Consider the following 57,160-nt stretch of genomic DNA (forward strand, 5'->3'; position numbering starts at 1 on the left):
GGTTGTTCAGGAGGTGCGTGGGGTCGGAGATGTGTATAACAGTCAGCCCCGGGCGGCCGGGGTGGTCGCGGGCGCGGCCGGCGTCGGCTCACCGATCATCGGGCCGGGGGCCGTCGTCCGCCCGGCGCGGCCACCCCCGTCGGTGCCGCGCAGGGTGGCGCCGACCGTTCCGGCCGAGCCGAACGAGCCGGTCCCGAACACGCGCATCCCGGCGGTGCTCGCCACCGGCGGCCGCTCCAGGCGGCGCGGGGACTTCGAGTCGAGGACGGAGATGGCGGCGACCATGGTCGGCATCGTCATCTCGGCCGGGGAGGGTTCGGGCGCGCGGGACTGTCGCTGCCGGACCGGGCGATCGCGGCGCGCGAGCAGTTCGGCGACCGTCGTCGCCCCGCTTTCGGATCCCAGGCTGTGGGCACCTGTCGTCACAGGGCGTACCTTCCTCATCACTCGTTCGCTCAATCGCGCGAAAACGACCACCCAGGGGTGAAAGCGCACCACACACCAGCGGCGCGCGCAAGCCCGGCCGGGGCCGGATCACTGTGGCAGGGTGAGCCCGTGGGCGCGCGCATCCGATCCCGGCTGACCGACTGGACCGTCCTCGGCCCGCTCGTGGCGGTCGTCGCGCTGTTGCTGAGCTGGGGCCGGGAACTCCCGTTGCCGCTCGTCATCGTGGTCGCGCTGTGCCTGGCGGCGGCCGTCCTCGCCGCGGTGCACCACGCGGAGGTCGTGGCGCACCGGATCGGTGAACCGTTCGGGTCACTCGTGCTGGCCGTCGCCGTCACGGTGATCGAAGTCGCGTTGATCGTCACTCTGATGGCTGACGGCAACGGGAAGAGCGCCACCCTCGCGCGGGACACGGTGTTCGCCGCCGTGATGATCACCTGCAACGGCATCCTCGGCGTGTCGCTGTTGGTCGGCGCGTTGCGGCACCGGGTCGCGGTGTTCAACGCCGAGGGGGCCGGCGCGGCGCTGGCCACCGTCGCGACGCTGGCCACGCTGAGCCTGGTCCTGCCCGCCTTCACCACCAGCCGCCCCGGGCCGGAGTTCTCCCCGGCGCAGCTGGCGTTCGCGGGCGTGGCGTCGCTCGTGCTGTACGGCCTGTTCGTGGCGATGCAGACCTACCGGCACCGCGACTACTTCCTGCCGGTCAAGCAGGGCGCCGACGAGCACGCCGAGCCGCCCAGTTCCGGCGCTGCCTGGTTCAGCCTGGTCTTCCTGGTGATCGCGCTGGTGGCCGTGGTCGGCGACGCGAAGGTCGTCTCCCCGGCGATCGAGGCGGGGGTGGACAACGCCGGACTGCCGCACGCGGTGGTCGGGGTGGTGATCGCGCTGCTGGTCCTGCTGCCGGAGACCCTCGCCGCGCTGCGGGCCGCCGTGCGCGACCGGATCCAGACCAGCCTCAACCTCGCGCTCGGCTCGGCGATGGCGAGCATCGGGCTCACCATCCCGGCGATCGCGGTGGCGACGATCTGGCTGCCCGGCCCGCTCGTGCTCGGCCTCGGCAGCACCCACCTGGTGCTGCTCGCGCTCACCGTGGTGACCGGCGTGCTGACGGTCGTGCCCGGCCGGGCGACCCCCTTGCAGGGCGGCGTCCACCTCGTCCTGTTCGCGAGTTTCCTCTTCCTGGCCGTCAATCCTTGACCAGGTCTGGTTGAAAGCTGACATGGTAATCGGACATAACGTGAAACGTTTTCTAGTGGCGAGTGCGGTCGCGGTGACCTCGCTCGGCGTCCTGCTCGGCACCGCGGGCACGGCGGCGGCCCAGGACCCGTGGGGCAAGTACCCGACGAAGGCGAAGTGCGCGGCCGTCGGCAAGAAGCACGCGGAGCGGGGTTACGAATGCGTACACCACCCGAAGAGCCCCGCGAACGAGCGGTGGTGGCTCTACGTGATCTGAGTGCCAGCGCTGGCAGCCGTCAGCTCGGTGCGATTCGTGAGCCCGAGTTTCGCGTAGATGCGCGACAGGTGCGTCTTGACTGTGCTGCGGCTCATGAACAACCGCGCCGCGTTCGCGGGGTTGTTCAGCCCTGCGCGCAAGGCGCACCACGCTCTCCTCGGTCGCCGTCAGGCTCGCCCGGCCGCTCGCCGGGCAGCCGCGCGGCGAGCACAGCCGCGCGGTAGGCGCACGTCCCGCTTCGCGCACTCGCGCGCCTGCTCGAGGGCTCGCCGAAAAGCGCGTCCAGGCTGCGCGCGCAACACAGCCCAGCCCGTGTTCGGCGCGGATCGCCAGCCCTCGTGATGCAGATCCTCGGAATCAACCAGGAACGTGGACTGTTCCAGCGCGTCGGCGATCACCTTCGGCATGCCCGCCTGCCGGACGGCGGCGAGGGGGCGCTCGCGCACTGTCACCGCCTCTTCGACCTCGCCGGTCAGCCATAGGGCTTCGGCGAGCCCGACCAGCGCCGCCGGGGTTCTCTCCAGTCGGAACCGGCCGATCCCCTCGGCCGGCGAGCCTGGCCACGGGAGACACCCGATCGCCCGCGAGCCCCGGCACGAACGGCGCCGACTCGGCGCCGTAGGCCAGCCAGACCATCGGATCGAGCGCCGCCCGGGCCTCGTCGAGGTTCCCGGCCGTCCCCTCGACCATCGCGAGGACGCTAGTTGTGGAACCGATCCGGTGGTGGTCCTCCAGCGGCCGGGCGACGCGCACGCCCTCGGGCAGCGGCAGCGTGGTCGTCGCGAGGTGGGCGATGATGCCAGCAATGCGTTCACGCCGTCGTGGACGAACCTGTCGTCGCTCGTCCACGCCCGCTCGGCGAGCTTCATCGCGGTGTCGACGTCGCGAACCAGTTCGCCGAGCGCGCGCAACATGTGGCCAAGCCGTCGTACGAGACGATTTCCAGCGCCGCCTAGGCTAGGCGGCGTCGTAGTCGAGCCCCATCGTGTCGGCGACGAGGGCGAGCCCGGTCAGCAGCCGGGCGTGCGAACTTCGTGCCTGCCGGACCGCGGTCGACGGCCCGTCGCAGCAGTTTGATGCCCTCGTGACTGCGGCCGTTGAGGTGCCACAACCAGGCCAAGCCGGCAGTGAGCCGCTGGCCCGTTCCGGGTCCTCGGCGGCGAGGCCGTGCTCGATCGCGGCGCGCGGGTTTTCCTGTTGCGTCACGACCATCCAGAGGATGGACCGCAAGCCTGCGGCATCGTGTTCACCTCACGCGAGCGAGGGGGCGAACATCGCAATGGGAGACAGGCACGCGCTTATGGGCACAAGGTGACGACCGGCAAAATACGAGGCACGTTCGTTCAAGCTCGGGCAGTCCATGGAGACGTGCGGGTCGATCGATCTCGGACCGTTCTTCAAGCGGACCCACTGGTAGCCAGAGCACAGCTCGTCGAAATGGTCTTCGGGGTGGGGGCTTTTCGGGGCCGATGGCGACCGACGTGCGCTGGTCAGTCGCTGATCATGGGAAGACGACGGAGCCATTCGGCCTCGACCCGATCGGCAGCTGCGCTGGCCGCCTCGTGTTCCCACACGTGCAGGACGGTCCACCCCAGCTCCACGAGCGCGGCATCCTTGACTCGATCGCGGGCGACGTTTTGGCCGAGCTTGACGCGCCACCAGTCGCGGTTGTTGCGCGGCAGCGTGCCGTGATCCGGGCAGCAGTGCCAGAAGCAGCCGTCGACGAAGACGGCGACCTTCGCTCGGGTGAATGCGATGTCCGGCCGACCTGGCAACCTTGGGTGGTTTACCCGGAACCGGAGGCCGCGGCGGTGCAGTTCGCGGCGTAACGTGACCTCGGGTTTGGTGGCTGAGCGCGGTTGGCGGCTCAGCCGCGCGGACGTTGCAGCGTCGAGCGGCACTGGTGGGGCCGCTGTGTGGTCCATGGCCCCGACCCTAGCGACGAGGGCGTGAAACAGGTACTCCGCCGATCAATCAACTCAACACCTGGACGTTTCGTTGGATGTGTTGCCGCCTCGGCACCGACACAGATCGTGCCGGAGGTGAGAACTCTTTCTCCTTTTGCTGACGACCCGGTCCGGGCGGTGAGGACTCGACCGGGCCGTCAGCATTATCTGCACTTCTGGGTCAGAACAGCCTGTTGGAGGACTCGTTGTCACGGGCGGTCGCGCACTGGCGGGCCAATGGACACCCCGCGCACATCGGTGCTTGCTTGTGGCAGTGGAGCTGGCCGACCAGACGCAACGCGGCCATTCGCAGCGGCGCTTTGGAGTCACCTCCTACCAAGCGGGAGAGGTCGACTCTGCCGTCGGTGAGGCTGTTCGCCCGCTCCGAGCTGGTGTTGAGCACGCGTGACGACACGCGGATGACCGGCTGGCTGGTCAACAGGACGTCGTCGCCTGCCAGCAGCCTCAGGAGTGCAGTCTTCCCAGGCGGGAGGCCCAAGGCTTCCGGAATGTCTTGGGGGTGCAGCCAGACCTTCCTGTCGCTCTGCAACTGCCGCATACGCCTGACCGCTGCAGCAGCTCCGCGCGTGACTACTGCTCGCTCGATGAGGTCCACCGCTCGCTTGGTGACCCGCCCCCTCGCGGCCACCTCGCGGAGGCCGGAAGCGTACGCGGCCAGTTCGGTGGGTGACGGGTCCAGCATCGCCGCGACGGCGGCGACGGGCGGGGTCAGCTGGTCTCCGGGAAGCACGCACCAATAGTTTCCGGCACGTCGCTCCTCGGCCCAAGCGGCCAGGTGATTTGCGAGAACGCGCCACCGGTTCTGCCGGGTTTTGTCGGTGACCGGTACCGGGACCAGGGCGGTGGCTGCGGCCTTGCCCAGCATCGGCGGTACGGCGTTGCCGATCTGCTGGAACGCGTGGCTGCGGCTGCCCGCGAAGCGGAAGTCGTCCGGGAACGTCTGGATACGGGCGGCCTCGCGAACGGTGAGTGTGCGGTTCTCGGACGGGTGGATGTACCAGTAGCCGTCCTTCGCGATGTGCGCGGTGATGGAGCGGCTCAGCTCCTGCCAGGCCAACCGCTTGTACTTGTCGTCGAACGTCTCCGCCGTGTACCTGCGCAGGCTCGGGTCGATGTGCGCGTATAGCGTCTTGGACGTCATCGAGGCGAAGATCTTACGGTCGTCGTCGCGAACCGGTCGGGTCATGTGATCCCACACCCTCTGCTCGCCCATGCCGCGTCTCATCGCCTTGGCGAACTCCGACACCTCGCCGGTGGGTGAGTAGGGCAGGTCTCGGCAACCGGTGGTGAGGCCAAGCTCGGGTAGGTCGGCGATGGCGTCCTCCACGGTCACCTCTTTGCCAGGGCTGGGCCAGGTGAAGGTGTCGCTGTCGAGGCGGGCGAGCAGGATCAGGCGCTTGCGGTGCTGGGGAACGCCGTACTGCCGAGCGTCGACCAGTCGGAGGTTGGTCCGGTACCCGACGTCCTCCAGCATCCTCACGATCCGTCGCACGACGTGGAAGTCGTCACCCAAGGCCATGTCAGGGACGTTTTCCATCAGCACCGCACGAGGCTTCACCTTGAGCACGACATCGACGTACGCCCGCCACAGCTCCTTGCGCTCGTCGAACTCGTCGCGCACACCGGCGTCCACCAGACTGCGGATCTTGCTGCGTCCTGCCCTGCTGAACGGTTGGCACGGTGGCCCGCCGGCGATGAGGTCGATGTCGACGCGCTTGAGCATCCTGATCAACGCGGCTCGCTTCTTCGGGGCGCCCAAGTCGATGTCGAGCGCGAGGCCGGGAAAATTCGCCCGGTGGGTCTGCAACGCGAACTTGTTGTGGTCGACCGAGGCCGCGACGGTCCACCCGGCGTCGGTCAAACCCAGGCTCAGACCACCGCCGCCGGAGAACAGGTCGACCGCGAGCCGGGCACCTTTCGCCACTCGTTCGGCGCACCACTGCTCGAAGGTTTCCTCGGTGCACGCGTCCGGGTGCGCCGGCAGCTGCAGGAGATCGCTGCGCTCGAGCTTCACCGCGTAGACCGCCACGTCGCCTCCCGTCCTCCGAACAGAGACCCGTGTAGAACCTGCACCGCCGTAGATCTGGATCTGCTCAACTTCTTCATGCCACTTCCCGGGACCGGTCCGCTCGGCCGCCCGACGCGCTAACGATGAAAACGGAGATGAAGTCGCCTAACAGGCGAGGACGTCGGAAGGAGGAGCCCAGCCCACCGCGCGGACGCGGTCCCAGCACGCGGTCTTCTTCGCCCACTCGGTGACGTTCCCGCCGCTAGGAGGTGAGGTGAGCACTCGGCGCACAGCCTTGGCAACCTCGGGTACCGCCGTGGCGATCGCTTCTGGCAGCGTCTGTTCGCGCCAGAGCCGGTCCAGGTCGAGCCCGCCGAGCGTGTGCACGATCAGCGACACGGTGTGCGCAGCTGTCTGCCCGAGGTAGCCCCCGAAGTTCTGCTTCTGGATGATCGCTCTCACCTGGCGGAACACGATCGCTTTGGCGACCAGGTGGCGGAAGTACACGTCGTCGGGGGCTTCGCGCTCGGCCAAACCCTCGTCCGACGTCCACGTCCGGAAGCACTTCTCGGCGCCCTGGCACACGACTTCAGGTCGGAGCGAGTATGCGTACTCGTACTTCGCGGCGTCGGTCTTGCCGAACCGCTGTCGCACGGGATTCTCGCGGTCGAACTTGCGCCGCGCGGCGACGGTCGTGAACCTGTTCTTCTCGACGTCGTACTGCCCACGCACGCGCTCGTAGTACCAGCGGGTCTGCTCGACGTCGACACCGAGAGGGGTCACCCAGGTGGTGCGGGACCACCGCTCCAACCCGACGTGGAAGCGGCTGTTGCCCTCGAAGTCGGCTGGGGTGACGGCGTTCTGCGAGTTCGCGTAGCGGGAGATCTCCGGGACCATGCTGTCCAGCCGGTCGTCGGGGATCAAGGTGATCTTCGCGGGCACGACGACCTGGGCCAGATCGATCCCCTTGCGCGCAGCGTGGTGCAGCGACGCGGTGGTCTGCCCACCGTTGACGATCTGCAGCTCGGTCAGGGTCCGCAGCACCAGACCGCTCGGCGTCCGTTCGAGGCCTGCTGCACGAGCGGTGGCGGAGACACCGTTGTTGTAGGCCAGGAATCGACCGGGCTGCTCCTTGATCGTCTCCGCGATTCCCTTGTTGACCTTTCCCCTGGCCTGCAGGTAGGCGCGCACGTTGCGCTGGAGCAGGCGGCTGTGGTACTCGTCGTACAAATCGGCGAGTAGCTTCCCCGGCAGCATCGCCATCAGGCAGCGGTACCCGTCGGCCTGCTCAGGTGACTCCAGGCATTGCACCTCGTACCCCATCTTCACGACGTCGATGAGGATGTCCTCTTGGTCGGCGCTCGAACTGATCAGCTTGTGGAGGCGGTTGACGTCCCACACGTTCACCCGGGTCGGGAGACCAGCGACGGTGACCTCTTCCGCTCGACGCAACCCCGTCTTCCCGTCGGTGAAGACGAAAATCTTGATCATCTGGAACTGGGGCCACGCACTGTGGATGTGCTCGACCATGTCGTAAGCCGGGCTCGACCGCTCGAGCTGCTCGTGCAGTCCGCTGCGGCAGAACTCCGCGAACGCGCCTACGCGACGCACCAGCTGGGTGAGCCGCTCGCGCTTGAGGGGCTCGGCGTTCAAGCCGTAATCGGCCGTGACGAGGTGCAGGATCGAGCCGTCTCCCGTGATGTCGTACCCGGCGACCTCGACCCGACGGCTCTGCCAGGGCACGAACAGGTAGCAGGTGTTCAGGTCGTCCAGCGCCCCGTCGTCGATCAGGTGCTCGCCGACCAAGGTCACGAAAGCGTCCCGTGCCATCAGCTCGGGCTCGGCCTGGACCCGATCCTCCACCCTGCGCCGCAGCTCTGCTGCGAAGGCAGCGAGTTCGCTGTCCGTCACGTCGTCCCCCTGGTTCGGTGTCGTTCAATCACGAGTTCTGACTTGCCGCGCGCTATTCGCGCGAGAGCGGCCAGCCTCGGCCGCAGCGGTTCCGGAGGCACGACCGCGGCTCCGGGGCGGTCTTCGCCCCAAGCGGATCGCTGCGTGAGCGGGACCTCGACGAGTACCCGGGCCAGTGCGGCGCTCTCCGCCATGTCCAGGCCGTCGAGCCCGAGCCAGCCACCGCGCGAGAGATATCGGCCGTCGCATCGCACGTAGAAACCCTGGGAGGCCCGCCAGTCGACCGGGTCGCCGACCGAGTCCACGTCGCCCGCGCGCAGTAGGTCCGGGTGGGGGAGGACACGAGGACTGGCGACGACCGAGAAACCCGCGCCGGTCACCTGCTCCTCCCCGAGGTGTTGACCGGCAGGGTTGCTCCACAGGAACGGGTCTTTGGAAGTCACCGCGCATCCGTTGACGTCGATGTCGACCCTGCGCTCCAACAACTCTCCGAACACCACGCCCAGGTCTCGGAGGCACTGGTCGAGGATCGTGCCGAGGTGTGCTCGTGCGACTTGCGGACGTGGGACGCGGAGCAGAACCACCGACCAGTGGTTCACCTCACGCTCGGCCAGCAGTCCTGCAGGGAGCCTCCGGAAAGTGCGATGCAACCACCACGTGTCGGTGTCCACTGCGGAGGTGAGCACCAGGCAGGCCGGGGACGCGTGCGACTCCCAAGTGGTGACCTCGTCGTACAGGGAAGCGGCGACACCGAGGGCCACCGATCCGCGCGAAACCTCGTGTTCCTCGGCGAGCGTCGAGCGCAACGTGTATCCGGCGAAGGCTTCACCGTCGTGGACGAGCGCAAGCCTGGAACTCGTGCCGGAGCCAGCGCTCCTGATGCGGATGTGGCGGGCACCGGATTCCAGAGCGCGGTCCACCAAGGCGATCAGCAGGTGCCCGACGGCGCTGTTTCCGCCTGCGGCGCCGAGCCGCTCAACGAGACCCGATCCCGTGGCGATCTCCGTGCCGGCCGGGCGTCTGTCGTCGATCGGTCTGCGCACGACGTTCGGCCGACGGGTCGGACGTTTGGGTGGGGGAGTGGGAACGGGATCCGCACCGCCGGCGACCAGCCCCACGATCGCGAGCTTGTCGCGCAGGTTGCCCTTCGCCTTGCTCTCGATTTGCCGCACCCGTTCGCGGGTGACCGAAAAGCGCTCACCGATCTTCTCCAAGGTGAGGTCGTCACCACCGTCGAAGCCGAACCGCAGCCTGAGCACTTCGGCTTCACGTTCCTTCAACAGTGACAAGGCTTCTCGCACGAGTTGGGCACCGAGTTCGTGGTCCAGCACGTAGTCGGGGTTCGAGTGGTGTTCGAGCGGAGCGGGGATCAGCTCCGCGAACGAGCTCTCGCCCACGCCCAGGGGTGTGTCCAGGCTGATCACACCCTTGGACAATCGCAAGCAGTCCACCACCTTCTCCCAGGAAAACCCGGTGCGTCTGGCGATCTCCGCGATTGGAGCGTCTTCCTGCTCGAACAGCAGCCTGTTCCGGACGCTGCGAACCTTGCGGATTTCCTCGTACTTGTGGATCGGCAGCCGGACCGTCGTGCCCTCGTCGGGAACCGCCCGGCCCATGTGCTGGTTGATCCAGTGCATCGCGTAGGTGGAAAACTTCAGCCCTCGGGAACCGTCCCACTTCTCGATCGCTCGCATCAGACCCAAAACCCCGTGTTGGTACAGGTCCTCGTGGTCGAGACCGGCACCGAGGTACTTCGTGATGCAGGACCCCACGAGGCCGGTGTTGTGCAGCACCATGGCGTCGAACGCCTTCGCCCGCTCGTCGTCGCTGCGCAGCGTCGAGCGAAAACCTCTGGGAAGTTCCTCCGCGAGGTCTCCACCGGGGAGCCGCATCAGCTGCGCCAACCCGACCTCCTCCTGGGCTGTCAGTAGGCGTTTGGCGCGGTCTTTGCTCCGCATCGTAACGGCGAGCACGGCACGGGCACTGTCGACGGTTGATCGGCCGGGCGGTGGCAACTGTTCGGGTGCGGCAGGAGGAGGAGCGGGGAGCGTGGTGGACACCACCTCCACCCACTCGTCGCCGGCTGTCTTGCGCGTGCGGTCGTCCACCAAGGCGAACGGGAGCCCGCTCAATGCAGTGGGTCGTCCCATACCGGAGTAGGAGAGAAACAACTCCGAGCGCGTCGTCGGGCCGAGCACCCGCAACGCGTTCTCGAACCGGAAGCGGTCCTCCACTTGGTCGAGTCCCGCCAGCACGACGTGGTCGAACCGCATCCCGACCGCGCTGACCCAGGTCAGCACCTTGACTCCCGGATCGGATGCGGTAACCATGGCGTGTTGTGGGACGTTGGCACCGGACAAGTGCCACTGCGTCGTACCGTCGAACAGGTCGCCGATCCTGTCCTTGAAGACGTGGACCATTTCCCTGGTCGGCAGGAGCACGCCGATCCGCAGGTCGCGGTGCGCCGTCGCCTGCTCCACGACGAACCGAATTTCCTCGTCGACGTCCTCGTGGTCGACAAGCGCTGGCCGCGGACCTTCACGACGGGAGACGTCTGCGAGGAAGGATCCATCGCCGAGGTGCTCGAGCAACTGGGCGATCTGCGCGGTGCCGCCGTCGACGTCGTGCGAAGTCGTGGCTGCGCCGGAGCCGAGGAGGGCGGTGAGGTCGTCCAGGGGCGTACCGGAGTCGCCGACCGTCTGCACGGGATCGACGTACACCGTCGCTTCGATGTTCAGCAGCCGGAGCACCGTGTAGAAGTCGGATGGCAGCTGCTGCCCTTGGACGACGATGACATGCCGTCGGTCCAGCGGCCGGACGTAGCGGGCCCGGAGGTGCCGCTTGAACTCCCAGAAGTCGACGTCGTAATCGTCCGTTTCCGGTGGCCTGACTCGCAGCACGGTGCGCCACACGTTGGCGAAGTAGGAGTGGTAGGTCATGACCGCGTCACCACGGCTCTCGAACGGCATCATCGCGCGGATGCGGCGTGCCAGCACGCTGGACCGGGTGATGACGTGAAGTTCCTTGCCGCGCGCCCGCAAGCGGCGGTAGGCGGCGACCGCTTGGCTCGCTTGATCGACCGCGGGCGCGGCGGCCACCACGGTGTGACAAGGTGCCTCGTGAACCAGGGCGCGTAACGCGGCGCTCACAGCGCGCTCCCCGGGACACTGTCGACCATCGCCGCCAGGTCCTTGAAGAAACCGAACTCCGGGTCGAGCAGCAGACGCCGGTCCAGCAGCCTGTTCATCACCTCGCAGCTCGTCTCTGGAGTCAACGAGCACGCGTGGCACGCCGCCAGGGACAACCCGTCCGGCCCCTGGCCGGGGTGGTCCGCGCACACGGGGTCGAACGAGCACCACCGGGCCGAGGTGATCGACATGTCGAGGAGCCGGCCCAGCCGGGGGAACTCGCCCATCCTGACAAGGCCGCCGAGAGTGCCCTCCGAGTCACCAGCCGCGGTGTAGACCAGTACCCCGGCCATGGCGGGGCCTTTGTCGCTCTTCGTCACGTACAGGCGCTCGCGCAAGGCGGAAGTCGAGTAGCCAGCTTCGAAGGCGGTGTTGCGCAGGAGCAAGTGCGCGAAGGTGTGCAGGAGCACGTAGCGCGGTGTCGGTTCGGGAAGCCACTTGGCTCCCTTGTTTTCGTGCCGTTCCACCAGCTTCCGGCACCGGTCGACCACTGGGCCTGATCGTTCCCAGCGGACGAGGGCTTCCTCGTCGAACCTGAGGAAGAAACCCTCGCCGAACACCTCGATCGCCGGCAGGAAGTCACCGTCGGAACTCAGGTTCGAGGGCACCTTCTCCTGCATCGTGTGGCGCTCGAAGTGCGTCAGCACCCGAACTTCGCGAAGGCGGTCCACCAACACGACGTCGGCGATCAGCTCCCGCCAGCCGCTCGTCTTCCCTCCGGCGTCACCCAGCGGTCGATCGGCTCGGCGCGAGATGAAGTGATCCCGGTGGTCGTGGTCCTCCTGAGGGTTGATCAGGGCCGCCCACTCGTCCGGACGGATGTTCTCCGGACCACCGTCCATGGGGACGCGCGGGTCACCCACCTCACGGGCCAGTGCCGCCTCGACCTCGGCGACGGAGAGCCCGTACTCGTCGGCAGCGACTTCGATCATCTGCTTGGCCAACTTGTAGCTGGGTTGGCCGACCAGGAACTTGAACTCGCTGCTCCTCTTCAGCGTCGCTAGTGGGTCGCTGACCGTGCTCCACGCCGACTCCGGCGGAATGTCGATGGCGCTCTCCACGGTGGGGAAGTACACGCTCGACGCCCCGCGTTGCATCGCCACCACCTGCTCGGAGCACACCGCAGCATCCCTCTGGTCCTGCCACGGCTGCCTCCCCGAGCACTTGCTGCCGATCTGCGTCAGTCCGATCCTGGTGGTCAGACCGTCCAAGGACCTCTCACCACCGCACGTCCCGCAGCGCACGAGGAGCGAGTTCAGGCCACCACCGACGTCGGCCTTGCTCAGGAACTTCAGGTCCGGCCGCTGGCACTGGTTCTGACTCCGGTTGCGGCGAACCGCGGAGTGCGCCCAGCGGACCCAGTCCACGTCCGACAGGTGCCCGTTGGCGCACACCGCAACGAACCGCATCGGGATGAGCTGCTTGTGGCTGGGGCAGTGTTCGCAGGAGGGAGCGGTGTTGGCGACCTCTTTTTTGTACGACCACCGGCTCATGCGCCGGCAGCTTGGGCAGAACAGCCACTGGGGGAAGCGGTAGTAGGGGATGGGCCAGCGAGGTGAGGGCGCCGCGAGCGAGTCCACCTTCAGGTAGGAAGCCAAGCGTGGGAAGTCGATGGGCACGTGCGGGCCGCGCCACTTCCCGGCGTCCTCCACCACGAACGACTCACCGACGAGGTCGATGATCGCTCCAGGGCCGAAAGGACTGATGATTTGCGAACGCCGAACCTTGCGGACCGTCACTTCCTGGCCCCCCTCACTTCCACTTGGACCTCCACGTCGACGCTGCGCATCGAGTCGAGCGTGGCCCAGCCGTCGCCCCGGTCTGTGAAACGCTTGAGCAGCCTGGGACGCTCGCGCCCGCCCTGGCTGTAGCGCAGGCCGCCGGCTGGCTCCGCATCCACTGCCCGCTTCACCCATGTTTCGATGAGGTCGTTCAAGTGGGTCTCGACCCGCTCCAGCTCAGTCGCGTCGGCTCGTTCGACTCGGCCGAGGAACCTCTTGACGAGCACGGCGAACCGCTCGTCGTCGGGGTCGAACGACGCGGCCTCCTGGTCACCCGCCAGACCGAGCGCGTGGCGCACAAGCACGACCAAGTCCGCGTGGAGGGCGCGCAGGCGTGCCGGTACCGAGAACGGCGTCACCGAACTCGGCTCAACCGAGCGGTAGAGGCTCGCGTGGTAGGGGGTGAACGACTCGTAGTGCGACCGGTCTCGCGGCTTGGACGGTGAGTAGACCACCACCACGAGGCCAGGGCGGTCGGCGCTCCGCCCCACGCGGCTGGTGGCCTGGATGTACTCGGCGGTCGTCTTCGGCTGGCCGACGACGGTCATTACGCCGAGCCGTCCGACATCGACGCCGACGGAGATCATGTTCGTGCTGGCGAGGAAGGCGACGCCGTCTGGAGCGTCGTGCGGTTTCTTGAGCCGCTCCAGGCGTTGCGGGATCTGTGCTGATGCCACGTTGCTGGTCAGCTCGACCACATTGTCGTCGTCGAGGTGCCGCACGTGGTCCTCGGCCTGTGCAATCACCTTCAACCGCGACGGGATGTCGTCGGAGGCAAGGTTGATCGTCTTGCCCAGCTCGCGCAGGCTGTTGTGGTAGACGACGAGCGTCGAATATGCGTCCTTGGCCGCGGGCGTCAGGTCGACTTCGAGCGGTGCCTGCAACTGCGCCGCGGTGACGTGGATGAGCGCGGTGAGCGGTGTGTGCCCTTGGGGCATGACCCCCATGTAGGCACGGCCGGGTCGTTCGCGGTCGGTGCGCACGAAGTAGGAGTCGGCCGCATCGACGCCCGCTGGCGGGAACAGCGCAACAGGCCGTCCGAGGACACTCCTGGTCTGTTCGTCGGCCCGGCGGATGGTGGCCGTAGCGGCGACGATCTTGGGCTTGGCGCCCCGATGCGCCATCAGCACGTCGAAGGCCGCTTCGTAGAGGCCAACGATGGTCCCGAGCGGGCCGGAGATGAGGTGGAACTCGTCTTGAATGATCAGTGACGGCCCTGGGTAGGGACCCGCGCCGAAGAACACGCCGGTGTCCTCTTTCCAGACCGTGCGGGCGAACTTGTCGACCGTGCCGACCAGCATGGTGGGTGGGTTCAGGTAGAGGTCTTCGTCCACGGACGACATGGGCAGCTCGGTGCGGAAAGGACACTTGTCGTTCACGCACCGCACCCGGAAGGAGTTGTTGGTCGCCGAGATGCCCCATCGCTGCTCGTCGTCCGCGCTGCCTGGCGCGATTCTGGTACCGCACCACGGGCAGGACTCGATCTGGAAGCCCTGGTCGGTCGCGGCGCCGTCACGTAGCTGCGCGAGCAACCGGCGGGCCTCCGCGAAGCTGTTGGGGCTGTTCTCACCGCCGACCCACAGGCCGATCGACACGGGACGGCTGCCGAGCTGCCCCCGGTGGTCGGGGTGGTCTTGGCGTACCCGTTCGCAGGCGGCGATCATGGTTGCGGCGCGCTGGAACTGCTGGCTGGTGAGCAGGCGCAGGGTGTACCTGGTGATGACCGTCGTACCCGCTCCTGCGTCACCCCCGGTCAGCCGCCGGTGGAGGATGGTGAACGCGGCGAGCCCCAGGTACGCCTCGGTCTTGCCTCCGCCGGTGGGGAACCAGATGAGGTCGACCAAGTCCCGGTCCTCGACCTCTTGGACCACGCCCTTAACCGTCATCAACAGGAAGCCGAGTTGGAACGGGCGCCAGGTGTAGTCGAGCGTGTCGTAGTCGACCGCCGGGTCCGGTGCCTCCGAGGGGGCGTGCGGCGAGCCACCGAGGTGCGGTTGGCTGTGCGCCATCTGCATGGCCATCACGCGGTTCGCCAACGCGAAAGCCTTGAGCGCGTCCTGGTCCTCGCGCAGGAAGTCGAGACCGGCGAGCATGCGGTCCCTGGCACGTGTCGCGCGATCGCGCAAGCGCTGGGCGGCGGGGTAGAGCCGCTGGTCGAGGCTCGCTGATGCGGCCTCCCAGGTTCTCGTGATCCATTCCGAGTACCGGTCGACGAAGCCGGTCAGGGCCGCGAACACGGGCTCGGGGTCGGTGACGATCGCGGCGAGGCCGTTCAGGCGGATGGCGTCGGCCACTTCGGGTAGGTCGAAGTCGACGTCGGGCACGACGTGCACGGGGAGGAACGACGTGCCGACCCAGGAGGGCCGGTCGCCGGTGGTGTCCCAGCGGGCTGCCGTTCCGTGACCGACGGCGTACACCGGCACGTCGCGGTACTGAAGTTCGAGTTCTTCCGCCTCTTCGTCACTGTGTGCCCGCGCCTGCGCCGGATAGCGGATGAGAGCGCCCTCCGCGACCGAGCAGCGCAGGTCGACCTGGAAGAGGCAGTCCTCCGGGTTCACCGCTCGGCGCTCCTCCTGCACCTTGCGGTTGACCAAGACGACGGTGACGATCACCCCGTCGGTGTGCGGGCGCCAGGTGACCTCGACGCTGGCCGCCTCGTTCCAGAGCTTCTTCCCCCGGCTCGTCCCGGAGGGTGGGGGGTCGATCCGAAGCGCCTGTTCTCCCCTGAGTTCGAGCGGTTCGCGTCGCCACTCGTCGGCTGAGGTGGCCCGGTACCGCGCTGCTCGCACCTCCACCACGATCGCGGACCGCTCTGTGGTCATGAAGCTGATGCCTGCCGAACTCGGCCGGCTTTGTCCCGCCAGCGTGATGGGGTCCTCGTCGTCGTCATCGGGTAGTGCGCCCGCGCGGTCGTCGACTTCCTCTGCATCATCGTTGGGGGCGCTCGCGTCGGCTGGGGGCGGGACGAGCGACATCGGGTACAGCACCGCGGTCAGGTACCGGTGCTGCGGAGCCTTCTCGTACAGGACCTCGTCGTCACCGTCGACCGGACCGACCAGCTGGTCGTGCAGGTAGTCGAGCACTCGGTCCCGGTCCGGGAACCCCGTGGCCTGCGCCTCCGTCACCCCTCCACCCCCAATGCCTCCGGCTTGACCACCCACAGCGCGGCCTTGGCGCGGGTCATGCCCACGTACAGCTGGGCGCGCGCTGCCTGTTCGTCCGCCGCCTCGTCCACCTCCAGGAAGACGTACCGGCTCTCCAGTCCCTTGAAGTCGGCGACCTGCGCGAACCCGACGCGTCCACGGCCGGGTCGGCGCATGCGCATCAGGTCCAGCACGTCGACACGCTCGAGCCACTCGACGGGTAGTTCGACGAAGATCGAGGCGGCCAGATCGTGCGGTGAGAGCAGCACGACCTGTTCGAGTGGCACGCCGTGTTCTTCCAGTTCGACCAAGGCCGCTGCCACCGTGCTGATTGTCTTCTCGCGGTTCTCCTCGACCACCACGACCTCCCGGCCGTGACCGGCCGTGGTCACTCCCAAGTCGGCCCCGGTTCGCTCCTGGGTGGCTCGAACGATCTCGATGGTGTTCCGGCAGTTGTCCATCAGGTCGACGAAAGTGGGACGGTGCGAGTCCAGCCTGACCTTCGCATCGTCCTCGTAGCGTCCGACCAGCCCTCGTTGGTTGTTGGAGTCCAGGAAGAAGGCCCAGCGGCCATCGGCCAACCCGCCTACCAGCAGGGTGTCCAGCACGTCGAGGTCGTGCCCGTTGATGACGTCCTGCGCCTCGTCCACCACAACGACGTCGAAGGTGGTCGCGTCGAAAGCGGGCACCTCGTCGAACGGGACCACGGTGATGCCTTCCAGGTCCTGCTGCGATCGGATGAAGGCCGCAAGGACGTGGCTGCGGCAGGTCAGCAGGATGCGTTCACCGGAACCCCGGGCACGTCGGCACATCTCGACCGCCAGCATGGTCTTGCCCGTCCCGGCACCGCCTTCGAACACCAAGCGCGGATTCCTGCGGTGTTGGTCGAGTGCCTTGTACTGGCCCTTCGTGAGGGCGACGAGTTCTTTCTCCACCATGTCGTCGAGACGGCGTAGGGACAGCACGCGATCGAAGTCGGGGCGGAGGACGTTGAGGTAGCGCTCGACCTCATCGGCGGACAGAGAACCCCGGCCGCCAGGCTTGCCCTCCCAGAACGCGCCCAGCCGATCGAGGCAGTCCGCCCACCCCTCGGAGTCCAAGCGGATGGAGTTGATCACCATTTCGGGGGTCCACTCCACGCTGACCGCATCGAACTCGCTGTCCGGGAAAACGACGCCATACCCGAACACCGTGCGCTCGACCAACTCCGGATCGGCGGTGGTGCGGCGGAGGACGTTCGTCAAGGCGAACATGCTCGTCCGAGCCTGGTCGAGCGGGCTTTCCTTGAGCCGGTGCCGCTTGCCCTTGAGGTCACGCGTGTGCCAAACGTCCTTCTTCAGGAATATCTCGCCTCCTTTGACCTCCAGCACCAGCAAGCCGCGTTCGCCCAGCAAGAGGAAATCGATCTCGCAGACCCTCTTGCGGTCGTGTTCGGGCAGGTTGGTGCTGTGCATGGCGTATTCCCACCCGGCGACTTCGAGTGCGGCCAGCTCCGAGAAAATGTCCTGTTCTGCCCGACTGGCACCGGGATGCACCGAATCTGGGATCATGCGCACGGTGACCTGCCTGCGTTGCTCCGAGTGGGTGAGGTGGTCGAAAGCTTGTTCGAGAAGTTCAGCGGAGTCCCCCTTGGATCACCAGAGCAGCTGTGCGCGAACGATCCATCGTTGGCTCGGGCGACATGGTTACATGACACAGGGTCAAGTTTTGATCACGTGTACTGCCGAGTCCTGCGGGCGATCGAAACACTTCGGAAACCTGCGGCCCCGCCTTTCGTGGTCTCGGATCACGACGTGTGGGGGCTGGCTGCAACCTCGGGGCTCATCCGCCGGCCGAAGTCGCCAACCTTTCCGCCCGGGACGAGTCGATAGCCATCGGATCAGGCGACGGGATGACCACCGAGAGCCCATCCTGCCAACGCAACCTGGTCTGCGTTCCCCAGCGGAGCCTGCCTGCCCGGCGAGGGCATCTTGTTCTTCTTCTTGCGGTGGCTGTGGGGCCGCCTGGCCTTCGTCGAACCGCCACGGGGGACCGGCGTCAGCCGCACGCCCGCGTCCGGCGGTTCGACGAGATGAGGGCCGAATGAGCGGCCCCGCAGGGGCCGCCTCGAACAAGTAAGGAAACTTTGAACACGCGTACGCCATGACCTCGTGGTGAGGGAGTTCCGGGCCAATGACTGATTGGCTCAGAATCCAGTCATAGCATCAGTGACCTGTTCATCGTGCCGCTTGGCTCGGGAAGATTGGCGCGCATGCCTCCGTTCGCTCCCACTGCCGGCCGCGGCGGAGGATGGCGCAGAGCTTGTCGGATCTGATTGAGGACTCATGACCCAGCCGGTCATACCGATGCGCGTCGTGTTGTGTGCGTCGGCAGTTGCGAGGAAGGCCCAGGGTGCATTGAAGTTGGGTATTGCGAACCAGGGCGTCCTGAGCGGCTTTCTGCGAACCAGAACCCTCCGGGCTGGTTTCGGTGCTTTCCTTGCTGGTTCTGCAGTTCTCGCAGCAAGGCCCGATGGGGCTCGTCGTACCCGCCGCCTTCCGTCAACCGATGCTGGTACTTCGTCCGCGGGGCGAAATCCAGTCCGTCTGTCCGCTCGTCGGTGAGAACGGCGTCGGGCAGCACGGCCACGCTATCGCCCGGGCGCAGCACATCAACTACGCGGTTGGATTCGCGGAGCGTGGGCATGGTGCTGGACGCCAGTTTCCAGGCTCCAGGTCAAGCGTCTTGTGGGGCTGCTCAATCGCCTGGGCCAGCACCGCTCGGAGATCCGCGCCGGCTGCTAGACGAGTAATGCGTAAGTCGGGGTGGTAGCGAAGACGGACGAAGGGTGTTCAAGATCAGTTTGTGACGACCGATTTGAACACCCTTCTGACCGCACTGTACGTCAAGATCGACGACCGCCTCGCTGATAGGCGTCGGATGGGCAGACCTGCGAAGCTCACCGACGCGGAATTGGTCACCCTGGCCGTGGCTCAGGCGCTGCTGGGGTTCACCTCGGAGGCCCGGTGGCTGCGGTTCCTGCCTACCCGGATGCCTGGTGCCTTCCGGAGCCTGCCCGGCCAGTCCGGCTACAACCGTCGTCTGCGCGCTGCGTTACCACTGGTCAAGCAGGTGATGCGCTGGTTGGCGACGGACACCGACCTGTGGACCGACAACACCTGGATCGTCGACTCCACTCCGGTCGAATGCGGACGCTCCCTGCCCACCGTGAAGCGCTCGGAACTGGCCGGCTGGGCCAAGTACGGCTACTGCCGCTCGCACTCGCGCTGGTTCTGGGGCTTGCGCCTGCACCTGGTCTGCACCCCGGCCGGACTGCCCATCGCCTGGGCGTTGGCCGATCCGAAGATCGACGAGCGGCAGGTACTCATGGCCATCTGCGACCACGAACCCCACCTGCTCGCCGAACGCCCCGGACTGCTGATCATCGCCGACAAGGGCTACGTCTCCCGAGAACTCGACCACTACCTCGCCGAGCGCGGCGTCCGGCTGATCCGACTGTCCTACCGCAACCGAATCCCGCACCCCGGTGAGCCGCTACTCAAGTCCATCCGCCAGCTCATCGAGTCGGTCAACGACACGCTCAAAGGCCAGTTGGACCTGGAACGGCACGGTGGGCGCACCATCGAGGGCGTCGGCATCCGCATCGCCCAACGTCTCCTGGCCCTGACCGCGGCCATCTGGCACAACCGCGCCACCGGCCAACCCGTCACCCGATCCCTCACCGCCTACGACCACTGACACAGTTACGCATTACTCGTCTAGCCCAAGCACACGGCGATTCGCGTCCCGGGGGCGCGTGAGTTGAGGCTCGCCCCCGCTGGCGGCTCGGCCCGCCGTCGAAAGGCCCAAAACGAGGGTTGAGCATGGGGACGCGCAGCACAAAGCCCCTGGTCAATGGCTCTACCAGGGGCTTTGTGCCCCCGGCAGGATTCGAACCTGCGACACCCGCTTTAGGAGAGCGGTGCTCTATCCCCTGAGCTACGAGGGCTGGCCGCCTCAGCGTAGCGGGTCCGGGGCGCCCCTATGTGCGTGACCTCCGCCTCGGTCGAGCGCGGCTGGCCGATCGCCGCCTCGGTCGAGTGCGGTCAGCCGCGCCATGGTGCTGCCGGGGGCGCAACCCGGCCGCCCCAAACCACCTACGAAAGGCGCAACCACCCCGGGTGATCAGCGTATCGACGTCCGCGCTACCACTGGGTAACCTTCCGTGATCGGGACGCGGACACCCCGCTCCACCGACCGTTCGGAGGGCTTAGTTGATCAAGCTCATGTTCGCCGACGACGAGGATCTCGTGCGGGCCAGTCTCCGCGGCATGATGGCCGGCGCGCCGGACATCGAGGTGGTCGGTGAAGCGAACGACGGGCGCTCGGCGGTCGAGACGGCACGGCGCCTCCACCCGGACGTCGTCCTGCTCGACATCAAGATGCGGGCCCCCGACGATGGCATCCGCGCGCTCCGCGCGATCCTCGAGCTGCCCAACCCGCCCGCCGCGGCCATGCTGACCACCTTCGACATGGACGAGTACGTCAGCCTGGCCCTCCGGCTCGGCGCGAACGGCTTCCTCCTCAAGGACATCGAGCCCGCGGCACTCCTCCGCGCCGTCCGCGACCTCGCGAGAGGCGGCGCCGTCCTCGACCCCGGTGTCGCCGCGCGCATGGTGCGCGCCCACCGCGAAGGACAACGCGCCGCTCAGCCGGCGCGCAAGTTACTCGCCTCACTTTCCGAGCGGGAGCGCGAAGTCGTCGCCCTGATCGGGCAGGGCCTGTCCAATGCCGAGATCGGCGGCAAACTCCACCTGTCCGAGGCCACCGTCAAGGGCTACGTCTCGGCGGTCCTGTCGAAGATCGGCGCCGCGAACCGGGTCCAGGCCGCCCTGCTCGCCTACCGCGGCGGGCTGCTGGACCAGTGACTTCTTAGGCGGGTCTCAGCACCGTCCGCAACACTGTCTACATGCGCATTCTCGTTGTCGACGACGATCGGGCGGTCCGGGAGTCGCTCCGGCGGTCGCTGGAGTTCAACGGCTACCAGGTGGAGCTGGCGGGCGACGGCGCCCAGGCTCTGGAGCGCGTGATCGCCGACCGGCCGGACGCCATGATCCTCGACGTCATGATGCCCCGGCTGGACGGGCTGGAGGTGGCCCGGCGCCTGCGCAGCACCGGTGACGACCTGCCGATCCTCGTGCTGACCGCCCGCGACACGGTGTCCGACCGCGTCTCCGGTCTCGACGCCGGCGCCGACGACTACCTCCCGAAGCCCTTCGCGCTGGAGGAGCTCCTCGCCCGCCTCCGCGCGCTCCTGCGCCGCGCCTCCCGCGAGGCCCAGACGCCCCCGGACGCCGAGAAGCTCACCTTCGCCGACCTGACGCTCGACCCGGGCACCCGCGAGGTCCGCCGCGGCGACCGCGACATCAGCCTCACCCGCACCGAGTTCGCGCTGCTCGAGCTGTTCATGTCGTACCCGAAGCACGTCCTCACGCGCGGCCGCATCCTCGAGGAGGTGTGGGGCTACGACTTCCCGACCTCGGGCAACGCGCTGGAGGTCTACGTCGGTTACCTGCGCCGCAAGACCGAGGCCGGCGGTGAGCCGCGCCTGATCCACACCGTCCGCGGCGTCGGGTACGTGCTGCGGGAAACCCCGCCGTGAGCCAAGCCGTGACCGAACCGGTGCCCGTGATCCGCGTGGACAACGGTTCAGCTCCCCGGCGGATGTCGCTGCGGGCGCGTGTCACCCTGCTGGCCGCGGCGTGCGTCGCGGGGGTGCTGGCGCTGGTTTCGCTGGGCGCCTACATCACCGTCTACAACAACCTGTACCAGCAGGTCGACGACGAGCTGATCCAGCAGGCGAACAGCGTCATCAACGATCCGCAGGTCGTGCAGACCGGCGGCCTGCGCATCCCCACCTACATCACCCGCCTGGTCGACGTGCGCTTCGACCTGATCGTCGCCGACGGCACGTCCGCGTTCGAGTCGGCGCCGTCGATGCGGCCGCCGATCGGGCTCGACGAGCGCGAGGTGGCCAGCGGCCAGAAGACCTCGTCGATCCGCACCGACCAGAACACCGACTCGCGCGTGCTCGCCGTGCCCTACCGCTACCAGCCGGGCGTGGCGCTGGTGCTGTCGCAACCACTCGACGCGACCAAACAGACCCTGCGCGAGCTGGCGGTGGTCCTCGCGCTGATCGGCGGTGGCGGGATCGTGGTCGCCGCGCTCGCCGGGACGGCCGTGGCCCGCACCGGGCTCAGACCAGTCGAACGGCTGACCTCGGCGACCGAGCACATCGCCCGGACCGGTGACCTGCGCCCGATCCCGATCAGCGGCGACGACGAGCTGGCCCGGCTGACGCACAGCTTCAACACGATGCTCGGCGCCGTCGCCGAGTCGCAGGACCGGCAGAGACAGCTCGTCGCCGACGCCGGTCACGAGCTGCGCACCCCGCTCACGTCCCTGCGCACGAACCTCGAGCTGCTGCTGTCCGCCAGCCGCTCGGGCGCGCCGTCGCTGTCGGAGAAGGACCGCGCGGAGATCGAGACCGACATCAAGGCCCAGCTGGACGAGCTGACCCAGCTCATCGGCGACCTCGTCGAGCTGGCCCGGCAGGACGAGCCGCGTACCGCGTTCGAGCGCGTCGAGCTGGTCGAGGTCGTCGAACGCGCCCTGGACCGCGCCCGCCGCCGCGCCGGCGAGATCGAGTTCGACGTCGCGCTCCAGCCGTGGGTCGTCACCGGCGACGCCGGCGCCCTCGAACGCGCGGTGCTGAACCTGCTGGACAACGCGGTCAAGTTCTCCCCGCCCGAGTCCCGCGTGCGGGTCCGGATGTACCCGCTGGGCGACGGCACCGCGGTCATCGAGGTCGCCGACTCCGGTCCGGGCATCGCCGACGAGGACCTGCCGCGCGTGTTCGACCGCTTCTACCGCTCGTCCGAGGCCCGCACCCTGCCCGGATCCGGTTTGGGGCTGGCGATCGTCAAGCAGGCCGCCGAGCGCCACGGTGGCGTCGCGTACGCCGGCCGCGCCCCGGAGGGTGGTGCTCTGCTGAACCTGCGTCTGCCCGGTTCGCCCGGCTGACCACATCCTGCGCTTGTTGATTCGTGTAGGATTTTGTGTAGTTGTTGGGCGATGGGAGCGATGGTGCTGGCGCGGCAGCGGCAGGCGATGATCCTCGAAGAGGCGCGGCGGACCGGCGCGGTCCGCGTGAGCGACCTCGTCAGCAGGCTCGGCGTGTCCGACATGACCATCCGCCGCGACCTGGACGTGCTCGCCGGCCGCGGTCTGGTGGAGAAGGTCTACGGCGGTGCGACCGCCGTCGTCGGGCCGAGCACGGAGGAGCCCGGGTTCGAGGCCAAGTCCGTGCGGCAGCAGGCCCAGAAGGAGGCCATCGCGAGCGTCGCCGCCGAGCTGGTCCAGCCGGGCACCGCGATCGGCCTGTCCGCCGGCACGACCACGTGGACGCTCGCCCGCGCGCTGGACGGGGTGCCCGGGCTGACGATCGTCACCAACTCGATCCACGTCGCCGACGTGCTGCGCGCGTCGTCCGCGCCGGACCGCACGGTGGTGCTCACCGGCGGCGTCCGCACGCCCTCCGACGCGCTGGTCGGGCCGGTCGCCGTGCACAGCCTGCGCCGACTGCACCTGGACCAGGTGTTCCTCGGCGTGCACGGCATGGCCGAGGGCCCCGGCTTCACCACGCCCAACCTGACCGAGAGCGAGACCGACCGCGCGCTGGTGGAGTCCGGGCGGCGGCTGGTCGTGCTCGCCGACTCGTCCAAGTGGGGTGTGGTGGGCATTTCCACGATCGCCGAGCTCGACGAAGCGCACGTCGTGGTGAGCGACGACGGGCTGGGCGAGGCGGCGCGCGACGTTCTGGCCGAGCACGTGGGTGAGCTGAAGGTCGCACCCGTCAACGAGGACACGGAGGAAGAGTGAGGCGGACGCTTCGCCACCTTGCCGACGGCAGGGAGATCATCTACTTCGACGAGGGCGAGAACACCCCGTCCCGCACGGCGGAGGACACGCGCGACCTGCCCGCGGTGGCCGCCAGCTCGGAGATCCGCCTCGACCCGCTGACCGGCGAGTGGGTGGCGATGGCCGCGCACCGGCAGACCCGCACGTACAAGCCGCCGGCCGACCTGTGCCCGTTGTGCCCGAGCAAGCCGGGCAAGCCGAGCGAGATCCCCGAACCCGACTACGACGTGGTCGTGTTCGAGAACCGGTTCCCCTCCTTCGAGGAGGGCGCCACCGGTGAGCGGTCCACACTGGACGGTCTCGGGCTCGTGCGGACCGCGCCGGGCAAGGGGCGCTGCGAGGTCGTCTGCTTCACCAGTGACCACAATGGATCGTTCGCGCAGCTGAGCCCGTCGCGGGTGCGCACGGTCGTCGAGGCGTGGGCCGACCGCACGGCCGCGCTGTCCGAGATCGACGGGCTGGAGCAGGTCTTCCCGTTCGAGAACCGGGGCGAGGAGATCGGCGTGACGCTGCACCACCCGCACGGCCAGATCTACGGCTACCCGTTCGTGACGCCGAAGACGCGCCGCATGCTCGACGTCGCCCGGGCCTACCAGGAGGAACACGGCCGCCCGGTGCTCGGTGACGTGCTGGCCGCCGAGCGGAAGACCGGCACGCGCGTGATCGCGGAGGGGCGGTACTGGACGGCGTTCGTCCCGCCCGCGGCGCGGTGGCCGGTGCACGTGCAGGTCGTGCCGCACCGCCAGGTGCCCGACATCCCGGCGCTCACCGACGCCGAACGCGACGACTTCGCCGAGGTCTACCTCGACGTGCTGCGCCGCTGCGACGGGCTCTACAACCGGCCGCTGCCCTACATCGCCGGCTGGCACCAGGCGCCCGTCCGGATCGACCGCGGGCTGGGCTGGCTGCACCTCGAGCTGTTCTCCATCCTGCGTGCGCCGGACAAGCTGAAGTACCTCGCCGGGTCCGAATCGGGCGAGGCGGTGTGGATCAACGACGCCACGCCGGAGCAGATCGCGGAACGTCTCCGCGCGGTGGGCTGACACCGGCGGCATACTCATGCGTGACCCTCAGGCTGGGCTCAGCCCGCTCTCAGGACCGACACGCATGGTAGGGACATGACCGAGAACGACCCCAGCGCACCGCACGACGGCGGTGCCCAGCGGGACCCCGGCGCGCAGCAGTCGCCGGAGGACGCGAAGACGCCCGCGCGCGGAACGCCGCTCGGCTCGGGGCCGCAGCCGAGCCCGTGGTCGGCACAGGGAGCCGCGCAGCAGGCCGCTCCTGAGCAGGCGCGCGGCGCGTATGCGCCGGGTGGGCAGCAGACTGGTGGGTACCCGTGGACGCCGCCGGGCGCGCAGCAGCAGTCGCCGTACGCGACGGCGACGATGACGGCTGTGCCGCAGCAGCGTCGGGGCCCGGGCAAGCTCGTGGCCGGGGTCGCGGTGCTCGCGTTGATCGTCGGTGGCGGAGCGGGTGCCGCCGGGGGGTACCTGACCGCGCAGAACACCGGTGGCGCGTCGTACAACGCGCTCGACCAGCCCGTGCCCGCGCAGCAGACGACGTCCGCGCCGGCCGGTTCGGTCGAGGCGGTGGCGCAGAAGCTGTCGCCGAGCGTGGTGGAGCTGCAGGTGTCCGGGCGGAGCGGGCAGGGCGAGGGCTCCGGGTTCGTGTTGTCGACCGACGGCTACATCCTGACCAACAACCACGTGGTGGAGGTCGCCGTGGACGGCGGCTCGATCCAGGCGGTGTTCCAGGACGGGACGAAGGCGACCGCGTCGATCGTGGGCCGCGACCCGACGACCGACGTCGCCGTGGTGAAGGTCAACGGGGTGAAGAACCTGACGCCGGTGGCGCTGGGCAATTCCGACGACCTGAACGTGGGCCAGTCGGTGGTGGCGATCGGGTCGCCGTTCGAGCTGGCCGGGACGGTCACGTCGGGCATCGTGAGCGCGCTGCACCGCCCGGTGCGGGCCGGTGGCAGCGAGGGCGACCAGACGACGGTGATGAGCGCGATCCAGACCGACGCGGCGATCAACCCGGGCAACTCGGGTGGTCCGCTGGCGAACCTGTCGGGTCAGGTGATCGGCATCAACTCGGCCATCTACAGCCCGCAGTCGTCCGGAATGGGCCAGACGGAGGCGACGAACGCCGGCATCGGCTTCGCGATCCCGATCAACCAGGCGCGGCGCACGGCGCAGGAGATCATCGACACCGGCAAGGCGACGCAGACGTTCATCGGGGCGAACGTCAGCGATGCGCAGCAGGGTGGGGCCACGATCGCGGGCGTGCAGGCCGGGAGCCCGGCCGAGCAGGCGGGCCTGAAGCAGGGCGACGTGGTGACGAAGGTCGAGGACCTGGTCATCAACGACGCGGACGGCCTCATCGCGGCCGTGCGAACCCGCGCCCCGGGCGACAAGGTGACTTTCACCCTGAGCGATGGGCGCACCGTGCAAGTGACGCTGGGCGGCCAACCGGTGCCGACGAACTGAGGTTGCTGTCTCCGGCCTGCTCGGTGGCCGGAGACGCGTCCGGCCGCTTCGGGGCGGCCGGAGGGGATGACAGACGCTCGGCCGCCCGGGGCGGCCGAGACCACTTGACCGGCTCCCCGGGGACGAGCCGGCAACCGAACCGCGTGCGACTGGAGGGATTCCGGTCGCGCGCGGTTTTCTCTTTGCCGCGATGTGAAATGACAGAACCTGCGGCGCTGTGGTGCTGTCACTGAAGTCGCCGACGCCGACCTCGCGAGGCGCCATGTGATCGACGTGGACTGGTGCCGGACAGATCTTCCGCGTGCCGTCGTTCACCAGGACCTGCTCTTCAGCTCGGCGTTGACGATATTCCAGCCGAGCAAGAACGACGTCTACCGTCGGATCGAGGAGTTGATGGGCGTCGGTTCCGATCCGGAAAACCGGTCAGCCGAAGCGCCGTTCGCGAGCGTGTGGACGGAAGCCGTGCGGTTGGACTCCGAGACCCGGTCGACGTTCCCGAGCTGCGTGCCAACATCGAACAAGTCGCCCGGGACCGGATCATGCAGCGGATCCGGGAGCGGTTCGCCGGCCATGGTTTGGCCGACCTGGTGGCGGAGATCCTGCGTGCGGAGGGTTATCACTGCACGGTGTCGACCCCGGGGCCTGATGGTGGGATGGACATCTACGCGGGACGTGGGCCCCTCTTGCTCGCACAGGTGAAATCCAACGAGGGACCGATCGGCTCGCAGGTCGTCACGCAGCTGCACGGGGTGATGGGCACACACGGTGCCGATCAGGGCCTGTTGGTCGCGTGGGGTGGGCTGAACCGCGAGGCGAGGCGCCATCTCGGGAACCATCCGCGTCCGAGTGTGCGACGCGAACGACGTGATCGACCGGTTGCTGCGGACCTACGACCGCTTACCGGGAAGCGTCCAGATTGAAGTGCCACTGCAGCGGGTGTGGATGCTCGTGGAGGAGTCCGAGGAATGGGTTTGGTCTCGCATGGCGGGCGAGGTCGCGTCGGGGTGTGACCACGGCGAGGGCTGCCGCTCGCGGGCGGGTGAATTTTGGCAGGCGGGGCGGTGGTTGAACCGAGCGGAGCCGCAACCAGCGCACGGCTGGCCCCGGTCGGGCCTGGCCCGACCGGGGCCGTAGTCAGCCCGGTGAGCATGATCGACCCCGACGGCGGGGCTGACACCTCCAGCATCGGCGGGCCGTGGATCCACCGCGTCGTCGGGACGCGGCGAATCGCGCCCCTGCGTCGCAGGAAGCGTTCGGGAGTGTTGGGTTCGGTCGAGGACCCCAGACGGCCGACGAAGGTGACGCGGAGGTGCGGCGGCGTGGACGCGCGCCGGGCCGCGAAGCCCAGCAGGCCACGGGCATGCGCACTGTGGCGGACGTCGGCTGTCCAGGCGCTGCCCGTGGTTACGGGGACCACTGTGTGCGGGAGGCCGGTTCAGCGGGCGTTGTGCGGGGGAGTCAGGTGGACGTCCTGGTTGAAGCGGCGCGGGCTGCAGGTCGCGGACATGGGGGCGGTGCGCCGTTGACGTCCGCGCCAGTCGCTCCGCCCCGGCCAGCCGCACCGCGTCCACTTCGGACAGGAGCCCGGGCGCCGGTGACGGTGTCGTGGGCGAACCGGTGGGCAGCTCGCTGGGGTCGTGGCGGGACGTCGTCGAGGAGCACGACCCCCGGCGGGAGGTGGTCAGGAGGCGGCGACGTGGGAATCGATGATCCCGGCGCCGCCCGTGGCGCGGGGCACCGGTCACGGGCGGCGCGGGCTACCTCGCAGTAGTGGCGACGTGCTCGTCAGACGTCGGTAACAACCGGATACCGTGTGCTCATGGAACGCAGTGCACAGCGGCTGGGCCGCGCGCTCGTGGTGATCGTGGACGACCGCGCGGCGCACGGCGAGCATGAGGACACCTCGGGCCCCCTGGTTCAGGAGCTGCTGGAGGAAGCCGGCTTCATCGTGGACGGCGTGGTGCTGGTGCACGCCGACACCGTGGCGATCCGCAACGCCCTCAACACCGCCGTGATCGGTGGTGTGGACCTCGTCATCACCGTCGGTGGCACCGGCGTGTCGCCGCGGGACGTCACCCCCGACGCGACGATCGGTGTGCTCGACCGCCCCATTCCCGGGATCGGCGAGGCTCTGCGCTCCTCCGGGCTCGCCGCCGGCGCGGTCGACGCGGGCATCTCGCGCGGCCTGGTCGGCGTATCGGGCAGCACGCTGGTGGTCAACCTGGCCGGCTCGCGCGCCGCGGTGCGCGACGGCATGGCGACGCTGTCCTCGCTCGTGCCCTACGTGATCGACCAGCTCTCCGGCCTCGACGAGTCCTGATGTCCGGGGAGGACCGGGAGCGCAAGCCTCCCCGCGACCGGCGCAAGCTGGAGGAGATCTTCGGGGAGGTCCTCCCGGACACGACGTCCGACGAGCGCGAGCCGGAGCGCCCGGCCCGCGACGAGGACGCCTGGTACCGCGAGAACCGGCCACCCCACCACGGCGGTTAGCCGCAGCCCGGCCCTGTCGGGAGGCCAGGTGTCGGCCCGCCCGGGAGGCCGCCACCAACGGCTTTCTCGGAGACGCCTGTGGGGCTTGAGGTGTGCTTGGGTCGGCCATGGTGTTTCAGGGCCGTTGACCTCGTCCTGGGCTGGCGCGCCCCTGTGTGACGGGTGCCGGAGCTGAGTGGCCTGCTTGGTACCGGGATCGGCGGCCCGGCGACCGGCTCCTGCGCGGCCGGGAGCGCCAGGGCTGACCGGCCTGCTCCGGGCCCAGGGTGCCCGGAGCAGGCAAAAGGGCCTCAGTCGCGGGCTTCGGTGCGGCTGCTGACCTGGCCGTTGGCTCCGCTCTGCTGGCGCAGCAGGTCGCGGATCTCCGTCAGCAGCTCGACGTCCGTCGGCTCGGCGGGGCCCTCCTCCTGGCCCCGCTTGCGGCGCTCCTGGATCTTCTTCATCGGCAGGACCAGCAGGAAGTAGACCACCACGGCCACGATCACGAAGTTGATCGCCGCGTTGATCACGCCGCCGAAGTCGAGGAACGTGGAGTCGTTCTCGCGCAGGACGTTGAACCCCAGGCCCTTCGCGGCGTCCGAGCCGCCGATGGCGTTGATCAGCGGCTTGATCAGCCCGTTCGTGAACGCCGTGACGATCGCGGTGAACGCCGTCCCGATGACGACCGCGACCGCCAGCTCGATGACGTTGCCGCGCATCAGGAAGTCCTTGAAGCCCTTGAGCATGTGCACTCCTCTCCTCCGGAAACGGCTAACGGAGGGTAACCGCTACCGGGTTCTGGAGTGACATCGCGGCCACCTCCCTGGCCGTGTCCTCCGGCAACGACAGGACCACCAGCGGCCCGTCGCGCGCGCTCGCCAGGCGTCCGGCCGAGGCCGGCGGCGGCCGCACCGTCAGCACGGTCGCCATGCTGGCCAGCACTTTCCTGCTCTGCGCCGACTCGTCGAGGGTGACCACGTCGACGCGCATACCGGGGCTCAGCAGGTCGGCGACACCGGTGTCCGCGAGCCGGACCGGCACCGCGGCGAACGCAAGATCACCCGTGAAGGGGACAGGTACGGAGGGTGGCGGCGGCTCGGCCCGCGGCTCGGCCGCGTCCGGGCGTGCGGCCAGGACCGCCGCGGTGATCAGCAGACCGGCGGCGACCAGCTTGCGCAGCCGGTGCCACCGTCGTCCGCCGAAGCGGGGCCGGAGCCGGTTCCAGCGGGCACACGGATCGAAGCGCATGGCGAAGCACCCCCAGTCGTCGGATGCGACGGCGGTGTGCCGTCGACGGAATCGACGCTAGGGGTGCTGACACCCGGCGGAAAGACGCGGATCTGGCAGCTGTGGATAACTGGGTACTTGTGGATAACTCAGCGGTCAGGAAGCCGCGGCGGCCGCCGTTGTCGTACCGCTCGACGAAGATGAGGAGGCAGAGCTGCTCTTGCTCTCGCTGGACGTGCTCGACGAGCTTGACGAGCTGGACGAGGAGGTGGACGACGTCGATGAGGACGACGAAGAACGCGAGTCGGTCCGGTAGAAGCCGGAGCCCTTGAAGATCACGCCGACCGCTCCGTAGAGCTTGCGCAGCGGGCCGGTGCACTCCGGGCACTCGGTCAGGCTGGCATCGGAGAACGACTGCACGGCCTCGAAACGGTGGCCGCACTCCTTGCAGGCGTACTGGTACGTGGGCACAGGTGCTCCTTCGCGCATTGGCACTCGATCCGCAAGAGTGCTAACGCAATTGTGCTGGACACCATTCCCTCAGCGCAAACAAGGGTTGGTCACAGTGGCAGCCGCACGTGCCCGCGGCCGGGGGTGAGCGCCCCGGTCATGAGCACGTCGTGCGCCTCCGCGGGCAGCCGTTCGACCAGCTCAGCGTCCCGCACCACGGCTACCAGGTCGGCGCCGGGCGCGGCGTGCGCCAGCGACCGGTCGTAGAACCCGGCGCCCCGGCCCAGACGCACGCCGCGGTGGTCGACGGCCATGGCGGGTAGCAGCACCAGCCCGGCCGCGGCCAGCGCCTCCGGGCCCAGGAACGGGCCGGTCGGCTCGAGGATGCGGCGCAACCGGCCGGCGCGCAGGCTCGCGGTGCCCGTGTACTCGGCCCATTCCAGTGGCCCGGGTTCGGCGGGAATCACCGGGAGCAGCACCCGCGCGCCGCGCTCGCGCAGCACGTCGAGCAGGCCGATCGAGCCCGGCTCGGTGCCGAACGGGACGTAGCCGCACACGGTGTCCGGGAGTGACATCGCGGACACCGCGCGGACCAGCGCGGCGGTCTCGGCGACCCGTTGCTGCACGGAGACGGCGGCGCGGGCGGCCGACAGCTCGGCGCGCCACTCGGCCTTCGTCACCTCGTCATTGCGCTGCGCACCCATGTACGCAGGTTAGGCTTGGCGCCTATGACGGGCGCCTTCGACAACCACTCGTTCCGAACCGCAATCGTCCCCGCCGCGGGCCTGGGGACCCGGTTCCTGCCGACGACGAAAGCGGTTCCCAAGGAGTTGCTCCCGGTGGTGGACACGCCGGGGATCGAGATCGTCGCGAGCGAAGCCGCGCAGGCCGGGGCGAAACGGCTGGTGATCGTCACCTCGCCGGGCAAGGAGTCGGTCGTCAGCTACTTCCGGCCCGCGCCCGAGCTGGAGGCGAACCTCGAGCGCAAGGGCAAGACCGCGCTGCTGGAGAAGGTCCGGCGCGGTCCGGAGCTGATCGAGGTCGAGGTCGCGATCCAGGAGGAGGCGCTCGGCCTCGGGCACGCGGTGGCGCAGGCCGAGCCGAACCTGACCGACGAGGACGAGGCCGTCGCGGTGCCGCTGCCCGACGACCTGGTGCTGCCCGCCGGCGTGCTCTCGAAGATGGCCGAGGTGCGCGCCGAGCACGGCGGCAGCGTGCTGTGCGCGTTCGACATCCCGAAGGAGCAGATCTCGCCCTACGGCGTGTTCGACGTCACGGACACCGGCGACCCCGACGTCAAGCAGGTGCACGGCATGGTCGAGAAGCCCTCGCCGGAGGAGGCGCCGTCCACCTACGCCGCGGCCGGCCGCTACCTCCTCGACCGGGCGATCTTCGACGCCCTGCGTCGCATCGAACCGGGCGCGGGTGGTGAACTGCAGCTCACCGATGCCGTCGCGCTGCTGATCGAGGAGGGCCACCCCGTGCACATCGTCGTCCACCGCGGCGGGCGGCACGACCTGGGCAACCCCGGCGGTTTCCTCAAGGCGGCCGTCGACTTCGCCCTCGACGACCCGGACTACGGGCCCGAGCTGCGGAACTGGCTGACCGAACGACTCGGGACCGATCGCTGATGACCGACCCCACCCCGGAGCCCGACCAGGCCGAGCAGGACCTCCGCTCGGTCGACGAGCAGATCGCCCGCGTCCTGCAGGCCGCGGTGCGCCCGCGACCCGTCCGCGTCGCGATCTCCGAAGCCCAGGGCCTGCTCTGCGCCGAGGAGGTCGTGGCCGAGCACGCGTTGCCCGGCTTCGACCAGGCCGCCGTCGACGGGTACGCGGTGCGCAGCGTGGACGTGCGCACCGACGGCGACGATCCCGTCCAGCTCCCGGTGGTGGGGGAGATCCCGGCCGGCTCACGGCAGCCCCGGCGGCTGCAGCCCGGGCAGGCGGTCCGGGTCGCCACCGGAGCGCCGCTGCCGACCCTCGCCGACGCCGTCGTGCCGACCGCCTTCACCGACGGCCACCCGGCCAAGGTGACGATCCACCGGTCGGTGCCGTCCGCCGCCTACGTGCGCCGGACCGGCGAGGACGTGCAGATCGGCGACGTGGCCGTCCGCCAGGGCGACACGATCGGCGCGGCGCAGGTCGGACTGCTCGCGGCGGTCGGCCGCTCGAAGGTGCTGGTCTACCCGCGGCCGCGGGTGTCGATCGTGTCGGTGGGCGACGAGCTGGTCGACATCGACCGCACCCCGAGCACCGGCCAGGTCTACGACGTGAACTCCTACGCCCTCGCGGCCGCGGCGCGCGACGCCGGAGCGGAGGTCAGCCGCGTGGGGATCGTGCCGAGCGATCCGAAGCGGCTGCGTGAGGTGGTCGAGGGCCGGCTGCTGATGTCCGAGGTCGTCGTGGTCGCGGGCGGGGCGGGTGGCACCGCCGGCGACGAGGTGCAGGCGGCCCTGTCCGACCTCGGCGAGATCGACATGACCCGCGTGGGCATGCACCCGGGGTCGGCGCAGGGCTTCGGTCGGCTCGGCCCGGATGCGGTGCCGACCTTCCTGATCCCGGCCAACCCGATGAGCGCGCTGGTCGTGTTCGAGGTGCTGATCCGGCCGCTGATCCGCGCCGCGCGCGGCACCCGCAACCCGCATCGCCGCACGGTCAGCGCGCGGTTGCTGTCACCGGTGTCGTCCACGAAGGGCCGCCGCGGGTACCTGCGCGGCCAGCTGTTGCGCGACGAGAGCACCGGCGAGTACCTGGTGCAGCCGCTCGGCACGTCCGGCGCGCACCTGCTCGCGTCGCTGGCCGAAGCGAACTGCCTGGTCAACGTTGACGAGGACCTCACCGAGGTGCCCGCGGGCGAGCAGGTCAAGGTGACCTTCCTGGCCCAGCGGGGTTAGAACTGTCCGGTGCAGCCAGCAGCGTATGACCTGGAGTCCCGTCACCCCGGGTGGCCGGCCGGCCTGGGGCCGCTCCGCGTGGCGGCCGGGGAGGTCGCGGTGCGGCCGATCCGGCTGCGCGACGCGGGTGACTGGAGCCGGATCCGGCTGCGTGACCAGGAGCACCTCGAGCCGTGGGAGCCGACCGGGCCCGGGCCGTGGCGCGACCGGAACAGCTACTGGTCCTGGCCCGCGCAGTGGACGGCGCTGCGGTCGCTGGCCCGGCGCGGCCAGTGCCTGCCGTACACGATCACCGTGGACGGCGAGTTCGCCGGCCAGATCACGATCGGTAACGTGATCCGCGCCTCACTCCGCTCGGCGTGGGTCGGTTACTGGGTGTCCTCGTCGGTCGTCAAGGGCGGCGTCGCCACCGCCGCCGTCGCCCTGGTGGTGGACCACGCGTTCACCTCGGCCGGATTGCACCGGATCGAGGCGACGGTGCGGCCGGAGAACACGCCGAGCATCAAGGTGCTGACCAAGGCCGGGTTCCGGCAGGAAGGCCTGTTCAAGCGGTACCTCGACGTGGCGGGCGACTGGCGGGACCACTACTGCTACGCGATGACGGTCGAGGAGACCGGGCCCGGACTGGTGGCGCGACTGGTCGCGGCCGGTCGCGCGGAATACCCGTGACCAGGTTCGTTACCCAACGGCGAGATTTTCACTAGATCAAGTGACCCTTTTTCTGGTCACGAGCGGCGTGGCTCCGTCCCATCTGTTACTCCTGTGACTAGCGTGACGACATGTAGCAGTGAACGGGGGAGGTGAGAGGGGATTGCCCAGCTCGCTGATCATCGTCGCCTTGGCCGCGGCCTGGCTCGTCGTGCTCGTGCCCATGGTCGCCCGCAAGCGCCAGGCGGTCACGCAGACGGCCGACGCCGAACTGGCCGCCCGCGTGGTCCGCAGCGGCGGCGGGGAAGACGACGCGGAGGAGGAGTTCGCGATGTCCGAGACCACCCAGCAGGTCGCTGAGGCCGACGACCGCGTCGACTACGACGACGTCGAGGAGCACGAAGAGGAGCCGGCGCGCCCGCCACGGGTGTACGAGCCGGCGTCCGAACGGCGCTACCGGCCGGGCCGTGGAGGGTTCGACCCGGAGGCCGCCGAGATCGCCGCACGCGCCAAGTACGCGTTCCGCCAGCGGGTCGTCCTCTGCCTGTTCCTGCTCGCGGTCGTCACGGCCGCGGGCGCCGGGTTCCTGACCTCGTCGCTGTGGTGGCTGCACGGCGCCGTCGACCTGATGCTGGTCGGGTATCTCGCCTACCTGCGCCGGCAGGTGCGCATCGAGGCCGAGATCCGCCAGCGGCGCATGGCCCGGCTCGGATCCCGCTCCGCGACGCGCCCGGCCCGCCGCGAGCGCCCGGCCGAGGACTTCGAAGTCGTCGAGCCACCGCGCGAGGTGCCCGGCGTCGAGCGCCGCCCGTCGCCGGCGTCCCGCCTGCGTGGCCGGGCGGTGGTCGTCGACCTCGAGGACGAGGACCCCGCGTTCCACGACCTCGACGACCCGGACCAGCTCCCGTTCCGGCGCGCGGTCGGAGAGTAGACCCCCTCGCGAACCGCCTTCGGGCCCTTGCTATGCTTCTGGAGCTTCCTTCGGGAAGTCCAGTAAGGGGCTGTAGCGCAGTTGGTAGCGCGTCTCGTTCGCATCGAGAAGGTCAGGGGTTCGATTCCCCTCAGCTCCACTTCGCTCGGGGCGGCTTGTGTTCGCGGATAGCGCGAACCGGGTCGCTCCGTTGTGTTTCGTGGGGGTGCAACCCCCACACCCCGCCCGGAGGGGCTTCGCCCCCCGGACCCCCCATCTGTGGTCAACTTGTTCGCGTAAGGTCCCGTGAGGTTCACACCAGATAAGACCACCCGCGTCGCCGGGTGGTCTTTTTTGTTTCAGCGAACGGAGTGTCCGGAAGTGGTGGGCCGGCAGTGCCGGGGGTTTCGCTCGCGCGAGTGAAACCCCCGGCGCCGGGGTCATGCCTCGTCGTCGTGGATGGTGGCGTAGGCGGTGTTCTTGCCGGTGACGGCGTTGGTGGGGTAGCCGAGCACGACTTCGTACCTGGTGTCGGCAGTGGCGTCCACCGTGGAGTTGTCCTGGATCGGGACCGTGACCATGGTGGTGGTCTGACCGGCGGGGATCGTGACCTGCTTCGCCCCGGCGGCGATCTGTGTGCCGGTGCTGGCCATGGCCTGCAGGTGCACGGTCACGGGCAGACTGCTCGCCTTGGACAGCGTCACGGCGACCGTCGCGGTGCCGGCGTTCTCGTTGGCCGTCGTGTCGGCGACCGAGAGTTGCGGCAGCTTGGTCGGTGCACCCGTGCCGACGGACGGCGTGGTGAACGCGAGGTCGGACAGGAGCACCCCGCCGGTGGCGGTCGCCGTCGTGATCAGGATCTGCCGGATGTCGGTCGTGTCCACCGCGGTCATCTGGGCGACCGGCCAGCGGACGGTGCGCAACCACGTCTTCGGCAGCACGTCCGGGTTCCCCGCCGGCAGCGGCGAGAGCGCGTCGCTCAGGGCCGAGACGGTGGTGGACTGGGTCCGGCCGGCCCCGTCGACGACGGTCAGCCGCAGATCCGTGGCGTTGTTGGCCCCGTCCGGCGCGGCCCGCAGGGTCAGTGCGCCGTAGCGGCTGACGTCGTACCGGCCGGACGGCAGAGCGGCCGTCATCTGGCCGCCGTTGGCCCAGGTCATGTGCAGCATCGGCGTGGCGGGCACATTCGCGGTGTGGGTCACCGGCGTGAAGGACGGAAATCGGCTGGTGGCCGTGGAATCACTGCACGAGGGCAGGCCGCTCTGCGGGGACCGGCCGGCGATGCTCGCGCAGTACTGGCCGAGCACCTTGCCGGCGAACGTGACGTTCGCCGCGGCCGCCTGCAACGGGGCGACGTCGAGGCGTTGCGCCGCGGGTGACTGCGTCGCCTGCAGCACGGTCGCCGCGCCGACCCGAACCGCGCTACCGGCACTGGCCTGGAACATCGGCAGGAAAGCGCTTTCCTTGCCGAGCGTCATGCGGAAGAAGCCCGCGGTGTAGGCGATTCCGGTCTTCTGCTGCTCTTCGAAGGTGAGCCGGGTGTTGCCGGCCGCGGTGGTGCCGCAGGTCGGGTCGGCCGGGTCGACGTAGAGGTCCCAGTCGTCGCCGTAGGCCTCGGTCCACACGCTGTTGAAGTAGTTGTGGTTGGCGCCCATCACGAGCAACGACGACTTCAGCGCGGAGTCCGTGCGGCTCGTGTACCGCGAGTCCTCGAAGAAGTGCTGGCCTTCCTGGTTCGAGACGTCGCCGTCGCAGTAGGGCAGCAGCACGGCCATCGGCACGTCCGTCAGGGCGGGGCGGGTCCGGTCGATCGGGGCGAGCGGCAGCACACCCCTGATCCCGTACGGGGTGGGGCGGGCGGCGTTGAGCAGCGCGGCGCGAACCACGCCGTCACCGCCGCGGGAGTGGCCCATGAGACCGACGTTGCCGAGATCGAGCTTGCCCTTGAGCAGACTGCTCATCCCCGGGGCGGTGCCGGCGTCGGCCTTGGCGAGCAGGTCGAGGTGCGCCATCACCAGCTGGCCGCGGGCCAAGCCACCGCGGTCGGGCGACGCCGTGCTCTGGTCGAAGGCGCCGATCGCGTTCGCGCTGACCGACACCACCACGTATCCCTGGCTGGCCAGGGTTTCGGCCGGCCGCGAGTAGCCGACGTAGCTGGGCATCGGTTCGAGGCCGTTGACACAGGGCCAGTGTTCGTTGTCGAACGTGCCCGCGTCCGGGTCGTAGCAGGCGTCCGCGCGGCCGTGCAGGAACACCACCACCGGCCGCTTGCCGGACGCGCCGACCGGCACCCACACCGCTGCCCGCTCCTCGACCGGCACTCCGGTCAATCCGGACAACTGGAGCGCGGTGTCACCGAAGTCGTAGTCGGCACGGGTGACGCCGTAGCGTCCCGCGGCCTCGGGGGCGGACGTGATCGGCGTCCCGGCGGGCACGCCGGTCGTGGCGGCGGCGCTGCGGGGGGTCGCGCCGGGCACCACACCCTGCCACGCCACCCGCACCGACGACGGGTGCGCCGCGGCGGGATCGGTCGTCACCAGCGTGAGCGTCCGGCCGTCCCGGGACTCCTGTGCCTCACCGAGCGACCGGCCGTCGACCGCGAGTTCCGGCGACGCGTCCCGCGTCGGGAGCCGCTCGTCGAGCGTCAGCGTGATCCGGTAACCGCCGTCCACCGGCGTAACCGACCAGGAACCATCGGGCGAAGCCGCCGACGCGGACGGCGTCGGCAGCAAAGCCAGTCCCAGAGCCAGTATCGCGCCGGTGAGCGCCGGTCTCCAATACTTGCGCATCCACACCCTCCCGGGTTTTTTGTTGCGACAAATGACAAAAAGTCAATCTAGGCCCAGGTGCTGACGGGGTGCTGTCACGAAGATCATCAAAGCGCGCAGGTCAAGCCGCCGGGGTACGGGAGCGCAGTGAGGCGGATACTGCCTGGAACCCGGGACGTGGTTTTCCCGTGGCGTGGCGGACAAGCCGACCGATGGCTGCGCAGTTTGATGAATTCGCCCAATCGCGCACGGGAGCGGCATTTCGGGATATACCGTGCATCGAGGCCAGGATGAGCGGAGGCTCCCGCAGCTCCGCGCCGGTACTGGGCAGTAACATATCGTCGGCGTATCGAAAACCGCATACGTGCCGGCAACATCGCGCTGCCTTGAATGGCAGCCATGACCGACCGCGAACCAGCACGAACAGCGGCCCGCCGCGGGCGATCGCTGGGGTCCTCATCGGCCGCCCCCGCCACGGGCATCACGATTTATGGCTGCGAGCCGGACGAGGCCGTGTTGTTCCGGGAGCTGGCGCCCCGCTTCGGCGTGCTGCCGGCCATCACCGAGGCGGCGGTGTCCGAAGCCAATGCAGAACTGGCCGCGGGGAACCGGTGCGTCAGCGTCGGTCACAAAACCAAGGTCACCGCTTCGATTCTTCGCGCCCTCAGCGAAGCCGGTGTGGAGTACGTCTCCACGAGAAGTGTCGGATACGACCACATCGACGTGCAGTTCGCGAAGAGCATTGGCCTCACCGTGGAGAACGTCGGCTATTCGCCGGACAGCGTGGCTGACTACACGCTGATGCTGATGCTGATGTCGGTGCGAAACGCCAAATCCGTCATCCGCCGCGCGGACGTCCACGACTACCGGCTGGACGAGGTACGCGGCAAAGAGCTGCGTGATCTGACCATCGGGGTGGTCGGCACCGGGCGCATCGGCGTCGCGGTCATAGACCGGCTGCGGGGTTTCGGCTGCCGCGTGTTGACCCACGACATCCGTCCCGGCTCCGCCGGTCACGTTCCGCTCGACGAGTTGGTGCAGCACAGCGACATCGTCACCCTGCACGTGCCCCTCACTGCGGACACGCACCACCTCTTCGACCGCCGGCGTATCGAGCGGATGAAGCCCGGGGCGTTCGTCGTCAACACCGGCCGTGGCGCACTCGTCGATACCGAGGCCCTGCTTTCCGCCTTGGAAAGCGGCAGGTTGGGCGGCGCGGCGCTGGACGTTCTTGAGGGGGAGGAAGGGATCTTCTACGCCGACTGCCGGAACGAACCCATCGGCCACAAACCGCTGCTGCGGCTGCAGGAACTGCCCAACGTCCTGATCAGCCCGCACACCGCCTATTACACGGATCACGCCCTGAGCGACACCGTGGAGAACTCTCTCGTCAACTGCCTGAAATTCGAAAGCAGGGATCAGCGTGGATAGGTTGAAGGTCGGCATCATATTCGGCGGCGCGTCCGAAGAACACCCCGTCTCGGTCAAATCCGCGCAAGAGGTCGCGAAGAACCTCGATCTCGAGAAGTACGAGCCGTTCTACATCGGGATTTCGGTGAGCGGCGCTTGGCTGCTTTGTGACGGTCCTGGTCCGGACTGGGAAAACGGCAACTGCCGCCCGGTCGTGCTGTCGCCGGACCGAAGCGTCCGGGGACTGCTCGTGCTGGAACAGGGGCGGTACCGGACGATCAGCCTGGACGTCGTGTTGCCCGTTCTGCACGGCAAACTCGGCGAGGACGGCGCGATCCAGGGATTATTGGAGCTCTCCGGTATCCCGTACGCGGGCTGTGACGTCCAAAGTTCCGCGCTGTGCATGGACAAATCCCTCACCTACACCATCGTCCGCAGCGCGGGAATCGCCACGCCGAACTTCTGGACCGTCATGGCCGACGAGAGCATCGATGTCGGTCCGCTCACCTATCCCGTCTTCGTGAAGCCGGCCCGTTCGGGGTCATCCTTCGGCGTCAGCAAGGTAGAGCGAAAAGAAGAACTGCCGGATGCGGTGGAAACCGCCAGGAAGTACGACTCGAAGGTGTTGGTCGAGGAGGCTGTCGCCGGCAGTGAGATCGGGTGTGCCGTACTGGGGAACGACCTGGATCTGGTCACCGGCGAGGTGGACCGGGTCGCGCTGTCGCACGGGTTCTTCCGGATCCACCAGGAAGACAACCCGGAAAGCGGATCCGAGAACTCGACGTTCATCGTGCCCGCGGACATCCCGGCGGAGTCGCGCTCGCTCGTCCAGGAAACCGCGAAGGAGATTTACCGCGTCCTGGGGTGCAGGGGCCTCGCGCGGGTCGACATGTTCCTCACCGACGACGGCAGCGTGGTCCTCAACGAGGTCAACACGTTTCCCGGGCTGACCTCCTACAGCCGTTATCCGCGAATGATGGCGGCCGCGGGGTTGCCGCTCGCCGAGGTGATCGACCGGATGGTGTCGCTCGCATTGACGGGGAAATGACGATGCACGAGGATTTTGTCTTCGTGGACGAGGTCGTGTCCGGCGTACGCTGGGATGCGAAGTACGCCACCTGGGACAACTTCACCGGCAAACCGGTGCACGGATATCTGGCGAACCGGATCGTGGGTACGAAGGCGTTGTGCGCGGCCCAGGCGGAAGCGCGCGACAAGGCCGAGTCCCTTGGCTTCGGCTTGCTCCTGTGGGACGGTTATCGCCCGCAACGCGCCGTCGACTGCTTCCTGCGCTGGTCGGCGCAGCCGGAGGACGGCCGGACCAAGCCACGACACTATCCGAACATCGACCGAGCCGAGATGTTCGAGAAGGGATATGTGGCCGCCAAGTCGGGCCACAGCCGGGGCAGCACCGTCGACCTGACGCTCTACCACCTGACCACCGGTGAGCTCGCTTCCATGGGCGGTGACCACGATCTGATGGATCCCATCTCACACCACGGAGCACGGGGCATCACGCCGGTCGAGGCGCGGAACCGCGAGCACCTTCGGGACATCATGGAGACCTGCGGGTTCACGCCGTACGACCATGAGTGGTGGCATTACACGCTGACCGACGAGCCTTATCCGGACACCTATTTCGACTTCCCCATCGCATAGGCGAGCTGGGATGTCGCATCAGGAATCCGGTGCGGCGGCACCGCGCGTCGTTGTCGCCGGCGGCCATTCGGCCGGGCACATCGAGCCCGCGATGAACTTCGCCGACGCGCTGCGCCGGCTGGAACCCACGGCGGAGATCACCGCCCTCGGCACGATCCGCGGCCTGGACACCACGCTCATCCCGGCCCGCGGCTACCCGCTCGAACTCATCCCGCCGGCGCCGCTGCCGCGCACCCTGAACCGGGCGTTGCTGCGGACGCCGGGCAAGCTGCGCGAGTCGGTGCTGGCGGCCGGGGCGGTGCTCGACCGCGTGCGAGCGGAGGTCGTGGTGGGTTTCGGCGGCTACGTGGCCATGCCGGCCTACCTCGCCGCGCGCAAGCGGGGCGTGCCGATCGTCGTGCACGAGGCGAACGCCCGGCCCGGAGTGGCCAACCGGCTGGCGGCCCGGATGACGACGCACGTGTTCACCGCATCGCCGAACGTCCCGCTGGCGCACGCCACCGCCATCGGGATCCCGTTGCGGCCGGCGATCACCGGACTCGACCGGCCGGCGCTGCGCGACGCGGCCCGGCAGCGGTTCGGCCTGCGACCCCACGCGCCCGTCCTGATGGTCACCGGCGGTTCGCAGGGCGCCGGCACGATCAACGCGGCGGTGTCCGGCGCGGCCGCGTCGTTACGGGCGGCCGGTGTGCAGGTGCTGCACATCACCGGGCCGCGGCACTCGGTCGAGGTGCCGGACGGTGATCCGCCCTACGTCGTCGTTCCCTACGTCCACGACATGCAGTACGCCTACGCCGCGGCCGACTTCGTGATCTGCCGCTCGGGAGCGATGACGTGCGCCGAACTGGCCGCGGCCGGCTTGCCGGTCGCGTACGTCCCGCTGCCGTTGCGCGGCGGTGAGCAGCGGCTCAACGCCGAGCCGGTCGTCGCGGCCGGCGGGGCGTTGCTCGTCGACGACGCCGACCTCGACCCGGCCTGGATCGTGAACACGCTGATCCCGGTGCTCACCGATCCCGAGCGGATCGCGGTGATGTCGGCTCGCGCTTCGGCGGCCGGCGCGCCTGACGCGGACGTCGCCCTGGCCCGGCACGTGCTCACCGCGGTCGCCGAGCGACGTGGGGCCGCCTCAGGGTGATCGGCTCGGGTGTGGTGGCGCGGCCGGCAGTTGCACCGTGACGCGGAGCCCGCCGGCAGGTCGGGGAGTGAGGGTGAGGGTTCCGTCGTGCGCGTGCGTGATGCTCTTGACGATCGCCAGGCCGAGGCCGACACCCGCGTGGTCGGTGCGGATGCGTTGGGAGCCGCGCTGGAACGGTTCGGTGAGGGTCGAGACCAGCTGGGGGGTGAGCTTCTCGCCGGTGTTCTCGACGGTGAGCAGCACGCTCGTCGGGTGAACGCTGGTCGTGACCCACACGGTGCCCCGATCGGGCAGGTTGTGCGCGATGGCGTTGTGCAGGAGGTTCGTGGTCAACTGCAGCAGGAGCGCGGGCGAGCCGATGGCGGGGGCGATGTCGCCGGAGGTCTCGACGGTGACGCCGCGCTTCTCCGCGAGCGGGAGAAGCGTTTCGGTGGCTTCTTCGGCGATGAGGGACAGGTCGACGGGCTCTGGGGTGAAGGACCGTTGATCGGCGCGGCTGAGCAGGAGCAACGCCTCGGTGAGGTCGATCGCGCGGGAGTTGACCAAGTGGAGGCGGTCGACGAGCTCGCCGCTGTCGTGGTGCGGATCGTTGCGGGCCACGTCGAGAAGTGTCTGCGTGATCGCCAGCGGGGTCCGCAGTTCGTGTGAGGCGTTGGCCGCGAACCTCTGCTGTTCGGCAACGTGGGCTTCGAGCTGCGCAAGCATGGTGTCGAAGGCGTCGGCGAGTTCGCGGAACTCGTCTCTGCGCCCCGGCAGCCGGATCCGGTGGGACAGCGATCCCTCCGCGGCCATGCGGGTGGCATCGGTGATGCGAGTCAGCGGGGCGAGCATGCGGCCGGCGAGGATCCACCCTCCCACGAGACCGAACACCAGCAGGAACGCCAGCACCAGTATTGCCGCCGGAACGAAGACCGATGGGCCGAAATTGGTCGGGTCGAAGGCACGCCCGAAGTCGGACAAATCGGGGATGTTCAGGCCGTTCGACCATCCTCGCAACAGGAACATCCACACGGCGGCGAGCAGCAAGGAGCCCGCGATCATGAGGAACCCGGCGTAGCTGAGCGTGAGCTTGAGGCGAACGCTCAAACCGGGAGCCCTATGCACGGTCGTCTCCCCCGGCGGCGGTGTCGATGCGGTAGCCGACGCCCGGCACGGTGGCGATGATCCAGGGTTCGCCGAGCCGTTTGCGCAGTGCCGAGACCGTGATGCGCACGGCGTTGGTGAACGGGTCGGCGTTCTCGTCCCACGCCCGCTCCAAGAGATCTTCGGCGCTGACCACACCGCCCTCGGCGGCGACGAGCACTTCGAGCACGGCGAACTGCTTCCGGGTGAGCGCGACGTAGCGGCCGTCGCGGAAGACCTCCCGGCGGAACGGATCCAGCCGCAGGCCCGCGATCTCCCGCACGGGTGGCCTGCTGTACGCGCGCCTGCGGTCCAGCGCCCTGAGCCGGAGCACGAGTTCTTTGAGCTCGAAGGGTTTGGTGAGGTAGTCGTCGGCGCCGAGCTCGAACCCGGAGGCCTTGTCGTCGATCCGGTCGGCGGCGGTGAGCATGAGGATCGGCATGCCGCTGCCGGAGGCGACGATGCGTTTGGCGATCTCGTCGCCGGAGGGGCCGGGGACGTCGCGGTCGAGCACGGCGATGTCGTAGGAGTTGATGCTCAGCAGTTCCAGCGCGGTGTCACCGTCACCGGCGATGTCGGCGGCGATTGCTTCCAGACGCAGGCCGTCGCGAATGGCCTCCGCCAGATAGGGTTCGTCCTCGACGATCAACACACGCACGGTCACGAATGCTACGAGACGCACCATATCCTCGGCATATCGAAAACCGCATACGTACCGGCAACACCGCATTGCCTTGACTCGGGGCATGACCTGCATCGAGCCAGCACGAACAGCAACCCGCCGTACCCGGTCGAACCTCTTCGCTGCCCTGGTGGGCGGCAGCGCGGCGCTCATCGGTGTCCGGGTTTACCAGTCGCTGGTGTCCGCGGCCGTCCGGCGTTCCCTCACCGAGGCGGACGGCGTCGTCCGCGGCGGTGTGACGGTCTTCGACGACGAAATCCCGGCCGTGGCCAACCTGGACCCCGATCTGCTCGGCGCCCTGCGCCAGGCCGCGAAGGATGCCGCGGGCGACGGGATCGAGTTCATCGTCAACAGTGGCTGGCGGTCCCGGGACTACCAGGAACAACTGCTCCGTGACGCGGTGTCGAAGTACGGCTCGGAAGAAGAAGCCGCCCGCTGGGTGGCCACCGCGGACACGTCGTCGCACGTGTCGGGGCACGCGGTCGACATCGGGCCCGCCGAGGCCAGGGCGTGGCTGTCCGAGCACGGCGCCAGGTACGGGCTGTGCCAGATCTACCGCAACGAACCCTGGCACTACGAACTGCGCCCGGAAGCCATCGACCACGGTTGCCCGCCGATGTACGCCGACCCTTCGCAGGATCCCCGGATGCGACGCTGACCGGGCTGTTCGCGAGAGCGACGCAGCCTCATCCGAATCGGCTTCCGGTCGTGTCAGGACTCGTGTCAGGGCCAGGGCAGGGCGGTGTCAGTTCCGCCCGCGACCGTGGTCGCATGACAGACGCGATCACAGCTTCCGGGCTCCGGAAGTCCTACCAAGACAAAGTCGTGCTCGACGGTATCGACCTGGACGTCCGGGCGGGCAGCATCTTCTCCCTGCTCGGCCCGAACGGCGCAGGCAAGACCACCACCGTCAACGTGCTGACCACCCTGATCAAGGCCGATGGCGGCACCGTCCGCGTCGCCGGGCACGACATCGCCACCGAGGCCAAGGCGGTGCGCGCCGCGATCGGCGTCACCGGCCAGTTCGCCGCCGTGGACGAGCTGCTGACCGGCCAGGAGAACCTGCAGCTGATGGTCGACCTGAACCGGGCCCGCGCCAAGGACGGCAAGCGCATCGTCACCGAGCTGCTGGAGCGCTTCGACCTGGTCGAGTCGGCCCAGAAGCCCGCGTCCACCTACTCCGGCGGGATGCGGCGCAAGCTCGACCTGGCGATGACCCTCGTCGGCAACCCGCGGATCATCTTCCTGGACGAGCCGACGACCGGTCTGGACCCGCGCAGCCGCCGCACCATGTGGGAGATCATCCGCGAGCTGGTGTCCGACGGCGTGACCATCTTCCTCACCACCCAGTACCTGGAGGAAGCCGACCAGCTCGCCGACCGGGTCGCGGTCCTGGACAAGGGCCGCCTGGTCGCCCAGGGCACGCCCGACGAGCTCAAGCGCCAGATCCCCGGCACCCACGTCCGGCTCCGGTTCACCACCGCCGCCGAACTCGATTCGGCCGCGCGGATCCTCCCCGGCTCCACCCGCGACGACGACGCGCTGACGCTGCGCGTGCCCAGCGACGGCGGCACGAAGTCGCTGCGCTCCCTGCTCGACCGGCTCGACGAGTACTCGCTCAGCGCCGAAACCTTCACCGTCCACACGCCCGACCTCGACGACGTCTTCCTCGCCCTCACGGGCCACACCACGGAGGTGGCCGCGAAATGAACACGCACTCGCTCGTCATGCTGCGCCGCAACTTCAAGCACATCGCCCGCAACCCGGTCACCGTCTTCAACGCGGTCCTGATGCCGATCGTGATGATGGTGATGTTCGTGTACATGCTCGGAGACGCGTTCAGCGTCGGTGTCGACTACGTGGACTACGCGACGCCGGGCCTGATGCTGATGGCCGTCTGCTACGGGCTCGGCGGCGTCGCGACGGCGGTGAGCTCCGACATGACCAAGGGCATCATCAACCGGTTCAAGGTCATGGACGTCTCCCGCGGCGCGGTGCTGAACGGACACGTCATCGCCAGCGTGCTGACCAACCTGCTCGCCATCGCGGCGCTCGTGGGGGTGGCCTTCCTGCTCGGGTTCGACCCGTCGGCGAGCTTCCTCGACTGGCTCGGCGTGCTCGGCCTCGTCGTCCTGCTCGGCCTCGCCACCGGCTGGCTGACGATCGCACTGGGCCTGGCGGCGAAGTCCGTGGAAACCGCCGGCATGGCGTCGGTGCCGCTGGTCATGCTGCCGTTCTTCAGCAGCGCGATCGTCCCGGCCGACAAGATGGGACCGGGCCTGCGCGAGTTCGCGGAGTACCAGCCCTTCACGCCGATCATCGAAACCCTGCGCGGCCTGCTCAACGGCGCGCCGGCCACCGGCGACCTGATCGCCGCGCTCGCCTGGTGCGTGGGGATCGCCCTGGTCGGGTACCTGTGGGCGTCCGCCACGTTCAAGAAGCGAGCGTGACCGCGACCAGCTCGCGCCAGTCCGCTTCCCGCCCCTCGCCAGTCGCCTCGGTGAACTCCGTGTCACCGAGGCGGCTTCGCGTTTCCCGCTCGATCCGGGCCACGTCCGGCTGGGCGTGGTCCGGCAGACCGCGCAGGCCGGTGCTCGCCGCGAGCAGCCTCGCGGCCTGCTCGGGCTGGTCGGCCCGCAGCGCGAAGTCCGCGACCCCGACCAGCACCTGGGCGATCATCAAGGGGTGCCCGGGCTCGGACGCCGCCTCGACAGCCGCGGCACGGTGCTCCCGGGCCTCGTCGAGATCCTCGGCGAGGTAGCCGAGCAGGTCGTGCCACACCGCGCGGTGGTTCGCCCGCCCGGCGTCTGCACCCAGCAACTCCATCACGAGGCCGAGTTCCCGGCGGGCCTGCTCGGCGTCACCGCGCCAGCGGGCGAGTTCCGCCTTCGCCAGCGCCAGCTCGGCCAGCGCCTCGGGCCAGGCGACCCGGTCCGCGTGCCGCTGCGCCTCGGTCAGGGCGGCGGCGCTGCGCTCCGCGTCGCCCAGGATCCAGTACAGCTGGGCCTGCCGCGACCGCATCCGCACGACGTCCTCGATGGCGCCGACCTCGGTGACGACCGCGATCGCCTGTTCGTAGTGCTCGCACGCCCTGGCGAACTCGCCGCGCGTGGCGATCCGCTCCGCCAGCTCGGTCAGCGCGAACGAAATGCCCCACCGCTCGCCGAGCGCGCGGAATTCGTTGAGCGCCGCCTCCAGGTAGGTGTCGGCGTCCCAGCCGCCGTGGCCGAGCTGGACCCGCATCTTGCCGAGCTGCAGCCGGGCCAGGGCACGCACCCAGGGGTCGGCGTCGGTGAGGTGCGGCTCGAACGCGGTCAGCATCGCGTCCGTTCCGTCCAATAGGCGTTCCATCGCGCCGGCGAACCGCAGCGCCGGGTGCCGGTCCGGCACCCGCAGGCTGATCTCGTACGCCTTGTGGATCCACTCCACCGCGTTGAACTGGTCGCTGCCCCGCCCGGAGGTCATGAACCCGGAGACGAACGCGTACACCACGCCCCGGATCTCGTCGGGCACTTCGCCGGGCAGCGTGGCGGCCGCCAGGATCAGCTCGTTGCCCTCCGCCTTGTGCCCGGCGAGCCACCAGTACCAGCCGGCGGCAGCGGCGAGCCGCATCGCCCCGTCCGCCTCCCCGGCCGCGAGCGCGCCACGCATCGCCGCGGCGATGTTGTCGTGCTCGGCCTCGAGCACCGCGAGCCAGTCCAGCTGCTCGGCGCGGCGGAGGTGCGGCTCCGCGGTTTCGGCGAGTTCGGTGAAGTACGCGAGGTGCGCGCGACGCACCGAATCGGATTCGCCCGCCTCCGCGAGACGCTGGTCGGCGTACTCCTTGATCGTGCCGAGCATCCGGTAGCGCGGCGCGCCCGCGCCGTCGGTGACCACCAGTGACTTCTCGGTCAGCGCGGTCAGCAGCTCGAGTACTTCCCACGACTCGATGGTGTCGTCGGAGCAGACCCGCTCGGCTGCTTCCAGGCTCGCGCCACCGGAGAACACCGAGAGCCGGCGCAGCACCGTCCGTTCGGCGTCGCTGAGCAGTTCCCAGCTCCAGTCGATCAGGGCACGCAGCGTCCGTTGCCGCGGCAGCGCGGTGCGGCTGCCGCCGGTGAGCAGGCGGAACCGGTCGTCGAGGCGGTTGGCGAGCTGGTCCAGCGACATGGTGCGCAACCTGGCCGCGGCGAGTTCGATGGCGAGCGGGATCCCGTCCACCGCCCGGCAGATGCGCGCCATGGTCGCCAGCGTCTCGGCGTCGGCCGGGAGGTCCTGGCGCACCGCGCCGGCCCGGTCCCGCAGCAGCTGGACGGCGGGAGCGGACTCGATCTTGCCGGGGTCGGCGTCGTCCGCGGGCGCGGCCAGCGGCGCGACGGGCCACAGCGCCTCGCCGGTGATGCCCAGGGGTTCCCGGCTGGTGGCGAGGATCCGCAGGCGGCGGCACTCGCCGAGCACCCGGTGGGCGAACTTCGCCGCGGACTCGATGACGTGCTCGCAGTTGTCCAGCACCAGCAGCACCGCCCGCTCGCGGAGCGCGGCGACGACCCGGTCCGTCGCGTCCGCGTCCGGGGCGTCGCCGAGCAGCGCGTCACGGAGTTTGAGCGCGGCGAGCGTGGCCTGCGCGACGTCCCCGTCGGCGCCGAGCGGGGCGAGTTCGACCAGCCAGGCCCCATCGGGCAGGTCGCCGAGCAGCGTGCGCGTGGTTTCCGCGGCCAGCCGGGTCTTGCCGGCGCCGCCCGGGCCGATCAGGGTGGTGAGCCGGTGTTCGGCGACGAGTTCGCGGACCGCGGTGACATCGGCGTCCTTGCCGACGAAGCTGGTCAGCTCGGCGCGCAGGTTGGTCTTCTGCTTCTCCGGCGGCCGCTCGACCTCGCCCCGCAGCAGCGCGACGTGCAGCGCGGACAGCTCGGGCGAGGGGTCGACGCCCAGCTCGTCGGCCAGGGTTTCCCGCGTGCGCTCGAACACGAGCAGCGCGTCGGTGTCGCGGCCGGTCGCGACGAGGGCGCGCATCAGCGCGGCGACGAGCCGTTCGCGCACCGGGTGCGCGGCCACCAGGTCGGTCAGCTCGGTGACCAGGCCGGCGGCGTTGCCGAGGCGGATCTCGGCGTCGAACCGGTCCTCCAGCGCGGCCAGGCGCAGGCCTTCGAGCCGGGTGACCGCCGCGTCGAAGGCGCCGCTGTCCGGCAGGCCCACGTCCTGCATGGCCGGACCGCGCCACAACGCGAGGGCCTCACGCAGCAGTTGTGGCTCGTCGTCCTGGCGGGCCTTGGCGACGAGGCGTTCGAACTTCACCGCGTCGACGTCGTCGGGTTCCACGCGCAGCCGGTAGCCGTCCGGCTGTCCCTCGACCAGCCCGGCGGGCAGCGCCTTCCGCAGCCGGGAGACCAGGCGTTGCAGGGCGTTGGCCGCGTCCGCGGGCGGCTGCTCGCCCCAGATCCAGTCGACGAGCGCCGCCTTCGGCACGACGCGACCCGGTTGCAACGCGAGGGCGACCACCAGCCCGCGCAGCCGGGCGCCCGGCACGTCGGCGAGGGCGCCGTCGTCCGTGCGAACTTCGAAGGGGCCAAGCATCCCGACCTGCACCCGGCCGATTCTGCCAGTTGATCGAGACCGGGTCCGGCGAGTGGCGGTTTCGGCGTCGAGTGGGACCCGTGAACCGGCAAGGGCCCGCGATCACGCCGCCGCGGCCATCTCCCTCGGCGGTACGCGGTGCTTGGTGCGGCGGTGGCGCGTGTGCTGCAGCCACCACTCCGCGATCAGCAGGTTCACCACCCAGCTCAGCCACGTCCCGACGCCGATCGCCTGCTCCAGCGCCGCCGTGTCGGACGGGTCGGGCACGAAGGCGATCGTGCACACCGTGGTCCACAGGCGGTTCACCACGATCGAGAAGCACAACGCGAAGCTGCGGACCATCCACTCGCGATGCTGCGGATACCGGCGCCGGCGCGCCATCACGTAACCCGTCACCGTCGTGCCCAGCCACAGCAGCGCCAGCATCGTGTTCGCCGCGCGCTGGTTCAGCCCGAACGCTCCCAGTGGCGCCACGACGAGCGCCGCGAGCCCGGCGGGGATGGCCGCGGACACGTAGATCCGCCCGCTCCACCGGTGCACCCGCGGGTGTTGCCGGCGCAGCCACGGCCACAACTGCAACACCGCGGTCACCAGCACCACCGTGCCCAGGAGGATGTGCGTCACCAGCAGCGGGTAGTGGAACCACGTGTCCGCACGCGTCGGCACGCGCGATCTCGCCGGGTCCAGCCCGAGGTAGGGCGGCAACGCGTAGGCGAGGAAGGCGACGGTGACGAGCCCGAGTCCGACGAGCGGCGGGCGGATCCGCGTCGAAGCAGTCATGCCGCCAGTTTTCGCCCGCACGGCACCGAAAACACTGCGGTCCACCGCCCGATCGGCGGTCGGGCCGGCCCTACCGCCGGATGAGGAACGGTTCCAGCAGACCGGGTTCGGCGGCGTCGGCGAGGGCGATGGCTTCGGCCGCCGGGATGTCCACGCCGGTGTAGTGCTGGCGGCCCGCGGCGGTGGTCGCCGTCAGTGAGATCAGCCCGGCGCGCCGCTGGAAGAACGACCGGTGGAACACCCAGCCGATCACCCCCTCGGTCGACAGCACCTGCCGCCGCCGCACCAGGCTGCCCTGCCGGAACACCAGCTTGCCGCCCATCAGCGCGTGCCCCAGGTTGCGGTAGCGGTCCTCGGCCAGCAGCGCGCCGGCCGGGAACAGCACCAGCGCGACCTGCCACGGCCACGCCGGCCAGTCCGCGAGCCACCACAACAGCACGAACAACCCGGTGACGGCGGCGGCGAACAGGAACGCCCGCGTGTAGCGCCGCAGGTGGGCCCGCGGACCGTGCCGGACCAGCTCGGCGGAGGCCACCGCCGGGTCCTCCAGCACGTCGCCCGCCACGCGGTGCGCCACCGCGCGCGGTGCGGGCGGCAGCAGCACGGAACTGCTGTGCTCACCGCGCAACCCGGTCGTGATCGCCGAGCAGCGGGCACCGCGGGCGGCCCGCAGCAGCAGCGGCTCGCTGATCTCGGCCCCGCGCAGGCGGCGCAGCTCGATCGTCGTCTGACGGGTGGTCAGCAGGCCGCGCGTCACACGCAGCGTGCCTTCGCCGCGGGCGAGCCGGAAGTTCCAGAACGCCAGGACGTAGGCGATCACCGACAGCACGGACACCAGCACCGCGGTCAGCACCACGAGCCCGGCCACGATGACCCACACCGGCGCCGAGGCGACCTGGCCGAGGAACGACTGCAGCACCCCGAAGTCGTCCTCGTCGATCTGCACCTCGTTGAACAGGTTCGCAAGGGACCCGGCCACGACACCGATCGCGGCGATCCCGGACAGCGTGAACGGCCCGAACCGCACCCACGACAGCTGCAGCTCGGCCAGCACGTCGACCAGGCCCGTGGACTGCTCGGTGCGCCGGTGCAGCAGCTCTTCGCGCAGCCGGGCGGCGTCCGCGGTCGCCAGGGAGTCCAGCGTGACACCCATCGCGCCCTGCCAGTCACCGCGGCCGGTGCCGATCACGACCCGGCTCAGCCCGAGGATCCGTTGCAGCGGCCGGGAAGTCAGGTCGACGGTGCGGATCCGGTCCCGCGGCACGGACAGTTCCTTGCGGCTGAGCAGCCCGCGCCGCACGCGCACGTCCTCGGCGGTGATCTGGTAGGTCGTGGTGAACCAGCGCAGCAGCCCGGCCGCGATCGCCAGGCCGAGGCCGACGAGGCTCCAGATCTGCCCCTGGCTGCCGCGGCCGATGAACAGCACGCCGATCAGCACCGGCAGCAGCCGCACGACCTCCTGCACCGGGTGGACCGCGAGCATGCGGGCGCTGAGCCGGTGCCAGTCCTCGCTCACGTCGCGTCTCCCGGCGTGGCCTGCGTGAGCGTGGCGAGTTCCTGGGTCAGGCGTTGCGCGACCTCGTAGTCCAGGCCGTGGATCTGGACCGGGCCGCGCGCCGATGCCGTGGTGACGGTCAGGTTCGCCAGCCCGAGCAGCCGCTCCAACGGGCCGCGCTCGGTGTCGACGGTCTGGATCCGGGAGACCGGCGCGATGCGGCGCTCCTGGTCGATCCAGCCGGACTGGGTGTAGACGACCTGGGGCGTGGTCTCCCAGCGGTGCACGCGGAAGCGCCACTGCGGCATGACGGCGAGGTGCGCGACCGCCAGCACCCCGGCCACGATGAGTGCCACGACCAGCGGGAACCAGCCGGTCAGCGCGAGCCACACACCACCGCCGACGAGCACGACGACCCAGCCGATCGCCGCGCGCGTGGCCCAGAACAGCACGGCCTTCCGGCTGACCAGGTTCGCGGGCGGGCGCAGATCCACCACGGGCGTTGTCACGCCACCACTGTGCCAGTCAGGCGGTCGTGCTGTCCGGAACTCCGAGGCGGAGGTGCTCGATGTGGTAGACGGCCTCGTCGAGCAGCTGGGCGACGTGGTTGTCGTAGAGGCTGTAGACGATGCTGCGGCCCGAGCGCTGCCCGGTGACCAGGCCGAGGTTGCGCAGCAGCCGGAGCTGGTGGCTCACCGCCGACTGCTCCATCCCGACCGCCTCGGCCAGCTCGCCGACCGCGCACGGCCCCTGCCGCAACCGGGTCAGCATCAGCAGCCGGCTCGGCGTGGCCAGCGCCTGCAAGGTCGCGGCGACGGTCACCGCGCTCTGCGCGTCCAGCGACGCTGCCGGCCTGTCCTTGCCGTTGACTCCGTGACCCACGAGACGATTCTAGTCGAAGAACACATGTAGACGTCTTCATGTGTTCCGGTATGCTGCGGCCTGTGGTTCAGGTGATCGGCCAAGCGGCCCCCATCCGTCCGGTACGCCGGCTGCTGCTGCCCGAGGTGCGCTGGGCGCTGGCCGCCCTGGTGCTGTTCCTGGCCGGTCTCGCGGCCGACCTCGGCGGCGGCCCCTGGTGGCTGTACTGGACCCTCTACCTGGGCTGTTACGCGGCCGGCGGGTGGGAACCGCTGCTGGCGGGGCTGCGGGCCCTGCGCGAGCGGACGCTGGACGTGGACCTGCTGCTGGTCGTCGCGGCGGTGGGCGCGGCGTCGATCGGGCAGGTGCTCGACGGCGGCCTGCTGATCGTCATCTTCGCGACCTCCGGCGCGCTGGAGGCCGTCGCGACGCAGCGGACCGCGGATTCGGTGCGCAGCCTGCTCGACCTGACCGGGGAGGCCGACAGCTACCAGGCCGGCGACGAGTTCGTGGTCCGGCCCGGGGAGCGCATCGGCGGGGACGGCGTCGTGCTGGACGGCGCGAGCGAGGTGGACCAGTCGTCGATCACCGGTGAGTCGATGCCGGTGCCCAAGGCCGCCGGCGACGAGGTGTTCGCCGGCACGCTGAACGGAACCGGGGTGCTGCGGGTCCGGGTCACGCGGGACTCGTCGGACACGGTGCTGGCGCGGATCGTCGCGATGGTCGAGGAGGCGTCCGCGACCAAGGCGAAGACGCAGCTGTTCATCGAGAAGATCGAGCAGCGCTACTCGGTCTGCGTGGTGGTGGCGACCCTGGCGTTGTTCCTGGTCCCGCTGGCCTTCGGGGCCGGGCTGCGGGAGACGCTGCTGCGCGCGATGACGTTCATGATCGTCGCGTCGCCGTGCGCGGTGGTGCTGGCGACCATGCCGCCGCTGCTGTCGGCCATCGCGAACGCCGGGCGCCACGGTGTGCTGGTCAAGTCGGCCGTGGTGCTGGAGCGGCTCGGTACGACGGAGCGGGTGGCGTTCGACAAGACCGGAACCTTGACCGAGGGTTCGCCGCGCGTTGTCGAGGTCCGTCCACTGAGTATGTCCGAAGAGGACGTTCTGCGGTACGCGGCCGGTGCGGAGCAGTCGAGCGAGCACCCGCTCGGCCGGGCGGTCGTGGCGGCCGCGGACCGGGTGCCGGTGGCACGGGACTTCCGCGCGGAGCCCGGCCGGGGCGTGCACGCGGTGGTCGACGGGCGGCAGGTGTTCGTGGGCCGGGACGACAGCGATGCGGTGCGCGAGGTCGAGGCCGGTGGGCGGAGCGCGGTGCTGGTCCGGGTCGACGGCGAACCGGCCGGGGTGCTCGGGCTGGCCGACCGCGTGCGCCCGGACGCCCGTGCCGCGGTGGCCGCGCTGGCCGGGACGTCGCCCGTGCTGCTGACCGGGGACAACGCCCGTGCCGCGGCGCGGGTGGCGGCCGAGGTGGGCATCACCGACGTGCGGGCCGGGCTGCTGCCGCAGGACAAGGTCGCGGCCGTCCGCGAACTCGGCGAGCGGGTGCTGGTGGTCGGCGACGGGGTCAACGACGCGCCCGCGCTGGCCGCGGCGCACACCGGCATCGCCATGGGACGGGCCGGCTCGGACCTGGCGCTGGAGACGGCGGACGCGGTGGTCGTGCGGGACGAGCTGACGGCGATCCCCGCGGTCGTCGCGCTGGCCCGCCGCGCGCGCCGGCTCGTGCTGGCCAACCTCGCGATCGCGGGCGGGTTCATCGTCGGGCTCGTGCTGTGGGACCTGTTCGGTGAGCTGCCGCTGCCGCTCGGGGTCGCCGGCCACGAGGGCTCGACCGTGCTGGTGGCGCTGAACGGCTTGCGACTGCTGCGCGAGAAGGCCTGGCGCGGTTGACGCGTCAGGGGCGCAGGTAGGTGTTGAGCGTGACGGCCAGCGTCTGCTCCACATCGGACGACTCCGCCGCCGACGGGAGCCCGCCGCGCAGCCACAGCGCGGCCAGCCCGTGCAGGGACGCCCACAGCGACGCGGCCAGCGGGCGCGACGCGGTGCCCTGCCGCCAGCCGCCCGCCTGGGCCCGGGTGACGAGGTCCAGGAACTGCTCGAACACCGCGTTGGAGAGCCGGGCCAGCTCGGGTTCGCGCACGTCGATCAGGTCGGGCCGGAACATCAGCTCGAACATCGCCGGATTCGCCAGCGCGAAGTCGAGGTAGCGGCGGCACGCGGTCAGCAGCCGTTGCTGCGGGTTGTCGTCGGGCAGGTCGGCCGCGCGGGCGTGCAGCTCCGCGAACCCGGACGCGGCGACCGCGGCGAGCAGTTCGGCGCGCCCGGCGAAGTGCCGCAGGGGCGCGCCGTGCGAGACACCGGCTTCGCGCGCGATCCGCCGCAGGGTGACGGCCTCGACACCCTCGTTCGTCAGAACGGCGATCGCGCTGTCGATCAGGCGCTGCCGGGGATCGTTTTCCACGACGCCAGCTCGTCGGCGATGACGGGGAGCAGGTCGGGGCGCTTGGGCGCGAAACCGTCGCCCGGGGAGCGGCCGGTGAACCAGTTGCGGGTGCGCGTGACCATCACCGGCAGGACCTCCCGCCACACCCAGCCGGCGTGCGCGCGCAGGCCCGGGCGCAGCGGTTCCCCGGGCAGGGGTTCCAGCCAGGCCGGGTCGTAGTCGACGCCCAGGTTCGTGAGCAGGTGCGCGGCCAGGCGGCGGTGGCCGTACTCCGAGAGGTGCAGCCGGTCCGGGCCGAAGTAACGCAGGTCGTGCACGGCCTCCTCGCCCCACAGGTCCACCACCCGGGCGCCGTGCTTGGCCGCGGAGGTGTGGATGGCCTCGTTGAGGGCTTCCAGCCGGTGCCGGATGCGCAGCAGGCCCGGGACGCGGCTGGAGACGTCGCTGAGCGTGAAGACGACCACGGTGGGTGCCGCGCGGGTGAGCATGCGGATCGCCGCGTCCACCCGCTTCGCGACGATCTCGGCGCGGTAGGTGCGGGTCATGACGTCGTTGGCGCCGCCGAAGAGGGTGACCAGGTCGGGCTTGAGGTCCAGGGCCGCGGGGATCTGCTCGACGATGATCTGGTCCAGGCGACGGCCGCGGACGGCCAGGTTGGCGTACCGGAAGGAGGGGTCGTGCCGGGCGAGCGTCGCCGCGGCCAGGTCGGCCCAGCCGCGGTAGATGTTGGTCCCCGGGTAGGGGTCGTGCAGGCCTTCCGCGCAGCTGTCGCCGAGGACCACGAACCTCTGATAGCCCATTCAGCTCTCCGACATCCGATGTTCACCTGGTAGACACTGTCTATCAAGATTTGTAGACGGTGTCTACTGGGCGCCTGGCGGCTCTCGGCATGACCGTCCTGATCGGTGCCCGGGATCGCGGCGCTGGACGGCAGGCAGCAGGGGACCGTCGCCATCACCGGTTCCGGGCAGGTCAACCCCGAAGACGCGCACGACCAGGTCCTCAGCTCGGTCGACCTCGGCGTGGTCCGCGCGGTGTTCGAGACCAACGTCTCCGGCGTGATCGCGGTGACCAACGCGATGCTGCCGCTGCTGCGGCGGTCACCGGCGCCGCGGATCGTGAACGTCAGCAGTCACGAGGCCTCGCTGACTTTGAACAGCGACCTGGACGGCCCCTTCTCGGCGCTGCTGCCGTCGGCGGCGTACAGCCCGTCCAAGCCCGCCCTGTGTGCGCTGACCGTGCAGTACGCCAAGGAGCTGCGCGAGGACGGGGTCCTGGTCAACGCGGTCGCTCCTGGTTTCGTCGACACGGACAGCAACAACCACACCGGGTTCCAGACGGTCGCGCAGGGCTCCGCGGTCGTGGTGCGGCCGGCCACGCTCGGCCCGGACGGGCCGACGGCCGGGTTCTTCGCCGAGGACGGCCCGGTGCCGTGGTGAACCGCGCCGAGGCGTTCGAGGAGCTGCGGCCGTCGCTGTTCTCCATCGCCTACCGCCTGCTGGGCAGCGTGAGCGACGCCGAGGACGCGGTCCAGGACGCGTGGCTGCGTTTCGCGGCCTCCTCGACGCGGCCGGATTCGCTCAACGCGTTCCCGTCGGCCACGGTGAGCCGCATCGCGATCGACGTGCTGCGGTCGGCGCGCGTCCGGCGGGAGGAGTACGTCGGGCGTGGTTCCCCGAGCCGCTGCTGGCCGATCCGTATCAGGACCCGCAGCGCTCGGCGGAGCCGGCCGACTCGTTGTCCATGGCGGCCCTGCTGCTGCTCGAACGGCTCAGTCCGCTGGAGCGGGCGGTCTTCGTGCTGCGGGAGGTGTTCGGGTGCGGTTTCCCCGAGATCGCCTCCGCGGTGGGACGTTCGGAGGCGGCGTGGCGGCACGTGGACGCGGTCCGGCCGCGGTTCGAGGCCGGCCGGGCCAAGCGCGAGGAGCTCGCCGGCCGGTTCCTGGACGCCTTCCGGAGCGGCGACGTCGGTGCATTGACCAAGCTGCTGGCCGCGGACGTCCAGCTGGTCGGCGACGGCGGCGGCAAGGCCCCGCAGTGGGCCTCGCGGTTCACCGGCGCCGGGGCGGTGGCCGGGGTGCTCGCCAAGCTCATGCCGCTGTCCGCCCGGATCGGCTGCCAGGTGTCGCAGCATGCGCAGGGCGGACCATACGTCGGCGATCGGGGCCAGGTGTGTGAGCTTCTCCGGGTTCTTCACGGTGCGGATCGTCTGGATCAGTCCGTCCACGATGTCCGACGTCCAGACGCTGATGAGCCCGCCGTCCCGAGCACGGAAAATCGCACCCGGCTGGCCGTTCACCGGGGC

General features: G+C 69.6%; 52 protein-coding genes, 2 tRNA genes and 1 pseudogene (1 of these 55 cut by a window edge). 30 read left to right on the forward strand and 25 right to left on the reverse strand.

All coding sequences use genetic code 11. The features are described 5' to 3' along the window. Positions 1–42 precede the first annotated feature (42 nt). Positions 43–426, reverse strand: coding sequence for a hypothetical protein (locus tag D0D28_RS01135; RefSeq protein ID WP_116109369.1), 384 nt, complete (start codon positions 424–426; stop codon positions 43–45). A gap of 129 nt (positions 427–555) precedes the next feature. On the opposite strand from D0D28_RS01135, the gene D0D28_RS01140 reads away from it, so the two are divergent. Continuing rightward, positions 556–1,641: a calcium:proton antiporter gene (locus D0D28_RS01140; RefSeq protein WP_116109372.1), complete on the forward strand. Its 1,086-nt coding sequence runs from the start codon at positions 556–558 to the stop codon at positions 1,639–1,641. Between the two features lie 55 nt (positions 1,642–1,696). After that, a complete protein-coding gene (locus tag D0D28_RS01145; protein ID WP_094004480.1) occupies positions 1,697–1,897 on the forward strand; it encodes a hypothetical protein in 201 nt (66 codons plus the stop codon). Here D0D28_RS01145 and D0D28_RS37550 read toward each other — a convergent pair. After that, a complete protein-coding gene (locus D0D28_RS37550; protein WP_116109375.1) occupies positions 1,885–2,037 on the reverse strand; it encodes a LuxR C-terminal-related transcriptional regulator in 153 nt (50 codons plus the stop codon). The genes D0D28_RS01145 and D0D28_RS37550 overlap by 13 nt on opposite strands. Positions 2,038–2,235: 198 nt before the next feature. On the opposite strand from D0D28_RS37550, the gene D0D28_RS35450 reads away from it, so the two are divergent. Both D0D28_RS35450 and D0D28_RS37245 read left to right on the forward strand, forming a co-directional pair. Beyond that, positions 2,236–2,379: a hypothetical protein gene (locus tag D0D28_RS35450; protein ID WP_162830954.1), complete on the forward strand. Its 144-nt coding sequence runs from the start codon at positions 2,236–2,238 to the stop codon at positions 2,377–2,379. Between the two features lie 339 nt (positions 2,380–2,718). After that, positions 2,719–2,853, forward strand: a complete 135-nt coding sequence (locus tag D0D28_RS37245; protein ID WP_275895878.1) for a hypothetical protein — start codon at positions 2,719–2,721, stop codon at positions 2,851–2,853. A gap of 1 nt (position 2,854) precedes the next feature. On the opposite strand, the gene D0D28_RS01155 is transcribed toward D0D28_RS37245, so the two are convergent. The 8 genes from D0D28_RS01155 to D0D28_RS01190 all read right to left on the reverse strand — a co-directional run bounded on the left by D0D28_RS01155 (position 2,855) and on the right by D0D28_RS01190 (position 17,445). Further along, complete coding sequence (locus D0D28_RS01155; protein WP_162830955.1) at positions 2,855–3,103, reverse strand: hypothetical protein; 249 nt, start codon at positions 3,101–3,103, stop codon at positions 2,855–2,857. Between the two features lie 284 nt (positions 3,104–3,387). Next, complete coding sequence (locus D0D28_RS01160; protein ID WP_116109381.1) at positions 3,388–3,822, reverse strand: very short patch repair endonuclease; 435 nt, start codon at positions 3,820–3,822, stop codon at positions 3,388–3,390. A 202-nt stretch (positions 3,823–4,024) separates the two neighbouring features. Beyond that, a complete protein-coding gene (locus D0D28_RS01165; protein WP_205413159.1) occupies positions 4,025–5,893 on the reverse strand; it encodes a DNA cytosine methyltransferase in 1,869 nt (622 codons plus the stop codon). Positions 5,894–6,037: 144 nt separating this feature from the next. Then, the gene (locus D0D28_RS01170) at positions 6,038–7,735 is read right to left on the reverse strand and encodes an AIPR family protein (RefSeq protein ID WP_205413160.1); all 1,698 of its coding nucleotides are present in this window, start codon (positions 7,733–7,735) and stop codon (positions 6,038–6,040) included. A gap of 44 nt (positions 7,736–7,779) precedes the next feature. Further along, entirely contained in the window at positions 7,780–10,932 is a 3,153-nt protein-coding gene (locus tag D0D28_RS01175) for a sigma-70 family RNA polymerase sigma factor (protein ID WP_162830956.1), read from the reverse strand. Further along, positions 10,929–12,710, reverse strand: a complete 1,782-nt coding sequence (gene drmB, locus D0D28_RS01180; RefSeq protein WP_116109386.1) for a DrmB family protein — start codon at positions 12,708–12,710, stop codon at positions 10,929–10,931. Before drmB ends, D0D28_RS01175 begins: the two co-directional genes overlap by 4 nt. Further along, on the reverse strand, positions 12,707–15,877 hold the full coding sequence (locus D0D28_RS01185) for a helicase-related protein (RefSeq protein ID WP_116109389.1): 3,171 nt from the start codon (positions 15,875–15,877) through the stop codon (positions 12,707–12,709). The genes drmB and D0D28_RS01185 overlap by 4 nt, the downstream gene beginning before the upstream one ends. After that, positions 15,874–17,445: a nuclease-related domain-containing DEAD/DEAH box helicase gene (locus D0D28_RS01190; protein ID WP_116109391.1), complete on the reverse strand. Its 1,572-nt coding sequence runs from the start codon at positions 17,443–17,445 to the stop codon at positions 15,874–15,876. Before D0D28_RS01190 ends, D0D28_RS01185 begins: the two co-directional genes overlap by 4 nt. A gap of 1,294 nt (positions 17,446–18,739) precedes the next feature. Here D0D28_RS01190 and D0D28_RS01195 point away from each other — a divergent pair. Continuing rightward, a complete protein-coding gene (locus D0D28_RS01195) occupies positions 18,740–19,633 on the forward strand; it encodes an IS982 family transposase (RefSeq protein ID WP_116109393.1) in 894 nt (297 codons plus the stop codon). Between the two features lie 177 nt (positions 19,634–19,810). Here the strand turns inward: D0D28_RS01195 and D0D28_RS01200 are convergent. Continuing rightward, positions 19,811–19,883: transfer RNA gene (locus tag D0D28_RS01200), tRNA-Arg, on the reverse strand. Between the two features lie 265 nt (positions 19,884–20,148). Between D0D28_RS01200 and D0D28_RS01205 the strand changes: the two genes are divergently transcribed. The 9 genes from D0D28_RS01205 to D0D28_RS35980 all read left to right on the forward strand — a co-directional run bounded on the left by D0D28_RS01205 (position 20,149) and on the right by D0D28_RS35980 (position 28,836). Further along, positions 20,149–20,802: a response regulator gene (locus D0D28_RS01205; protein WP_094004501.1), complete on the forward strand. Its 654-nt coding sequence runs from the start codon at positions 20,149–20,151 to the stop codon at positions 20,800–20,802. 41 nt (positions 20,803–20,843) lie between these two features. Further along, positions 20,844–21,536 (forward strand): response regulator transcription factor, encoded by a 693-nt coding sequence (locus D0D28_RS01210; RefSeq protein ID WP_094004502.1) that lies wholly within the window; start codon positions 20,844–20,846, stop codon positions 21,534–21,536. A gap of 62 nt (positions 21,537–21,598) precedes the next feature. Continuing rightward, the gene (locus D0D28_RS01215; RefSeq protein WP_116109490.1) at positions 21,599–22,957 is read left to right on the forward strand and encodes a sensor histidine kinase; all 1,359 of its coding nucleotides are present in this window, start codon (positions 21,599–21,601) and stop codon (positions 22,955–22,957) included. A gap of 60 nt (positions 22,958–23,017) precedes the next feature. Then, positions 23,018–23,815 carry a DeoR/GlpR family DNA-binding transcription regulator gene (locus tag D0D28_RS01220; protein WP_162830560.1) on the forward strand — a complete coding sequence of 266 codons (798 nt, stop codon included), beginning with the start codon at positions 23,018–23,020 and terminating at the stop codon, positions 23,813–23,815. Then, positions 23,812–24,897 carry a galactose-1-phosphate uridylyltransferase gene (gene galT / locus D0D28_RS01225; protein ID WP_116109396.1) on the forward strand — a complete coding sequence of 362 codons (1,086 nt, stop codon included), beginning with the start codon at positions 23,812–23,814 and terminating at the stop codon, positions 24,895–24,897. Before D0D28_RS01220 ends, galT begins: the two co-directional genes overlap by 4 nt. Before the next feature lie 75 nt (positions 24,898–24,972). Next, positions 24,973–26,346, forward strand: a complete 1,374-nt coding sequence (locus D0D28_RS01230) for a S1C family serine protease (protein WP_116109398.1) — start codon at positions 24,973–24,975, stop codon at positions 26,344–26,346. 539 nt (positions 26,347–26,885) lie between these two features. Next, positions 26,886–27,266, forward strand: coding sequence for a restriction endonuclease (locus D0D28_RS37555; protein WP_116109403.1), 381 nt, complete (start codon positions 26,886–26,888; stop codon positions 27,264–27,266). An 899-nt stretch (positions 27,267–28,165) separates the two neighbouring features. After that, the gene (locus D0D28_RS01245) at positions 28,166–28,666 is read left to right on the forward strand and encodes a MogA/MoaB family molybdenum cofactor biosynthesis protein (protein WP_017984989.1); all 501 of its coding nucleotides are present in this window, start codon (positions 28,166–28,168) and stop codon (positions 28,664–28,666) included. Next, on the forward strand, positions 28,666–28,836 hold the full coding sequence (locus D0D28_RS35980) for a hypothetical protein (RefSeq protein ID WP_094004506.1): 171 nt from the start codon (positions 28,666–28,668) through the stop codon (positions 28,834–28,836). Before D0D28_RS01245 ends, D0D28_RS35980 begins: the two co-directional genes overlap by 1 nt. A gap of 290 nt (positions 28,837–29,126) precedes the next feature. On the opposite strand, the gene mscL is transcribed toward D0D28_RS35980, so the two are convergent. The 4 genes from mscL to D0D28_RS01265 all read right to left on the reverse strand — a co-directional run bounded on the left by mscL (position 29,127) and on the right by D0D28_RS01265 (position 31,196). Further along, entirely contained in the window at positions 29,127–29,561 is a 435-nt protein-coding gene (gene mscL, locus D0D28_RS01250; protein ID WP_116109406.1) for a large-conductance mechanosensitive channel protein MscL, read from the reverse strand. 25 nt (positions 29,562–29,586) lie between these two features. After that, on the reverse strand, positions 29,587–30,063 hold the full coding sequence (locus D0D28_RS01255) for a hypothetical protein (protein WP_116109408.1): 477 nt from the start codon (positions 30,061–30,063) through the stop codon (positions 29,587–29,589). A 135-nt stretch (positions 30,064–30,198) separates the two neighbouring features. Continuing rightward, positions 30,199–30,513 (reverse strand): FmdB family zinc ribbon protein, encoded by a 315-nt coding sequence (locus D0D28_RS01260; RefSeq protein ID WP_094004509.1) that lies wholly within the window; start codon positions 30,511–30,513, stop codon positions 30,199–30,201. A gap of 89 nt (positions 30,514–30,602) precedes the next feature. Continuing rightward, positions 30,603–31,196: a 5-formyltetrahydrofolate cyclo-ligase gene (locus tag D0D28_RS01265; RefSeq protein WP_116109411.1), complete on the reverse strand. Its 594-nt coding sequence runs from the start codon at positions 31,194–31,196 to the stop codon at positions 30,603–30,605. A 24-nt stretch (positions 31,197–31,220) separates the two neighbouring features. Between D0D28_RS01265 and D0D28_RS01270 the strand changes: the two genes are divergently transcribed. From D0D28_RS01270 to D0D28_RS01290, 5 genes are all read left to right on the forward strand, one after another. Beyond that, positions 31,221–32,123: a UTP--glucose-1-phosphate uridylyltransferase gene (locus D0D28_RS01270; protein ID WP_116109414.1), complete on the forward strand. Its 903-nt coding sequence runs from the start codon at positions 31,221–31,223 to the stop codon at positions 32,121–32,123. Then, entirely contained in the window at positions 32,123–33,388 is a 1,266-nt protein-coding gene (glp, locus tag D0D28_RS01275; RefSeq protein WP_116109416.1) for a molybdotransferase-like divisome protein Glp, read from the forward strand. The genes D0D28_RS01270 and glp overlap by 1 nt, the downstream gene beginning before the upstream one ends. Positions 33,389–33,397: 9 nt before the next feature. Further along, positions 33,398–34,057: a GNAT family N-acetyltransferase gene (locus tag D0D28_RS01280; protein WP_205413161.1), complete on the forward strand. Its 660-nt coding sequence runs from the start codon at positions 33,398–33,400 to the stop codon at positions 34,055–34,057. Between the two features lie 142 nt (positions 34,058–34,199). After that, on the forward strand, positions 34,200–34,967 hold the full coding sequence (gene sepX, locus D0D28_RS01285) for a divisome protein SepX/GlpR (protein WP_094004513.1): 768 nt from the start codon (positions 34,200–34,202) through the stop codon (positions 34,965–34,967). Positions 34,968–35,033: 66 nt separating this feature from the next. Continuing rightward, positions 35,034–35,106, forward strand: a tRNA-Ala gene (locus D0D28_RS01290). 280 nt (positions 35,107–35,386) lie between these two features. Here D0D28_RS01290 and D0D28_RS01295 read toward each other — a convergent pair. Next, positions 35,387–37,618, reverse strand: coding sequence for a hypothetical protein (locus D0D28_RS01295; RefSeq protein ID WP_116109418.1), 2,232 nt, complete (start codon positions 37,616–37,618; stop codon positions 35,387–35,389). Between the two features lie 495 nt (positions 37,619–38,113). On the opposite strand from D0D28_RS01295, the gene vanH reads away from it, so the two are divergent. From vanH to D0D28_RS01315, 4 genes are read left to right on the forward strand one after another with little or no spacing between them, the layout of a single operon-like run. Next, on the forward strand, positions 38,114–39,145 hold the full coding sequence (vanH, locus tag D0D28_RS01300; RefSeq protein ID WP_116109420.1) for a D-lactate dehydrogenase VanH: 1,032 nt from the start codon (positions 38,114–38,116) through the stop codon (positions 39,143–39,145). After that, positions 39,138–40,172, forward strand: coding sequence for a D-alanine--(R)-lactate ligase VanA-Sc (vanA-Sc, locus tag D0D28_RS01305; RefSeq protein WP_116109423.1), 1,035 nt, complete (start codon positions 39,138–39,140; stop codon positions 40,170–40,172). Before vanH ends, vanA-Sc begins: the two co-directional genes overlap by 8 nt. Before the next feature lie 2 nt (positions 40,173–40,174). Then, positions 40,175–40,783, forward strand: a complete 609-nt coding sequence (vanX, locus tag D0D28_RS01310) for a D-Ala-D-Ala dipeptidase VanX (protein WP_116109492.1) — start codon at positions 40,175–40,177, stop codon at positions 40,781–40,783. Between the two features lie 10 nt (positions 40,784–40,793). Next, positions 40,794–41,918: a UDP-N-acetylglucosamine--N-acetylmuramyl-(pentapeptide) pyrophosphoryl-undecaprenol N-acetylglucosamine transferase gene (locus tag D0D28_RS01315; RefSeq protein WP_116109425.1), complete on the forward strand. Its 1,125-nt coding sequence runs from the start codon at positions 40,794–40,796 to the stop codon at positions 41,916–41,918. Here the strand turns inward: D0D28_RS01315 and D0D28_RS01320 are convergent. Beyond that, positions 41,910–43,004 carry a sensor histidine kinase gene (locus tag D0D28_RS01320; RefSeq protein ID WP_275895879.1) on the reverse strand — a complete coding sequence of 365 codons (1,095 nt, stop codon included), beginning with the start codon at positions 43,002–43,004 and terminating at the stop codon, positions 41,910–41,912. The genes D0D28_RS01315 and D0D28_RS01320 overlap by 9 nt on opposite strands. Before the next feature lie 10 nt (positions 43,005–43,014). After that, positions 43,015–43,698 (reverse strand): response regulator transcription factor, encoded by a 684-nt coding sequence (locus D0D28_RS01325; protein ID WP_094004542.1) that lies wholly within the window; start codon positions 43,696–43,698, stop codon positions 43,015–43,017. A 259-nt stretch (positions 43,699–43,957) separates the two neighbouring features. On the opposite strand from D0D28_RS01325, the gene D0D28_RS01330 reads away from it, so the two are divergent. From D0D28_RS01330 to D0D28_RS01340, 3 genes are all read left to right on the forward strand, one after another. Further along, positions 43,958–44,380 carry a M15 family metallopeptidase gene (locus D0D28_RS01330; RefSeq protein ID WP_240323041.1) on the forward strand — a complete coding sequence of 141 codons (423 nt, stop codon included), beginning with the start codon at positions 43,958–43,960 and terminating at the stop codon, positions 44,378–44,380. 113 nt (positions 44,381–44,493) lie between these two features. After that, positions 44,494–45,432 carry an ATP-binding cassette domain-containing protein gene (locus tag D0D28_RS01335; protein WP_116109428.1) on the forward strand — a complete coding sequence of 313 codons (939 nt, stop codon included), beginning with the start codon at positions 44,494–44,496 and terminating at the stop codon, positions 45,430–45,432. Next, positions 45,429–46,172: an ABC transporter permease gene (locus tag D0D28_RS01340; RefSeq protein ID WP_094004522.1), complete on the forward strand. Its 744-nt coding sequence runs from the start codon at positions 45,429–45,431 to the stop codon at positions 46,170–46,172. Before D0D28_RS01335 ends, D0D28_RS01340 begins: the two co-directional genes overlap by 4 nt. Here D0D28_RS01340 and D0D28_RS01345 read toward each other — a convergent pair. The 5 genes from D0D28_RS01345 to D0D28_RS01365 all read right to left on the reverse strand — a co-directional run bounded on the left by D0D28_RS01345 (position 46,156) and on the right by D0D28_RS01365 (position 52,432). After that, positions 46,156–49,287, reverse strand: coding sequence for a BTAD domain-containing putative transcriptional regulator (locus tag D0D28_RS01345; protein WP_116109429.1), 3,132 nt, complete (start codon positions 49,285–49,287; stop codon positions 46,156–46,158). The two genes, D0D28_RS01340 and D0D28_RS01345, sit on opposite strands and share 17 nt — an antisense overlap. 90 nt (positions 49,288–49,377) lie before the next feature. Then, the gene (locus D0D28_RS01350) at positions 49,378–50,055 is read right to left on the reverse strand and encodes a DUF2306 domain-containing protein (protein ID WP_116109430.1); all 678 of its coding nucleotides are present in this window, start codon (positions 50,053–50,055) and stop codon (positions 49,378–49,380) included. 70 nt (positions 50,056–50,125) lie between these two features. Beyond that, a complete protein-coding gene (locus D0D28_RS01355; protein WP_116109431.1) occupies positions 50,126–51,571 on the reverse strand; it encodes a PH domain-containing protein in 1,446 nt (481 codons plus the stop codon). Further along, complete coding sequence (locus D0D28_RS01360) at positions 51,568–52,059, reverse strand: PH domain-containing protein (protein WP_240323032.1); 492 nt, start codon at positions 52,057–52,059, stop codon at positions 51,568–51,570. Before D0D28_RS01360 ends, D0D28_RS01355 begins: the two co-directional genes overlap by 4 nt. A 16-nt stretch (positions 52,060–52,075) precedes the next feature. Then, positions 52,076–52,432, reverse strand: coding sequence for an ArsR/SmtB family transcription factor (locus tag D0D28_RS01365; protein WP_094004527.1), 357 nt, complete (start codon positions 52,430–52,432; stop codon positions 52,076–52,078). A gap of 71 nt (positions 52,433–52,503) precedes the next feature. Between D0D28_RS01365 and D0D28_RS01370 the strand changes: the two genes are divergently transcribed. Then, a complete protein-coding gene (locus D0D28_RS01370) occupies positions 52,504–54,303 on the forward strand; it encodes a heavy metal translocating P-type ATPase (RefSeq protein WP_116109493.1) in 1,800 nt (599 codons plus the stop codon). Positions 54,304–54,307: 4 nt separating this feature from the next. Here the strand turns inward: D0D28_RS01370 and D0D28_RS01375 are convergent, their stop codons facing one another. Both D0D28_RS01375 and D0D28_RS01380 read right to left on the reverse strand, forming a co-directional pair. Then, positions 54,308–54,874: a TetR/AcrR family transcriptional regulator gene (locus D0D28_RS01375; RefSeq protein ID WP_094004528.1), complete on the reverse strand. Its 567-nt coding sequence runs from the start codon at positions 54,872–54,874 to the stop codon at positions 54,308–54,310. Continuing rightward, on the reverse strand, positions 54,847–55,656 hold the full coding sequence (locus D0D28_RS01380) for an SGNH/GDSL hydrolase family protein (RefSeq protein WP_094004529.1): 810 nt from the start codon (positions 55,654–55,656) through the stop codon (positions 54,847–54,849). The genes D0D28_RS01375 and D0D28_RS01380 overlap by 28 nt, the downstream gene beginning before the upstream one ends. A gap of 105 nt (positions 55,657–55,761) precedes the next feature. Between D0D28_RS01380 and D0D28_RS01385 the strand changes: the two genes are divergently transcribed. The 3 genes and pseudogenes from D0D28_RS01385 to D0D28_RS36460 all read left to right on the forward strand — a co-directional run. Continuing rightward, positions 55,762–56,295 (forward strand): SDR family NAD(P)-dependent oxidoreductase, encoded by a 534-nt coding sequence (locus tag D0D28_RS01385; protein WP_205413163.1) that lies wholly within the window; start codon positions 55,762–55,764, stop codon positions 56,293–56,295. A gap of 68 nt (positions 56,296–56,363) precedes the next feature. Continuing rightward, positions 56,364–56,438: pseudogene (locus D0D28_RS36455) on the forward strand (hypothetical protein); the annotation flags it as partial. A 161-nt stretch (positions 56,439–56,599) separates the two neighbouring features. Then, positions 56,600–57,160: the 5' portion of a sigma factor-like helix-turn-helix DNA-binding protein gene (locus tag D0D28_RS36460; RefSeq protein ID WP_240323033.1), read on the forward strand. 156 nt of this gene lie beyond the right edge of the window; only the first 561 of its 717 coding nucleotides appear in the window; the start codon lies at positions 56,600–56,602; its stop codon lies off the right edge, out of view.

The sequence above is a fragment of the Amycolatopsis ruanii genome, assembly GCF_003385175.1.
Classification (GTDB): domain Bacteria; phylum Actinomycetota; class Actinomycetes; order Mycobacteriales; family Pseudonocardiaceae; genus Amycolatopsis_E; species Amycolatopsis_E thermalba.

What these genes read in the sequence shown, in the direction of transcription:
- D0D28_RS01160 (WP_116109381.1), bottom strand. Translation starts at nt 3,822, where the DNA reads ATGGACCACACAGCGGCCCCACCAGTGCCGCTCGACGCTGCAACGTCC.
- D0D28_RS01190 (WP_116109391.1), bottom strand. Translation starts at nt 17,445, where the DNA reads ATGATCCCAGATTCGGTGCATCCCGGTGCCAGTCGGGCAGAACAGGAC.
- D0D28_RS01210 (WP_094004502.1), top strand. Translation starts at nt 20,844, where the DNA reads ATGCGCATTCTCGTTGTCGACGACGATCGGGCGGTCCGGGAGTCGCTC.
- D0D28_RS01215 (WP_116109490.1), top strand. Translation starts at nt 21,599, where the DNA reads ATGTCGCTGCGGGCGCGTGTCACCCTGCTGGCCGCGGCGTGCGTCGCG.
- D0D28_RS01220 (WP_162830560.1), top strand. Translation starts at nt 23,018, where the DNA reads ATGGTGCTGGCGCGGCAGCGGCAGGCGATGATCCTCGAAGAGGCGCGG.
- D0D28_RS01230 (WP_116109398.1), top strand. Translation starts at nt 24,973, where the DNA reads ATGACCGAGAACGACCCCAGCGCACCGCACGACGGCGGTGCCCAGCGG.
- D0D28_RS37555 (WP_116109403.1), top strand. Translation starts at nt 26,886, where the DNA reads ATGCAGCGGATCCGGGAGCGGTTCGCCGGCCATGGTTTGGCCGACCTG.
- D0D28_RS01245 (WP_017984989.1), top strand. Translation starts at nt 28,166, where the DNA reads ATGGAACGCAGTGCACAGCGGCTGGGCCGCGCGCTCGTGGTGATCGTG.
- D0D28_RS35980 (WP_094004506.1), top strand. Translation starts at nt 28,666, where the DNA reads ATGTCCGGGGAGGACCGGGAGCGCAAGCCTCCCCGCGACCGGCGCAAG.
- mscL (WP_116109406.1), bottom strand. Translation starts at nt 29,561, where the DNA reads ATGCTCAAGGGCTTCAAGGACTTCCTGATGCGCGGCAACGTCATCGAG.
- D0D28_RS01255 (WP_116109408.1), bottom strand. Translation starts at nt 30,063, where the DNA reads ATGCGCTTCGATCCGTGTGCCCGCTGGAACCGGCTCCGGCCCCGCTTC.
- D0D28_RS01265 (WP_116109411.1), bottom strand. Translation starts at nt 31,196, where the DNA reads ATGGGTGCGCAGCGCAATGACGAGGTGACGAAGGCCGAGTGGCGCGCC.
- D0D28_RS01270 (WP_116109414.1), top strand. Translation starts at nt 31,221, where the DNA reads ATGACGGGCGCCTTCGACAACCACTCGTTCCGAACCGCAATCGTCCCC.
- glp (WP_116109416.1), top strand. Translation starts at nt 32,123, where the DNA reads ATGACCGACCCCACCCCGGAGCCCGACCAGGCCGAGCAGGACCTCCGC.
- vanH (WP_116109420.1), top strand. Translation starts at nt 38,114, where the DNA reads ATGACCGACCGCGAACCAGCACGAACAGCGGCCCGCCGCGGGCGATCG.
- vanX (WP_116109492.1), top strand. Translation starts at nt 40,175, where the DNA reads ATGCACGAGGATTTTGTCTTCGTGGACGAGGTCGTGTCCGGCGTACGC.
- D0D28_RS01315 (WP_116109425.1), top strand. Translation starts at nt 40,794, where the DNA reads ATGTCGCATCAGGAATCCGGTGCGGCGGCACCGCGCGTCGTTGTCGCC.
- D0D28_RS01335 (WP_116109428.1), top strand. Translation starts at nt 44,494, where the DNA reads ATGACAGACGCGATCACAGCTTCCGGGCTCCGGAAGTCCTACCAAGAC.
- D0D28_RS01340 (WP_094004522.1), top strand. Translation starts at nt 45,429, where the DNA reads ATGAACACGCACTCGCTCGTCATGCTGCGCCGCAACTTCAAGCACATC.
- D0D28_RS01350 (WP_116109430.1), bottom strand. Translation starts at nt 50,055, where the DNA reads ATGACTGCTTCGACGCGGATCCGCCCGCCGCTCGTCGGACTCGGGCTC.
- D0D28_RS01380 (WP_094004529.1), bottom strand. Translation starts at nt 55,656, where the DNA reads ATGGGCTATCAGAGGTTCGTGGTCCTCGGCGACAGCTGCGCGGAAGGC.